We start from the raw sequence: 57,671 nt of genomic DNA, 5'->3' as shown, positions 1-57,671 counted from the left end.
GATTTGGATCAATAAAATAAGTCGGAGTATTTTGCCGAACATAATGCATTAAAGAGGCTGCCGGATATACTTGCATGGAAGTACCAATAATGATTAAAATATTGGCTGTTTCACAAATCTCTACAGCTTTTTCAAACATTGGGACATCTTCACCAAACCAGACGATATGAGGTCTTAGCTGGTGACCTTTTCTGCACAAATCACCTAAAACTAAATCATTTTTCCACTTCAGAATATCGTTACCGTCATAAGTACTTCTCACTTTTAATAATTCACCGTGTAAATGAATTACATCGTGGCTACCTGCGCGCTCATGTAAATCATCTACATTTTGAGTAATTATAGAGACTTTATGGTTGTCCTCTAGTGAAGCTAAATCGTAATGTGCTTGGTTAGGTTCAACCTCAAAAAGTTGTTTACGCCTCTGATTATAAAAGTCTAGTACCAATTCTGGATTGGCAGCAAAACCTTCTGGTGTAGCCACCTCCATAACATCATGCCCTTCCCATAAACCATCGGCATCTCTAAAGGTTTTAATACCGCTTTCGGCACTTATACCAGCGCCAGTTAGTACGACGATATGTTTTGTTTTATTCATCTAATAAATCTGGACGTCGCTCTTTGGTACGTCTATAAGCTTGTTCTTCGCGCCATTTTTCAATTTCTGGAAGGTTGCCACTGAACAATAATTCTGGAACTTTCCAGCCTTTATATTCTCGAGGTTTCGTGTAAATAGGAGGTGCGAGTAAATTATCTTGAAAAGAATCGGTTAAGGCAGAGGTTTCATTTCCTAAAACACCAGGGATAAGGCGTATAATGGCATCACAGAGAACTGCTGCGCCTAATTCGCCACCAGACAACACATAATCACCAATAGAAATTTCACGGGTTATAAAATGATCGCGAACACGTTGGTCAACTCCTTTATAATGTCCACAAAGAATAATAATATTTTCTTTTAATGAAATTTGATTAGCGATACCTTGATTTAAAGTCTCACCATCTGGAGTCATATAAATAATATCATCATAATGACGTTTTGCTTTTAATGCAGAAATACATTTGTCAATGGGTTCAACCATCATTACCATACCAGCTCCACCGCCAAATTGGGTATCGTCAATAGACTTGTGATTGTCTGTAGTATAATCGCGTAAATTATGAAAATGAACTTCTACTAAATTAGCCGCAATTGCGCGTTTTAAAATGGAGGCTTCAAAAGGGCTCTTTAGTAATTCTGGTAAAACAGTTATAATATCTATGCGCATAGTATTCTTTGTGATTCACAAAGGTAATTTAATTGATTGGGATTTTGGAGGTCGTTCTCTTCTGGTTGGATTAATTCAAAATTAAAGTTTCGCTTTTTTAATACTACAAGTTTAACACTTGTTAAATTTATTTATTGTTAAATAAAATCAAAACACATTATTAGTCCAAAAAAACATTAAATCGGTATCTTTTACAAAACCTTCACGTTCATATAAATGTTGAGCAGGATTTGTGTCTTCTGTTTGAATAACTAAGCCTTTATATTTTTTTTCTTTACAAAGTGCTTTCGCTTTATTAATTAGTGCAGTACCAATGCTTTTATTTCTGTAGTTAGAATCTATATATAAATCATTTAGTAAATACATAGGACGCATTGAAACAGCAGAGTATAAAAAATATAATTGCGTAAAACCAACAGCGACATCATTAATAAATGCAATATAAATTACAGAGTCTTTTTTTGTGAGTCGTTCTTTTAAAAATGTGCGTACCTCATCATAGTTGGATTCCTGTCTATAAAACACACGATAGCCATCAAAAATCGGGATTAAAAGGTCTAAGTGGTTTATGCTTGCTTGTTTAATTTCCATAAAAAAATCTGTAATGTGAAATTACAGATTTTTTTTATTTTTAAATGGTGTAATTAAGCGCCTTTTTGTTTATTGATTTCGTCTTGTAATTGACGACGCACTTTCTGTTCGCGCTCTAGTGCTGTTTTACGGTGCTCATCAAATTCTTCTTCAATCTCAGATAAGGATTTTTTTGCATCACGAGTAACAGAATTACTACTCTTGAATTTGTAAAAAAATAAAATTAGTAGCGCTAAAAGGATACCTATAATACTCCACATAAGCATGTTATAACCTGCCTTACTCATTTGTAAGCCAAATAAAGCCATATTGTTTTTTTCGGTATTGGTTTTATCTAAGGTGCTTTGTGTATTTGAAAGATTCGATTTTAAATCAGCTATTTCTTTAGCTTGAGTGTCAACTATAGTTTTTGTTTCAGCAAGATTTTTATGAATCGTTTTAAGAGAATCAATAGTATGTGCTCTTAAAGTGAGTAACATGCTACGTTTAACAGCTTCGTATGGTTGGCCATTGGTGCCTTTAAAATTACCAGACTTTTTTAAAACATATTCAAATTGGCTGTCTATGGTACCACTATTTATTGACAGCTCTTCTTCTTGTGTAGTTTGTGCATTTAAGGATAAATTGAATGCAAAAACAGAAATAGCAAGGGTTAAATACTTGAGGTATTTCATTTAAGATTGGTTTAAATTGGTTGTTTTTCGTTTTACGAATTTATAAAATATTGTTTACTAATAGCACATGTTAATCAAAAAGCCTCACATTGTGAGGCTAATTAATATACGAAAAAGATTATATTTTAGATTTTTTCTATTAATAATAAGTATAACGTCTTACTTTGGCAATATATTTTGCTAGTCTTATTACTTGATGACTATAGCCATATTCATTATCGTACCAGATATAAAGAACTACGTTTTTACCATCAGGTCGAATAATAGTTGCTTTACTGTCATAGATTGATGGAGCCGATGAGCCAATAATGTCGCTCGAAACTAGCTCATCGCTTAGCTCGTATTTTATTTGCTCGACCAAATTACCTTCTAAAGCATATTTTTTCATGATGGTATTGATGCCATTGAGAGATACTTTTTTATCTAATTCTAAATTCAAAATGGCTAGTGAACCATTAGGAACTGGAACGCGAATCGCATTTGAAGTTAATTTGCCTTCTAAACTTGGTAACGCCTTAGAAACTGCTTTGCCGGCACCTGTTTCGGTAATCACCATATTTAATCCTGCAGCACGACCACGACGGTATTTACTGTGAAAATTATCAACTAAATTCTGGTCGTTGGTATAAGCATGAATAGTTTCTAAATGTCCATTTTTAACTCCAAATGAATCTTCCATTACTTTAAGTATTGGCGTAATCGCATTTGTAGTACAGGATGCTGCTGAAAAAATATCTACAGAATCTGGGTCATTTTCGGAATGGTTAACACCATGAACAATATTAGGTATGCCTTTTCCAGGTGCTGTTAATAATACTTTATCTACACCTTTTGATTTTAAATGTCTATTTAATGCTTCTTTGTCTCTGAAAGCACCTGTATTATCGATAACTAAAGCATTTTGAATATTGAATTTTGTGTAATCTATATCTTCAGGTGCATTTGCCGATATAACATTTACTGTTGTACCATTAATTATTAAAGCATTATTCTGAGCATCAATAGACACAGTTCCTGGAAAATCACCGTGCACAGAATCATTACGTAGTAAAGAAGCCCTTTTTTCAAGAATTTCGGTATTAATAGTTCCCCTAATAACAATAGCGCGAAGTCTTAATTGACTGCCTTTTCCTGTGCGTGCCATAAGTTCGCGAGCGACTAAGCGTCCAATTCTTCCAAACCCATATAAAACTACATCTTTGGGTTCTATTTTTCCATTTTTGTTCGCGTCCTTTAATTTTTGAGCGACAAATGCTGTGGCATTGTTGTGTTTGTTATCTTCTAAATGATACTCATAAGTGAGTTTTCCAATATCTAATTTAGCTGGTGGTATATCAAGCGTTTTTATTGCTTGAGCTATTTCTACAGAATCAAAAATTGAAATTGGCTTTTGTACAAACTTGCCTGCATATTCATGCAAATTTAAAATTTGGCTAACGTTTCTATCAATCAATTGATTTCTGAAAATAACGAGTTCGATCGATTTATCATACCATAAATCACTAACCGTTTTTATAAATTCAACGGTTGCTCGTCTACGATCTGCTTGAAACGATAATTCTTTTTCGTAAGTTTTGTTAAAAGACATTGCTAAATGTTTAGTGTGTTGTTTAAAAAATTTTGGCAAAAATACTATATTTCAAACGTTTTCGTAGCGTATTTTAACAAAAAAATAACCCTCTAAAAAGAGGGCTATTTTCAACTAAACTATATAAATAAAACTATCTAAAGTTGTAACGTTCTTTTTCACCATCAGAATTAATTAATTCTATTCTTAAGGGCTCAGAAGCAGACTTATTTTGAATAATATTTTGAGCATCATCAACCGAATTTACTTTAATATCATTTATTGCTGTAATTATGGTGCCTTCTTTTACATTGTTGTTTTTCCAATAGTCGGCATATTCATCATCTAATTTTGAGATTTTAATCCCATTAGTGATGTTATGTTTCTTTAAATCTTGCGGTTTTAAGTTTTTTACTTGTCCTACAAGTGGAAGAACAAAAGTTTCATTTCTTATTAGTTTAACAGGAACAGTCTTTAAAATACCATCTCTAGATAGTGTTACATTAACTATATCATCAGGGCGTTTTGTATTAAGGTGGCCACTTAAATCTGCAAACTTTGTTATCTTAACATTGTCGATTTCTTTAATAATATCACCCTTTTTCAATCCTGCTTTTTCAGCACCCGAATCTTCCACCACACTTTCTACATAAAAACCTTGAGTGTCTTCAACCCCTATTTGTTCAGCAGAATTACTATTTAAAGTACCACCTGTTATACCCAAAATACCATTTTGTACATTACCATATTCCATAATATCTTCAACAACTTTTCTAGCAATATTACTAGGGACTGCAAACGAATAGCCTATATATGAGCCTGTTTGAGATGAAATAGCAGTATTAATACCAATAAGTTCGCCATTAGTATTTATAAGTGCACCACCTGAGTTTCCAGGATTTACGGCTGCATCGGTTTGAATAAAAGAATGCACGTTTTTTCCAGTTGGGTCAAGGTTTCTTGATTTGGCACTAATTATACCAGCTGTAACTGTAGAAGTCAAATTAAAAGGATTGCCAACAGCTAAAACCCATTCGCCTATTTTTGCTTGGTCTGAGTCACCAAAGGTTGCAAATGGTAAATCTTCATCTGCCTCAATTTTTAAAAGTGCGATATCCGTTTTTGGGTCTGTGCCAATAATTTTAGCAGTATAGGTTTTATTGTCATTAAGTGTTACAGACAATTCTTGAGATTTATCAATTACATGATTATTAGTAATGATATAACCGTCTGGTGAAATAATAACACCGGAACCAGTACCAACTTGGGCGCGTTGCTTACGTCTTCCAAAAAATAAATCTTCAAAAGTTAGTTGCCCTGTACTTAAAGTTAAGTTTTTTACATGGACAACCGTATGGATACTATTTTCTGCTGCGATAGCAAAATCTGGAGTTTCATAAGCTTTGTATAATGTATTAGTGGTACTAGCAGGTAGAAAAGTAGGTATGGTTTCTTGTGTATTTACAACAACTGCCTGCTTTTCTTCTAGAAATAATTTGTACGCACCTAAGGTGAAAACCCCACCTAATGCCGAAATCAATACTAACGATAAAATCTTCTTCATAATTTTCAGTTTAAGTTTTATTATTAACGTTTAAAATTAATTATTTATTGAATCCAAAATTCAACTTTAACGACTATTTAACAATCAAAAAAAAAGTTTTATTCAACAAACATTCCTCTCGGTAAACCGAGAGGTTTCCATTGAAATTGTTATTCTCGCGAAAGCGGGAAACTATAATAAAGAATTTCTAATACCAGAATTAATTACTCATTATTAGAAATTCTTTATTCATATATTTGTGCCTTAATATGCAGTTAGAATTTTATAAATATCAAGGAACAGGAAACGATTTTGTGATGATTGATAATCGTCAGAAAAAAATCGACAAAAATAATACCAAACTTGTTAGGTCATTATGTGACAGACGTTTTGGCATAGGTGCTGATGGATTAATTTTAATTGAGAATCATGATAAAGCAGACTTTGAAATGATTTATTTTAATTCTGATGGTAGTCAAAGTCTTTGTGGTAATGGTGGAAGATGTGCTGTTGCTTTTGCGCGACAATTAAGCATAATTAAAGATAGCGCAACATTTGAAGCAATAGATAGATTGCATTATGCAACTATTAAAGATGATATTGTAAAACTGCAAATGCAAGATGTAGATACTGTTGAAAAGTATAGTAGTCATGTTTTTTTAGATACAGGTTCACCGCACCACGTTCAATTTAAAGAGAATTTAGATGATTTTGATATTAAGAGGGAGGGTGCTGAAATACGCTACGGCGAACCCTATAATGAAGCTGGGAGTAATGTAAACTTTGTTAAAAAAATATCTGATGCTACTTTTGCAGTAAGAACTTACGAGCGTGGTGTAGAAGATGAAACCTTGTCATGTGGTACTGGTGTAACTGCTGTGGCTATAGCAATGCATGCGCTAGAGGAAACAAAAGACAATTTGGTAACCTTAATTGCTCAAGGAGGGGAACTACAGGTTTCTTTTGATGAAAAAGATGGACTATATTCTAATATATGGCTTATTGGGCCTGCGAAATTAGTATTCAAGGGAAACGTATGATTACCTTAAAGGGAGATAATATTTATTTGCGTGCCTTAGAACCCGAGGATTTAGAATTTATTCATAGGGTTGAAAACGACGAATCTATCTGGGAACTAAGTAATACTCAAACTCCATATTCAAAATTTCTTATTAAGCAATATTTGGAAAATGCACATAAAGACATTTTTGAAGTAAAACAATTGCGATTAGTTATTTCGAATTATCAAGAAGAATCTTTAGGCTTGATTGATATTTTCGATTTCGACTTTAAAAATAAGAGAGCAGGAGTTGGTATTTTAATAAAGTCGGATAAAAGAAATAAAGGTTATGGAGATGAGGCTTTAAAGCTTTTAGTGAGATATAGCTTTACACGACTAGGCCTGCATCAGTTGTATTGTGATATCTCTGAAGAGAACGAAGCGAGCATTAAGCTTTTTGAAAAACTAGGATTTGTTAAAATAGGCCTTAAGAAAGATTGGAATTTTGATAATGAAGCATATAAAAACGAATACTTATATCAGCTAATAAATAATTAAATGTATATAAAAAAAATACTTCTTGCTATCGTGTTTTTAGGTCTTATTGTGGCTGGATATTTCGCATATTATATTTACGGAGCAATGTTATCTCCAAACACTAATTTTAATAATGAAGAAGCTTATATCTATGTAAAAACTACCGATGGGTATAATGAAGTTAGGGAGCAATTGAAACCTTTATTGAAAGATATTGATAAGTTTGATGTGCTTGCAAAACAGAAGGAATATACTAATAATGTAAAATCTGGAAAATTCATTATCAAAAAAGGAATGAGTAATAATGATATTATCAATTCTATCAGAATTAAAAAAGTTCCAGTAAAAGTGACGTTCAATAATCAGAGTTCATTAGAGAAATTAGCGGGACGAATTGCGCCTCAAATTGAAGCAGATAGCGTTTCATTGGTTAAAGCACTGCATGATATTTCTTTTTTAAATGAAAATAAGTTTAAAGAAGAAACAGCTTTAGGTATGTATTTGCCTAATACCTACAAGTTTCAATGGGACACTACTGCTGAAGGTTTCAGAAATAGAATGCTAAAAGAATATCAGCGTTTTTGGAGTGATACAAGAGTTAAAAAAGCAAATGAGGTTGGTTTATCACCAAATCAGGTAATAGCCTTGGCGTCGATTGTATATGAAGAGTCTAAGCAAGCAAGTGAGCAACCCAGAATTGCGGGTGTTTATATTAATAGGCTAAGAATTGGTATGCCATTGCAAGCAGATCCTACTTTAAAATTTGCAGCGTATCTGCTTCCAAAGTATAAAAACACTGTAATTAAAAGGGTTTTAAATGTACACAAAGAGATAGATTCCCCTTATAATACCTATAAGAACTTAGGATTGCCTCCAGGTTTAATAGCTATGCCAGATATTTCTGCAATTGATGCCGTTTTGAATTATGAAAAGCACAAATACCTTTATTTTGCTGCTGATGCAAAACGATTGGGATTTCATAAGTTTGCTAAAACTTTAGCTCAGCATAATGTTAATGCGAGAGAATACCACCGTTACCTATCTGCTCAAGGTATTAATAGGTAATGAAACAGGCAGTCTTAAAATATCTTTTTCTTTTAATATCAATTATATCTTTTTCTCAGTCTAAGATAGATGTGTTTTTAACACCATCCGATACTTTAAACAAAGCACGAAGAAATGCTGTAATTATTTCCGAAGCTTCTCTTGCTTCCATTTCTTTAATAGGATTGAATCAATTATGGTATGCAGATTTTGAACGTTCAAAGTTTCATACAGTAAATGATAATAATGAATGGTTACAGATGGATAAGGTTGGTCATGTTTTTACATCATACCAATTGGCTAAGCATGGAGCTCAAATACTTAATTGGAGCGGTGTTAGAAGGCAAGATCAATTATTGTATGGCGCGACACTAGGTTTTGGATTTTTAACAGCTGTAGAAGTGCTAGATGGTTACTCTGAAGAATGGGGGTTTTCATGGGGAGATATTTTAGCAAATGGCATCGGTACAAGTGCGTATATTGGACAAGAATTATTGTGGAAAGAACAGAGAATTGCCGTAAAGTACTCTTTTCACCAAACAAATTTTGCAGATAAACGGCCTGATAAACTCGGTGAATCGTTTTTAGAGCAGGTATTGAAGGATTATAATGGACAAACCTATTGGTTAAGCGCAAACCTGCATTCTTTTTTTAAGAAGAGTAAAATTCCTAAATGGCTAAATGTTGCATTTGGTTATAGCGGAGAAGGTATGCTTAGCGGTAATGAAATAATTGATAATCAAATAGTTAATACTGGTAATAGGTATCGACAATTCTATTTGAGTTTAGATTTAAACCTTGCCGCTATCCAAACAAATTCACGGTTTTTAAGGACAATTTTCGATGTATTTAATATGATAAAAATACCCTTTCCTTCCTTAGAATTTAATAAAAATAGGTGTGTATTTCATCTATTCTACTATTAAAATTTACACATAATCGATTAATTTTGAAAGTATAAAAAAAATATCTAATTTTGCACGCTCAAATTTCATGTGTTCTTTCTAATGAAAAAGCACTGAAGAAATTTAGAAATTATGATAAAGAATATTGCAAGTTACTTAACCCTGACGCTTACAATTTCTATTTTATTGTACGCATCGTTTTCAACTAATGAAACGATAGATTTAAGTGAGTATTCAACAAAAGGCCTCGTGTTAAACTATAACCTAGGTCTTGATGCAAATGTTACTAATAATATTGAGGCATCGAATGACACTGACGAAACATTTTCTCCGTATTTAGGAAAATCTTTTGTAGGATTTAAAGAGGCATTAGCCTTTAAAGAATCTAGAGGTAATTATACATGTGTAAATACTTATGGATATCTTGGAAAATATCAATTTGGGAAAGGAACATTGAAGCTTATTGGAATTCATAATCCAAGTAAATTTTTAAAAGATCCTAAATTACAAGAAAAAGCATTTATTGCTAATGCAAGACGTAATAAATGGATATTAAGAAGAGATATTAAAAATTTTGTTGGAAAAAAAATTAATGGTGTTCTTGTTACTGAATCTGGTATTCTAGCAGCAGCGCATTTAGCTGGTCCAGGAAGTGTGAAAAAATATCTTAGAAGTTACGGAATGAATAACTTCGCCGATGGTTATGGAACGACAGTTTCTATTTATATGAAGAAATTTTCAGGATATGATACATCGTTTCTAAAAGCAGATAGAAAAGCAAAGGCTATTTAAAGTAGTTTAGTTTTTATGAATAATAAATATGGTAGGTCTCTTATGGAGGTCTACCTTATTTTTTTTCCAAGCACTTGCTTCTTTTGTCATTATAAATTCTGTAGTGAGACTAATATCGCAAGCAACACAAATATTTGTATTATTTCCTAAAAAATTACAAAGATCTTCTAGTAGTTTGTTATTTCTGTAAGGTGTTTCAATAAAAATTTGAGATTGATTATTATCAAAAGATAAACGTTCCAATCGTTTTATTTCTTTTTTACGATCATCTTTATCAATAGGTAAGTAGCCATTAAACGAAAAGCTTTGTCCATTTAGACCAGAGCTCATCATTGCCATTAGGATTGACGAAGGGCCTACTAGCGGTACAACCTGGATGTTTTTTTTGTGTGCTAATTTCACAATTTCTGCTCCCGGGTCTGCTACCCCTGGACAACCAGCTTCAGACATAAGTCCTACATCAACACCGTGTAAACAAGGATTCAAAAATTCTGGCAGTTCTAGTGGATTTGTAAATTTGTTTAAATGAAATATTTGTAATGCTCCTTGCGATTTTCCGGAACTAATTTTTTTTATAAATCGTCTGGCTGTTTTTTCGTTTTCAACAATGTAGGTGTTAATTTGTTCAACTACTTTTTTTACTGAAATTGGTAATACTTCTAGTGGTGCATTATCACCTAAAGTCGTTGGAATTAAATAGAGCTTTCCAGTTGCTGAATTCATTATATATGTGGAAAATTATTTTAAAAATAAAAGTACTAATATTTTTAGGATTACTAAGAAAGGCGATCTGCAATTAAAGAGCAAGCTTCATCTAACATTTTAAAAACATTTTCAAAACCTTCATTTCCGCCATAATAAGGGTCAGGAACACTATAATTCTGATTTGGATATACCTCATTTAAAATAAGTTTTACTTTTCCTATATCTTCCTCATTTCGAGCTAACGAGCAAACATTATCAAAATTAGATTCATCCATAACGAATATGGAATTAAAAATGTCGAAATCTGAAACTGTGAATTGACGTCCTCGAAGATTTGAAATATCCAATCCATATTTATTTGCTACTGCTACAGAGCGCTTGTCTGGTGCATTTCCAATGTGGTAACTTGCTGTTCCAGCAGAATCAATAGTAAAGGTACTTGAAGCCAGCTTGGAGCGTAAAATCCCTTCCGCTAATGGTGAACGACAAATGTTACCCAAGCACACCATGAGAATTTTAGTCATCTATGAAAGGTGTTAAACAGAAAGTTTTTTAGCAATATCTTCAACGTATTTTCTAAACTGTTTATCTGTTGAAGAAAGATTATCTACTGTTTTGCATGCGTGTAGTACGGTTGCGTGGTCACGTTTTCCAATTTGCGATCCAATACTTGCTAGCGATGCTTTTGTGAACTTTTTAGCAAAGAACATGGCTAATTGTCTAGCTTGTACAATATGGCGCTTTCTGGTTTTAGACTGTAATGTGTCTATATCCATTTGGAAATAGTCTGAAACTACTTTTTGGATGTAGTCAATAGAAACTTCTCGCTTCGTATTCTTAACAAATTTTTCAACAACTTGTTTGGCAAGCTCGATAGTAATTTCTTTTTTATTGAAAGACGATTGCGCTATTAATGAAATGATGGCACCTTCTAGTTCACGGACATTTGTTTTAATGTTCTTAGCAACATAATCGATAATGTCATCTGGCATTTCAACGCCATCGCGGTATAGTTTATTCTTTAGTATAGAAACTCTAGTTTCGAAATCTGGATGTTGTAATTCAGCAGAAAGACCCCATTTGAAGCGCGATAACAAACGTTGCTCTATATCTTGCATATCAACGGGTGCTTTGTCACTAGTTAAAATAACTTGTTTGCCGTTTTGGTGTAAATGGTTGAATATGTGGAAGAAAACATCTTGAGTTCCAGATTTCCCAGATAGGAACTGCACGTCATCAATAATTAAAACATCAATTATTTGATAAAAATGAATAAAATCATTTCTATTATTCTTTTTTACTGATTCTATATACTGCTGTGTGAATTTTTCTGCAGAAATGTATAAAACGGTTTTTTCAGGATATTTATCTTTAATATCAACTCCAATAGCATGCGCTAAGTGTGTTTTACCAAGACCAACCCCTCCAAAAACTAATAAAGGATTGAAAGATGTTCCACCTGGTTTGGCTGCTACTGCTAAACCAGCACTTCTAGCTAATCGGTTAGAGTCACCTTCTAGGAAATTTTCAAAACTATAATTTGGATTTAATTGAGATTCTATTTTTACATTTCTTATACCTGGTATAACAAATGGATTACGCAACTCTGGACTTTTATTGTTCAGCGGGATATCTACGTCTTGTGCTTTTACGGATGTTCGGTTTGAACTTGGAATTTTTTCGGTAAATGGTTGTTTGTTACCGTAAGTGTTTTCCATTTTAATAACGTAAACGAGCTTTGCTTTTTCTCCTAATTCTTTTGTTAATGAGACTTTAAGGATTTTTACATAGTGTTCTTCAAGCCATTCGTAGAAAAATTTACTAGGTACTTGAATACTTAATGCATTATCTGAAAGTTTAACCGCTTTAATAGGCTCAAACCAAGTTTTGTATGCTTGCGGCTGAATGTTATCCTTTATAAATTCAAGACAATTATTCCATACCGTTTGCGCAGTTACACTCATTAAATTTAATTTTCGGACTTGTTAGTTAGTTATAATAGTATGAGAATTGGCTTCTCAAAAATCCCCCCTTGTAAGGCTCGACAAATATGTGAACAAAATTCTTAAAAAAAAAATGATTTACTATTGAATTTTAAGAAATTTTTCCTCATGTTTAGCTTCTAGCCGAAACTACAAAAAAATATTCAATTGCACCTATGAAATTCGATGAAATACAAATAAGAGTGAGATACGGGGAAACCGACCAAATGGGAGTTGTATACCACGGTAACTACCCAATTTATCTTGAAATGGGACGAATTGAGTTGCTTCGTAAAATGGGCGTGTCTTACAAAAAAATGGAAGAAAATGGTATCATGCTTCCAGTAGTTTCATTGAGTTTAAACTATAAAAAATCAGCAGGTTACGACGATGTAATTAATGTAAAAACTCAACTTAAAAAACGACCTACCGTCAGGATTGAATTTGACTATGAAATCACTAATGAAGCAGGTGAAATTTTAACAACAGCAAGCACAACGTTGGTATTTATAGATATGAAAACGAATAAACCAACACGACCACCTAATTATATTATGGAAGCACTAGATAATTAGATTAAAGTTTTTTTATGTTTATTTCGAATAAATGATAGAAATTTTTAAAAACAGATGCTGCATCCTTTTTTCTTACTGATATTGTCATTTGACAATCCATCTCAAGTTTTTGATAGATTACATTTAGATTTCTTTCTTTTATGATGCGCATCACTTTATTCATATTCTTATAATCGAAAGAAATTAAATAATCAATATTAATAGTCTTTTCTATAATATTTGAAACTTCAAGCGCCATTTGAGCTGCAGTTTTATAAGCGTTTATTAATCCGCCAACACCCAATTTAACACCTCCAAAATAACGTACTACAACGATTAGGATGTTAGTAACTTCGAATGATTGTATTTGGCCATAAATTGGCATTCCAGCAGAATTATTAGGTTCACCGTCGTCGTTAGCTCGGTATGTAATAGTTTCGGTTCCTAATTGATAGGCGTAACACCAATGTCTTGCGGTATGATGTTCTTTTTTTAATTGTTCTAAATGTGATTTCACTTCTGCTTCATTATTGACAGGAAAAGCATAGCCGAAAAATTTACTATTCTTGTCCTTGAATAAAACAGGTTCGGTATTTGATGTTATTGTATTGTATGTGTCTTTTTCAGTCAATGATTCTAGAATAAATCGCTTTTTGTGTCATATAAATTTATAACATCTTGTGTTTTTGGGTCAATATACCAAGTTTTAATTCCTAGTGATTGCGCTCCATTTATATTATCTTGATTGTCATCAACAAAAAGACATTCACCTGCTTTAAGATTATTTTCATTCAAAACAAACTTAAAAATATCAAGATTGGGTTTTACCAGATTGATTTTATAAGATAAATAAAATGCATCAAAGCAATTTTTAAAATCTTCATAGAAAGACACATGCTTTTTAATCCAATTAATATGAAGCTCGTTCGTATTACTTAAAAGAATTAATTTTGTTTTAGACGATAGCTTTAGGGTTTTTAGAAAGGCTAATCGATATTTAGGAAAATCTTTCAGCATGAAATTCCATACATCTATAAAAGCTTTCTCCGAAACATGATCATATTTATTAGTTATATAAGACGTGAAAGCATCCGTTTTAATTAGTCCCTTTTCGTATTGTTCAAAAACTTCAAGAAGATCATTTGGAAGTGCTTCAATATCTAAGATTTTCGTAGCATTTTTATTGGCACCTTCAATATCTAAATTGATAAACACATTACCAAAGTCGAAAATGATTGCTTTAATCATTCTTATATGTTTTAAGAATATTGTCTTGTAATTGTTCTTCAGAAATTAACAAGCCAGAAAATTTGGGAGCTTTAGTTCCATTTCCAAAAGCCATATTTCCAATAAACACTCTAGCTTCATCCCAAAGGTTTAGATCAATAAAAGTTTGAAGCGTTTTTGCACCACCTTCGACAATTACAGAGTTTATATTTTCATAAAATAATAGGTCGCAAATTTGTTGTACTATATTCTTTGTAAAATTAATGTCCTTATTTGTAATTCTAATTGTTTTAGACTTCTTATTGAATACAGCTTGGTTGCTTGAGAGTCTTTCTTCTCTATCTAAAACAATCCTAGTAGGGTTTTCTCCAGTCCAATCTCGAACTGTTAAACTAGGATTGTCTGCAATAACGGTGTTTGTGCCTACTAATATGGCTTGCTCTTGAGCACGCCATTTATGAACTAATTGTCTGGATATGGTATTTGAAATCCATACTGGTTTTTGTTCTTTTTTTGATACTGGAGCTATGAATCCATCCTTAGTTTCTGCCCATTTCAATATAATATAAGGACGTTTTTTATTATGAAATGTAAAAAAACGTTTGTGATGTGCTTTGCATTCTTCCTCTAAAACATTTTTAATCACATGGCAACCAGCTCTCCTGAGTTTTTCGATACCCTTACCAGCTACCTTTTCATTGTCATCAATACAACCAATAACAACCTTAGGTATTTTATGTTCTATTATTAAGTTGCTACAAGGAGGTGTTTTTCCAAAATGTGAACATGGCTCTAGGGTCACATATAGTGTGGCATTTTTTAATAAATCTTTGTTTTTAACAGAATTTATAGCATTAACTTCGGCATGATTACCTCCGTACTTACTGGTAAAGCCTTCACCAATAATTTTACCTTCGTAAACTATAACACACCCAACCATTGGGTTAGGTCTTGTAATTCCTAAGCCATGTTTGGCTATTTCGATGCACCGTTTTATATAAGTTTCGTGCGTGTTCAATGTTACAGTTTAATTTTTACATCTTCAGTTTTATCAATATTATAAGTATATGAAAAACCAAATACCTTATATATAATATCACCTTTATACTGAACTTTCACTTTTCTACTAAATAGACTTCCAATCAAACCTCCAATACTTTTATTGCTAAAAATACTATCTGTTGGAATTTTGGTTTTAAGAGGAATTGAAAACTCTTTTTTTGCTGGAACTTTAAAGCTTTCGGTAGATACGCTAGCCATTTCATTGTCGTTCACAAAGACTTTTATTTCATCAGTTTTTAGTTCACCACCAATATCGTTAGGATTCACGAATAATGCGTCCGCGGTAAATGTGACATATCGAGAAGTAGATTCTAAAACTTTAATATTCTCAACACGAATAAATTGAGGTTTTTCTTTAACCGAACAACAAACGAATGAGATACATATTATTAATAATACTAAAGCTCTTTTCATGCGTTATTTTTTATTTCTGAATTTTATAAAATTTAAACTATTCTTAATACTATTAATTTTAATCGATTAAAATAATTAAAATTCAAGCTAGTTTCATTTCAAATATTTTTGATTTGGCGTATATTCACTAATTCAAAAATGCGATTTGAAGTGCGTAAAGATACTATAGTTATTCGAGAAATTGAACCCAAAGATAATGCCCAGATAGAGCAAATTATTAGGGCCTGTTTTCATGAATTTAAAATTCCATTAGAAGGAACTGCTTATGAGGATGAAGAAACACCACGAATGTACGAGTCCTATCAAAATAATAATGATATTTACTTTGTTTTGGATAATGATGGTGAAATTCTTGGAGGAGGAGGTGTTAAGCCATTAAGTGATTTTAATGAAGATGTTTGTGAAATTCAAAAAATGTATTTTTCTCCCAAAGTAAGAGGTAAGGGTTATGGCAAAAAGCTATTTGAAATGTGCATGCTAGCTGCGTCAGATTTGGGTTATAAACAGTGCTATCTGGAGTCTGCACCACAACTTAAAACAGCTATCCATATATATGAAAGTTATGGGTTTAAGCATTTAGAAAAATCTTTAGGTAATACTGGGCATTATTCGTGCGGCGTCTGGATGATAAGAGATTTATGAGAATAAAAGACATTCAAAACATATTTCATCAAAAATTAGATGCTATTTATGCAAAAGAAGAAGTTGATAGTTTTTTCTATCTACTAATTGATGAGTTCTATGAGATTACTAGAATTCAACTGGCTATAGATAACAAAATCGGCATTGATAATAATGAGGCAATTTTGAATGCACTGAATTTATTAATTAAAGAAAAACCCATACAATATATATTAGGTGAAACGGGATTTTACGGATTGCCTTTTAAGGTAAACGAAAATGTCTTAATACCAAGACCAGAAACTGAAGAGTTGGTTGCTTGGTTACTTAGTCAGGAGAACACGAAAGGAGCAATTAGAATTTTAGATATTGGCACAGGTAGCGGCTGCATTGCTATTTCTTTAGCTAAAAATTTACCTAACGCTAGTGTTTATGCTTTGGATGTAAGTTCTGATGCGCTACAAGTTGCCAAACAAAATGCTGTCTTAAATAATGTGAAAGTTCAATTTTCTGTGGTCGATATTTTGAATACTAATGCAGTATTTAAAAATTTGAAGTTTGATGTTATAGTATCTAACCCACCGTATGTGCGTGAAAAAGAAAAACAGTTAATGAAAGCTAATGTGCTTGATAATGAGCCACATTTAGCATTATTTGTAAAAGATAATAACCCATTGTTGTTTTATGAAGCCATTACTAGGTTTGCAGTTGATAATTTAACTGAAACAGGGGTGTTATTTTTTGAAATCAATGAGTATCTTGGTAGCGATATGATTAGGCTATTAAAGAATAACAATTTTAAAGAAATAGAGTTGAAACAAGATATCTTTAAAAAAGATAGAATGATAAAAGCTAATAGAGTTTAATGACTATAGAGCAACAAATACAAAACCTGCGTAATGAATTGCGAGAACATAACTACAACTATTATGTTCTTGATAACGCCACCATTTCAGATTATGAATTCGATATAAAGCTGAAAGCACTTCAAGACCTTGAAGCTAAATATCCTGAATTTTTCGATTCAAATTCACCAACACAACGTGTGGGTGGTGCTGTTACTAAGAATTTTGAGACTATAAAGCATGAGCACCGCATGTATTCTTTAGATAATTCTTATTCAAAAGAAGATCTACAAGATTGGGAAACAAGAATAAAGAAATTAGTAGATGGTGATATTCAATATACTTGTGAATTAAAATATGACGGAGCTTCGATAAGTTTAACTTATGAAAATGGCGTTTTATTGAAAGCTGTTACTAGAGGTGATGGATTTCAGGGAGATAATGTGACTGCTAATGTAAAAACTATTAAATCGGTACCGCTAAAATTAAAAGGTGATTTTCCTTCGAAATTTGATATACGTGGCGAAATTGTACTTCCTTTTGATGGTTTTAATAAAATGAATGAAGAGCGCATTGAAATTGGAGAGGAGCCTTATAGAAATCCAAGAAACACAGCTTCCGGAAGTTTAAAATTACAAGATAGTGCCGAAGTTGCAAAACGACCGTTGGAATGTCTGCTTTATAATTTAACGGGATCAAATTTAGGTATTAACACGCAGTTTGAAAGTTTAGATAAAGCCAGAGCATGGGGTTTTAAAGTTCCTAATGCTGCTAAATTGGTTAATTCAATTGATGAGGTTTTAGAATTTGTAGAATATTGGGATACACGAAGACACAACTTGCCTTATGAAACAGATGGAGTTGTTGTAAAGGTAAACGAAATACAGCAGCAAGAGGAGTTGGGTTATACGGCTAAGGCGCCGCGTTGGGCCATGGCTTATAAGTTTAAGGCAGAACGAGTTTCAACTAAATTAAATACGATAACGTATCAAGTAGGAAGGACAGGAGCTATAACACCAGTGGCAAATTTAGAACCTGTAGAGCTAGCAGGAACAACCGTTAAACGAGCATCTTTGCATAATGCCGATCAAATAGAAAAGTTAGATATTAGGGAAGGAGATATGGTTTATGTTGAGAAAGGAGGGGAAATTATTCCAAAGATTTTGGGAGTAGATTTAGATAAGCGCTCAATAGATTCCACACCAACTATATATCTTACCCATTGTCCAGAATGCGAAACAGAACTTGTTAGACAAGAAGGTGAAGCCCAGCACTATTGTCCTAATTATAATGGCTGTAATCCGCAAATAATTGGTAGAATTCAACATTTTATTTCAAGAAAAGCAATGGATATCGATGGCTTAGGAAGTGAAACGGTTGCGTTATTGGTAAATGAAGGTTTGATTTCTAATTATTCTGATTTGTATGAACTAACTAAAGAGCAAGTAGTTCCTTTAGAGCGAATGGCAGATAAAAGTGCTGATAATTTAATTAAAGGTATAGAACAATCAAAAAATATTCCTTTTGAGCGCGTTCTATTTGCATTAGGTATCCGTTATGTAGGAGAAACAGTAGCGAAGAAATTAGCGAAACATTATAAAACTATAGATGCTATTGCAAATACTTCTCAAGAAGATTTAGTTAATGTGGATGAAATTGGAATAAAAATAGCCGAAAGTGTTAATGCTTTTTTTAGTTCAGAAGAAAACAATGAAATTATTAAAAGGTTGAAAGGATTTGATGTCCAACTGGAAATGTCTGCAGAACAGCTCTTAGGTCAAACAAATATTCTTCAAGGCGATATAATAGTTGTGACCGGCGTGTTTGAATCTATTTCAAGAAATGAGCTAAAAAAACTGATTGAGGATAATGGTGGTAAGATAAGTAGTTCAATTTCTTCTAAGACAAGCTATATTGTTGCTGGTAATAATATGGGGCCAAGTAAAAAGGAAAAAGCAGAAAAGCTTGACATAGTATTAATTAATGAGTATGAATTCTTACAAAAATTAAAATAATTTAAAAAAATATCGATAAAAAGTATTTATTTATCGTTTAATTGTAATATTTTTTTATATTTGTTGCTCAAACTAATAAACTCTAGTTATGAGCATATCAAAAATCTTATTTGGTTTTATCATACTTTTATGTATGTTTTTTGCTGTATTTGAATTTAGCGATATGTCCTGGTTGGCTGTATTTTCTAGGGGGCTTATTGTACCATCAATCACGGCACTCTTTATTATTAACTACAAACCAAAACTTTGTTGTTTTGCCTTGTTTTTAATTCTTTTCTCAGTAGCAGAATTGTTATCTATATCTGACATATTACCTATTGTTTCAAAAAACGTACCTTATTCTTTTTTATATTATGCATGTAACGGTTTGTATGCTTTAGCATATTCTGTTTTATTTTATAATATTATCAAGTCATTAAATTTTAAAATAGTCGTAAGAAACTTTTTTGTACACCTATTAGTTTTAGGGTTATTAAACGGGTACTTGCTATATGTACTTTTCAAGATTGTGAGTCCTTATATAGTGGTTACAGGAGAAATTGTTGTAGAATCCACTTACACCATAGCTATTCTACTAGTACTTTCTGCTTCACTGATTAATTTTCTTTATAAAGATTCACAAAAATCATTATTAATGTTCTTAGGATCTCTTAGTATTGTTTTTTCGGAAGTAATTCAAATAGCTTATTTGTATATTTCATCTAAAATTCTCTTAGATATATTCTATACAATGCTTATGGTAATTGCCTTCTATTTATTTTATAAGCAGGCCACATTAAGTGAAGAAGAGACGACCATTTTATCGGGTAATGAGGTTTTTAAATAGCTATAATTTTAAGAAAGGAATATCTTTTTTAAACTGATAAAGAATTATAGCAGATAAAATAAAAGTAACTACCGCTGTTAAAAATAATAATCCGCCATCTCCATTTATTTCTATTCCAAGCATGGTTAAATGCATCATGATGGCGCCACCTAAAACACCCAAAGTCAATAAGGCGCCTGCCCAAACTGTTTTTGGTATTAGCAATAAGATACCCGCAATAAGTTCTAATAGGCCTATACCAATTCTTCCAAAAGGTTCGAGTCCAACTTGTTCAAAAATATAGACACTATCTGGATGCGCAGTAAATTTAAATCTAAGTGTCTGAATTAAAATTAGAGCAACTATTATTCTAAGTGCCAGAAGTATGTTTTTTTTCATGGTAAGCTATTTTACAATGCCTTAGACGAAGTAAATCTTAGTACTTTTCAAAAAGAGTAAAAAAATTAAACAATAATGGAAGTTCCGTTTGCAGATTTGTTTTTATCAGAATCAAAATAAAAATCTATCTTTCCTAAATTAATACCGTAACACCCAACTTGATTTACTAGCATACTCTGATTGTCAATATTTTTTACAATGGTTGGTTTCGGCAAAAAAGTATGCGTGTGGCCACCTATTATTAAGTCTATGTTTTTAGTAAGCGATGCGAGTTTTAAATCACTTATTTTATTTGGATTATTTCGATAATGATAGCCTAAGTGTGATAAGCAAATTATTAAATCACATTGCTTATCAACTTTTAGTATTCTAGTCATTTCTTGCGAAGCTTCAACGGGATCTAAATATTTTGTTTCCTTAGACAAAGAGGGGTCAACAAGTCCTTTTAACTCAATTCCTAAACCAAAAACTCCAATTTTAATACCATCCTTAATAAATATTTTATAGGGTTTGGTATGTGTATCCATTATTGTGTTTGAGAAATCGTAATTGGCCGAAACGAATTCAAAATCTGCATAAGGTAATTGCGCATAAAGTCCATCTATTCCATTATCAAAATCATGATTACCAATTGTGGCTAAATCATATTTTAGTTTACTCATAAGCTTAAATTCTAACTCACCTCCATAGTAGTTAAAATATGGTGTGCCCTGAAAAATATCACCTGCATCCAATAATAGAGTGTGCGCATTTTCTTTTCTTATGGACTCAATGAGACTTGCTCTTCTAGCAACACCGCCTTTATTGGCATTTCTCCCATCCTCTGGACCAAAAGCGTCAATATGACTATGAACGTCGTTTGTATGTAGAATAGTTATTTTCTTTTTAGATTTTAAATTTGTAAAAGACTGTAGGCCAATACCTCCTATAGCTATGGCAGCAGTTCCAGAAACGGTTCTTTGAATAAAATCTCTACGTCTCATTTTGAATTATTTAATTTGGATAAATCTATCATCAATAACTGGGTTAATAGTATCAACCTTTTTTAAATGGTCTATCAACGCATTTCGTATTTTGTAGTTAAGAACATACAAGCTATCATTAGGTTTAAAGAACGTCATACGATCCCCGCCATTATATAAAAAATCATTTGTGCAAACATAATATGTGGCATTTGGGTCTATACTTTTTCCTTTAATTGTGGCGTCTATAACTTCAAAGTCTTTATCAAGAACGAGCTTTATTTTAGAGATTGGATGCGCTCGTTTAGCAGCTTTTAAATAATTAACCAGACTATCAATTTGATTACTTTTCAAAGCAACAACAACTATACTGTTTTCAAAAGGCATTATTTCAAAAGCTGTTCTTGTTTTGAGATTACCTTTAGAAATAATAGAACGGATTCCCCCATGATTTAATAAAACAAAATCAATGTCATGCCCTGTTCTTTTTTTAAATATTGGGTTAGCTTCTTCATAAACAGCATCTGCCATAAAATTACCGATAGCTGTATTTAAATGGCCATCTGTTTTAGAATAAGTTTCGGGCGCATATGCAAGAACGCTGTCTAAATCTTTTTCAATATGACTCCTAAATGGCGCTATAAATGCTTCAATTTCAGAATTCGTTTCTAAGCTGTCTGAAATTTCAATTTTTTTACCTTCAATTTCAACAAGATGAAGTTTTTCATTTTTACAGTTTAAAAAAAACAAAAAATATAACAAAAAAAAGAAATGTGTAATCCTCATATATTATACGAATAATTTGAAAGTACTTTTGTTACCTTTGCGGAAAGTATAAATATAAATGATTTTAAAGGGTTTTAAAGAAAAATCTAATAAAAAGTATTTAAACAAAATACTATCTAAACGTCATGTTTATGTGGATGATAGTAAAATAAAAAGTTTAGGGGTTATTTTAAATATTGATGAGGTTGATGACTTTGAGCGTTTTCGAAATTTAGCCACTTATATTAAAGTACGCCCTAATAGATTAAAAGTGATTGCTTTTTCACCAACAAAGAGTGAAAAACCTAATTTTTGGGAGGTGTGCTTCAATCCAAAAGACATAGGTTGGAAAGGAGCAATTAAAAATATTGAATTACAATCGTTTCTTGATACACCTTATGATGCATTAATAAGTTATTACACAAGCGACGATTTAGAATTAAAATTATTATCTGGATTGTCTAAAGCAAAATTTAAAGTTGGGATTTTGCAAACAGACCCTCGACTTAATGATTTAATTATAAAAACTAATTTGAACGAATTTAAAGTATTTAAAAAAGAACTTTTTAAGTACCTAACTATATTAAACAAAATTTGAAATGAATAGTAAGTTCATTGGAACCGGAGTTGCTTTAGTTACACCGTTTAAATCCGATTTAACTATCGATCACGATGCTTTAGCTAATATCGTTAATTTTAATATTGAAAATGGGACCGATTACCTAGTTATTTGTGGTACAACTGGTGAAAGCGTAACGCTTAACAAAGAGGAAAAGAAAGCTGTAATTAAAACAATTATTGAAGCAAATAATGGTCGAGTGCCAAATGTTTTGGGTATTGGAGGAAATAATACAGCTAATATTATTGAAGAAATTAGATCTACTGACTTTAGCAGTATAGATGCTATTTTATCGGTATCACCGTATTATAGCAAGCCTACACAGGAAGGAATTTATCAACATTTTAAAGCAATTTCTGAAGCATCACCAATTGATATAATTTTATATAATGTTCCAGGTAGAACTTCAAAAAATATAGAGCCAGATACGACGTTAAGATTGGCAAGAGATTTTGGCAACGTAATTGCCGTAAAAGAAGCTGGTAATAATGTATCACAATATCTAAAATTAATTAAGAACAAACCAGAAGATTTCCTTGTTATTTCTGGAGATGATGATTTAGCTTTAAGTGTTGTATTGGCTGGTGGTGCAGGTGTTATTTCTGTTATCGGACAGGCTTTTCCAAGCGAGTTTTCTAAAATGATTCGTTTAGGTTTAGAAGGTGATCCTAAATCGTCTTTCGATATACATTTTAAGTTAATGGATGTGGTTGAATATATTTTCGAAGAAAATAATCCAGCAGGTATTAAAGCAGTATTCGAGGCGCTTAATTTATGTCAAGACACTGTTCGATTACCACTTGTTCCAGCATCAAAACGATTAAAAGAGAATATTAAGCGTTTTGTAACTGAATTTAACTAATGTTAAATATAACTTAAACCTAGTGTTTACTGTATTCCAACAATTATTTTAGTGGCAAAATTATATTTTTAAAATCCATAATAATAACTTAATTTTGCATCCTGTTTTAAATCTATGAAAAAATCTCTGTACATATTATTGGCATTCATCGTGTTAAGTTCATGTAGTGAATATCACAAAGTATTAAAAGCTGAAGAAATTGCTCCTAAGTTTAAAATGGGGGAAGATCTTTATAATGAAGGTAAATATGCTAAAGCTAATAGATTGTTTGCTCAAATAGTACCTAATTATAGAGGGAAGCCACAGGCTGAAAAACTCATGTATTTGTATTCTAATTCATTTTATAAAATGAATGATTATTATGTGGCAGGTTATCAGTTTGAGCGTTTTGCATCAAGTTATCCTAAAAGTGAAAAGTTAGAAGAAGCTTCATTCTTAAGTGCTAAGAGTTATTATATGCTATCGCCCGCTTATACGAAAGATCAGAAGGAAACAAAAGAAGCTATTGAAAAACTTCAAAATTTCATCAACTTATTTCCTGATTCTGAATATTTAAAAGAAGCCAGTGATTTAGTTCAAGAATTAGATTTTAAATTAGAAAAGAAGGCATATAGTATTGCTAAACAGTATAATCACATATCAGATTACCCAGCATCGATCAAATCATTTGATAATTTTATATTTGAATTCCCAGGATCTTCATTACGCGAAGATGCCTTATATTATAAGCTAGATTCTTCGTTTAAACTTGCTGTTAACAGTGTAGAAAGTAAAAAGGAAAACCGTTTAAAAGAAGCAAAAATTACTTGTAATACATTTATAAAGACCTATAAAACTTCCGAACATATTGAAGATGTAAATAATATGGCGGTCAAAATAGATAACGAATTAAAAAATTATAGCAATAAAAGCTAATACACATGAAGATAGATTTAAAAAAAACCACGGCTCCTGTTAATACAGTAACTTACGACAGAAATCAAGTCGATGAATTAACGGACAATATCTATGAGTCAATCTCAATTATCTCTAGGCGTGCCGAGCAAATTAACACAGAGATTAAAAAAGAGTTAATCGATAAGTTAGAAGAATTTGCTACTTATAATGATAGTCTTGAAGAAATTTTTGAAAACAAAGAACAGATTGAAGTTTCTAAGTTTTATGAAAAATTACCAAAACCTCATGCGTTAGCAGTTCAGGAATGGTTAACAGATAAAATTTATTTTAGAAATACTGAGGAAGATTCTCAGGAATAATATTTATGAGTTTATTAAGCGGCAAGAACATACTATTAGGCATAAGTGCTGGTATAGCCGCTTATAAAACCGCTTCATTAGTAAGGCTATTTATAAAATCGGGTGCCAACGTAAAAGTTGTGATGACACCATCTTCAAAAGATTTTATTACGCCATTAACATTATCGACACTTTCTAAAAACCCAGTTTATTCATCTTTCACAAATGAAGATGATGACAATGCTGTTTGGAATAATCATGTAGATTTAGGCCTGTGGGCGGATTTATTTATAATTGCACCAGCCACAGCAAATACTTTGTCTAAAATGGCAAATGGCGTTTGTGATAATTTACTTTTAGCAGCCTATTTATCTGCTAAATGCCCCGTTTATTTTGCGCCAGCTATGGATCTAGATATGTACAAGCATGAGAGTACACTAAGATCTTTTAAGATTTTAAAAAGTTACGGAAACATAATGATTCCAGCAACAAAAGGGGAGTTGGCAAGTGGATTAGTTGGAGAAGGAAGAATGGCTGAACCCGAAGATATTGTTGCCTTTATTGAAGACGATATGTTGCATAAATTACCACTTCGCGGAAAGAAAGTGCTTATAACTGCAGGTCCAACTTACGAAGCTATTGACCCCGTTAGGTTTATAGGGAATCATTCAAGTGGTAAAATGGGTTTTGAAATTGCTAAAGCATCTGCAAACTTGGGAGCAGAAGTCATTTTAGTTACAGGACCAACGCATCAACAAATAGCACATAAGTTAATTAATATAATACCTGTAGTCGGGGCTCAAGAAATGTACGATGCTGTACATCAATATTTTAAAGATGTTGATATAGCTGTACTTTCGGCGGCTGTTGCAGATTTTAGACCAAAGGAAGTAGCTACTCAGAAAATAAAAAAGAAAGAAATCACATTAACATTAGAGTTAGAAAAAACAAAAGATATTTTAGCTTCGCTAGGTCAAATTAAAACAAAGCAGTATATAGTTGGGTTTGCTTTAGAGACTAATAATGAACTTGAAAATGCAAAAGGCAAACTAAAAAAGAAGAATTTAAATTTAATTGTTTTAAATTCGTTAAATGACAAAGGCGCTGGTTTTAAAACAAACACAAACAAAGTTACTTTCATTGATAATAAAGATATTGTAACCGAGTTTGAGTTAAAAACAAAGACCGAAGTCGCTCAAGATTTAATAAGTTATATCTTAAAACAGATTCATGCGTAACATTTTTTATATTCTTTTATTGTGTTTTAGTATTGGCAGTTTTTCTCAAGAATTAAATTGCAATGTAGTTGTAAATGCGCAACAAACAGGAAACGAAAACCTCACCATTTTTAAGAATTTAGAGAAGCAGTTAACGGAGTTTGTTAATAATACTAAATGGACAAACAGATCGTTTGAACCGCAAGAATTAATAGACTGTAGTATGGTAATAACTATAACAGACTATAGTGGTGAAGCTTTTCAAGGCTCTATTCAAGTGCAATCATCAAGACCCGTTTATGGATCTTCATTTAATACACCAATTTATAATTTTAATGATAGAGATTTTTCATTTCGATATTTAGAATTTCAAAATTTGATATATAATCCAACGCAATTTTCATCTAATTTAATTTCGGTTTTGGCGTTTCATGTTAATATGGTTTTGGCATTAGATGGTGATTCTTTCTCAAAAAATGGTGGAGATGTCTACTACAAGCAAGCACAAACTATTGTTAATTATTCACAGCAAGAAAATTTTAAAGGTTGGAAGTTAGAAGATGGTTTACAAAGTAGATTTGCCTTAATTGATAATGTTTTGTCACCAACTTTTGCCGCTTACCGAGATGTAATGTATAGTTACCATAGAGAAGGTCTAGACCTTATGAGTGAGAATGCAAAAAAAGGAAAAGAGGAAATTGCTAGTTCATTAAAGATGTTTGAGGCAATGAATAGTCGACGACCAAACTCATTTTTGCTGCGTACCTTTTTTGATTCTAAGGCAGAAGAAATTGAACAAATATTTACGGATGGACCTAATGTAAATATAGCTAGTGTGAAAGAAACACTGCAAAAAGTGGCGCCAACACATTCAAGTAAGTGGAGGAACATTAAGTTCTAAGAAACCTTCCTTTTAAATCTCGTTTTAGTATATTTATTTTTCTAATATAGAACTATAGTGCTTACATCATTATCTATAAAAAACTACGCCTTAATTGATTCACTTCAAGTAGATTTCAACAATGGTTTTTCTATTATTACAGGAGAAACTGGAGCTGGAAAATCGATACTTTTGGGTGGGCTATCATTAATATTAGGAAAACGCGCCGATTTAAGTAGTATAAAAGACGATACAAAGAAGTGTATTATTGAGGCAGTTTTTAATATTACAAATTATAATCTTCAGTCGCTTTTTGAAATTGAAGATTTAGATTATGAAACTCACACTATTATTAGAAGAGAGATTTTACCATCAGGTAAGTCAAGAGCATTTGTTAACGACTCGCCAGTTAATTTAAACAGTTTGCAAATTTTAGGTGAGCGATTAATCGATATTCATTCTCAACATCAAACTTTACAAATTGTTAGTAACGATTTTCAATTTCAAGTTATTGATGCGTTGGCTAATAATGAAGAACATTTGGAGTATTATTCAAAAGAATTAAAACTCCGTAAAACCCTTCAAAAGGAATTGAAGGAACTTGAAAATTTTCAGTCTGAAGCCATAAAAGAACATGACTATAATACATTTTTATTGAATGAACTTACTGAAGCTAATCTAATTGAAGGTGAACTTGAATTACTTGAACAAGAGTATGAAACATTAAATAATGTTGAAGACATTAAAGAAAGTCTTTCGGAGTCTTATAAACTATTTAGTGACGAACAAATAGGCGTTATTACAGTCTTAACAACTTTGAAAAATAATTTTCAGAAGCTAAGCACAATATCATCTAGATACGAAGATTTACATCATAGGATAAATAGCAGTTTAATTGATTTGGATGACATTTTTAGCGAAATAGATTTGTTACAAGAAAGCTTAGAAGCCAATCCAAATAGATTAGAGGAAGTTAATTCTAAATTGCAAATTATAAATAATTTATTGCTTAAGCATGCATGTCGTGAAGTTTCAGAATTAATTGTTATTCGTGATGCATTAGTTGAAAAAGTTTCTGTTGCTCAAAATTTAGACGAAACTATACAGAAAAAAGAATTAGCCATTTCAGAAAAGGAATTGAAACTTAATAAGCTTTCACAAGAAATTCATAATAAACGATCTAAAGCCATTCCTAAGTTAAAAGAACAATTAGAAGTTATTTTAGCAGAGTTGGGCATGCCTAATGCACAATTTAAAATAGAAGTTTCACTTGGAGAAAGTTATTTTTATAATGGTAAGGATATATTGTCATTTTTGTTTTCTGCTAATAAAGGAGGCAATTTTAATGAACTAAAAAAAACTGCCTCTGGAGGTGAATTGTCAAGAATTATGTTGGCAATAAAATCTATTTTATCAAATTATATTCAATTACCTACTATCATGTTCGACGAGATAGATACGGGTGTTTCTGGAGAAATATCGAATAAAATGGCTGATATCATGTTGCATATGAGTAAGAGCATTCAGGTTTTTTCAATTACACATTTACCACAGATAGCAGCAAAAGGACATTCGCACTTTAGAGTTTATAAAGAAGATGTTCATGGCTTAACAACTACAAAACTTGAAAAATTGGATTACGATGAACGAATTGTGGAAATTGCACAAATGCTTGGAGGAACAAATATATCATCATCAGCTATTGCCCACGCTAAAGAATTGCTGAATTAATTACTATCTTTGGGTGCTAATTAACTAATAACTAATCAATATATAAATTACTGAGTATGTATAATTTATTAAAGGGAAAAAAGGGAATTATTTTTGGGGCATTGGATTCTAATTCAATTGCTTGGAAAACTGCAGAACGTGTGCATGAAGAAGGCGGTCAGTTCGTCTTAACAAACGCACCTGTTGCAATGAGAATGGGGCAAATTAATGAGTTAGCAGAGAAAACGGGTTCTCAAATTATTCCAGCCGATGCTACTTCAGAAGAAGATTTAAAAAATCTAGTAGAGCAATCTATGGAAATACTTGGAGGTAAAATCGATTTTGTTTTACACTCAATAGGAATGTCGATTAATGTTAGAAAAGGGAAGCACTATACAGATCAAAACTATGCATGGACGCAAAAAGGAACAGATGTTTCTGCAATGTCTTTTCATAAAGTAATGCAAACGCTATACAAAGCAGATGCTATGAATGAGTGGGGAAGTGTTGTTGCTTTGACTTATATGGCTGCACAACGTGTATTCCCAGATTATAATGATATGGCCGATAATAAAGCATATTTAGAAAGTATAGCGCGTAGTTTTGGTTATTTCTTTGGTAGAGATAAAAATGTACGCGTAAATACAATTTCGCAATCTCCAACACCTACTACTGCAGGTAGTGGTGTAAAAGGATTTGATGGTTTTATTGCTTATGCAGATAAAATGTCACCGCTTGGCAATGCTACAGCTCTTGATTGCGCTAACTATACCGTATCGCTTTTTAGTGATTTAACTAAACGAGTAACATTACAAAACTTGTTTCATGACGGCGGGTTTAGTAATATGGGAGTAAGCGATGCAGTAATGAGTGCCTTTGTTGGAGAAGAATAAAATTAAATAAATATTGCAAAAAAGCCACCCATAAAACGGTGGCTTTTTTGTTACATTTGTGTTATGCAGCTAAAGTTTTCTTTTATTATTCCTGTTTATAATCGTCCCGACGAAATAAAGGAGTTATTACAAAGTTTTAGTGCCTTAAAAACGAATACAGCTTATGAAATTGTTATTGTAGAAGATGGTTCAAGTATCACATCCAAAGAAGTGGTAGAATTATTTAATAATGACCTCAATATTTCTTACTACTTCAAAGAAAATTCTGGGCCTGGAGACTCTAGGAACTTTGGAATGAAAAAAGCTAAAGGAAACTATTTTATTATTTTAGATTCCGATTGTATTTTGCCAGAGAACTATTTATCTGAAGTAGAGAAAAGTTTAACGGATACTTATGTCGATTGTTTCGGTGGTCCAGATGCGGCTCACGAATCCTTTTCTAATTTGCAGAAAGCCATTAATTTTTCAATGACTTCTTTTATTACTACTGGAGGAATTAGGGGTAATAAAAATAGTATAGATAGGTTTCAACCCCGAAGCTTTAATATGGGGCTTTCAAAAGAAGCTTTTAATGCATCAAATGGATTTGGATATATTCATCCTGGTGAAGATCCAGATTTGTCTATTAGACTTAGCAATTTAGGATATAAAACGAAGTTAATTCCAGCAGCTATTGTATATCATAAACGAAGAATATCATGGAGAAAATTCTATAAGCAGGTCAATAAATTTGGTCTGGTTAGACCAATATTAAACGCGTGGCATCCAAATACTAAAAAGCTTACTTATTGGTTTCCAACAGTTTTTATTTTAGGATTATTAATGGCGGTTTTATTATGGGTTATTAATTTTAAATGGTTGTTGATGGTTTATATATTGTATTTTTTAGTAGCCTTTTTATTGGCCTTAGTATCTACGAAGAATGTAATTGTTGCCATTTTGTCGTTAGTTGCAATTATTGTTCAGTTTTTCGGGTATGGATATGGCTTTTTAAAGTCAACATTAGTAATAAATATTTTTAAGAAGAAGGCTGAAATCTACTTCCCTCATTTGTTTTTTAAGAAGATATGATGAAAAATATTAGAAGTCAAATACTAGCTTTGATTAAGAGTAGAAAAATAAATATTTTTTTGCTGTTTTTATTGATGTCTTTTTTGATTTTGATGTTTACCAAATTATCAAAAAATTATACAAATACTTTAGCATTTAAAATTGAAAAAATTAATGTGCCAGAGGAAAATATCATTTTAAAGAATTCAGATTCAGTAGTAAATGTAACATTAAAAACGCATGGCTTCAAATGGTTGAATTATTATTTAAATAAACCTAAAATTACCATAGATTTCTCTAATGATGTTGAAGTTTTAAACTCCGTTTTTACTTGTGATAAGTCAGTTATTACATTTATTACAAATCGAAGTATATCGAATCAAGTAGAATTAATAAATGTCTCACCAAGCACATTAAAGTTCAATTTTGATGTTAATTTAGTAAAAAAAGTACCTGTAATATTAAATGCAGATATTTCATTTACACAAGGCTTTGATATTACTGATGAATATAAGTTAGAGCCGGATTCCATAAAAGTTATAGGTCCTCATTCACTTGCATCACAGTTTGAATATATAGAAACAGAGCTTATAAGTTTAAGAGATGTGAAGTCGGATATACAGAGCGAAGTTAAATTAAAATTACCAAATAATGGTATTAAGCTTTCAAGTGAGACTGTAGCATTGAATGCTGTTGTAGAAAAGTTTACCGAAGGGGTTGTTAAGGTTCCAGTAACTATATTAAATATCCCTGAAGGATTGTTGCTTAAATATTTCCCCAAAGAAGCAAATGTAACCTTTTATACAAGCTTAAATAATTTCAATAAGGTGAAAGCAAAAGATTTTAAGGTGGTTTGTGATTATAGTAAACTAGCTGAGAAACAATCTTTCTTACTACCGGAAATTAGAAAGAAATCTGAGTTTGCTAAGACAGTAAAGCTAAATCAACAACATATTGAGTTTATTATATTAGAATGACTATTGTAGGACTTACAGGAGGAATAGGAAGTGGTAAAACGACAGTGGCTAAGGTTTTTAAATCTTTAGGTGTTCCTGTTTATATTGCAGATATGGAAGCCAAAAAATTGATGCGTAAATCTAAAGTTATTAAGCGTAAATTATTAAAGTTGTTTGGAGAAGAAGCGTATGTCGATAGGAGTTTAAACAAACCTTTCATCGCAAAAATTATTTTCAATGATAAGGCTTATTTAGAAAAAATGAATACCATAATTCATCCAAAAGTCGCTAAACATTTTGATAAATGGTTGCTCAAGCAAAATGCACCTTATGTTATAAAAGAAGTTGCAATATTATTTGAAAATGATGGCTACAAAGCTTGCGATTTTGTTATTACTGTAACGGCTCCAGAGTCTTTAAAAATTGAGCGCTTACTTAAAAGAGATGTCACTACTGTAGAGGAAATTGAAGCTATCATGCAGAATCAATGGAGTGATGTCGAAAAGGTTAAATTATCCGATTATGTTATAGAAAACATAGACCTGAAAGATACTATTTCTCAAGTAGAAAACCTCCACTACATAATACTTGACAGACTGAGTTAGTCTTAATTTTAACATTTTTGTTAATGTAAGGTTAAATAATAAGTCCCCTAAATGTTAAAATGTTAATTTTGAATGATGAGCAAGAGAATATTTATCCTATTGGTTCTTTTAATGAGTTTGTCACTTATAGGAATCATATTCGTACAGGCTTATTATATTAAAGACGCTGTAAATAATGAGAAGGAGCGCTTTACGTTCAATGTCAAGAAGTCATTAACGTATGTTTCTAATCAGATTGAAAAGGACGAATTAGCTACTTATTTTCAAAAGTATCAAACCTTAGTTAACGAAAAAAAAGAAGCAGATTCAGTTTCGGTAGCACAGTTATTTATTTATCAGCAAAATAATGACACAAAACAAACACTTATATATAAAAGTGGTGTTTTAGAAGAAAACTATAAGTTGTCTTCATCGCTCTTTGACATTGGTTTAGATAGTATTAATATTAAAAACATTATTGGAAGTTCTAACACTGAAATTTATAACAATGTTGAATTTTCAGAAAAAGATTTAGATCAAGCACCCATATTAAATATTATTAATAATGGGAGTTTGAATGAAGCACAAAAATTAAGCTTTGAAAGAGATTTTAAAGCTATTTCTAAAAGAACACCGGTACATAAAAGGGTTTCTCAAGAGGAAGTAGATTTTTTACTTTCAAAAAAATTAAAAGAAAATGATATTGATATAGATTTTGAATTTGCTATTTACGGTAATGATTTAGCGACTAAGATACGCAGTGATGACTTTGAGTATAGTAAAGCTTCAACATTTAGTGTACCTATGTTTTATGATGAAAATAATGTGAGTAATTATAAATTACTCGTTAATTTTCCAGAAGATAGCAAGTTTATATTGTCTTCAATATTAGGCATGATTTTGTTGTCTGTTATTTTTACCTCAATTATTGTAATAGCCTATTCAAGTGCGTTATTTCAGTTAATTAAGCAGCGTAAAATATCACAGATTAAAACAGATTTCATTAATAATATGACGCATGAGTTTAAAACACCTATTGCTACAATTAATTTAGCATTAGATGCTATAAAAAATCCTAAGGTTATAGACGACAAAGTAAAAGTAATTCGTTATCTTAATATGATAAAAGATGAAAATAAGCGAATGCATGCGCAGGTTGAAAATGTATTAAGAATATCTAAACTCGATAAAAACGAACTAAACATTAGTAAGGATAGGGTTAAGTTACACGACTTAATTGTTGATGCTATAACACATGTTGAGCTTATGGTAGAAGACAAGCAAGGCTATATCAAAACGTATTTGAAGGCCGATAAATCGTCTATTTTGGCAAACGAAACACACTTTACCAATGTTGTAGTTAATATTTTAGACAACGCTATAAAATATTCACCCGATGCTCCGAAAATTGAAGTGTCAACAGAAAATGTTGGGACCAATATTATATTAAAAATAAAAGATCAAGGTAGTGGTATGAGTAAAACTGCAGCAAAACGTGCGTTCGAAAAATTTTATAGAGAGCACACAGGAAACATACATAATGTAAAAGGCCATGGTTTGGGCTTAGCTTATGTTAAACGGATAGTAGATGACCACCAAGGTTATGTATCCGTAGAAAGTGAAAAAGATAAAGGAAGTACTTTTACCATAAAACTTCCAATAATAACGTAGAATATGGAAGAAATAAACAAGAAAATTTTGTTAGTGGAGGATGATCCTAACTTTGGAACCGTTCTTAAAGATTATTTAATGATGAATGATTACGATGTAGTTCATGCTAAAAACGGTATGGAAGGCTTCGAGAAATTTAAGAAAGACGATTTCGATTTATGTATTCTTGATGTTATGATGCCTTATAAAGATGGTTTTACATTAGCTAAAGAAATACGTGAAAAAAACACCGATGTCCCTATTGTTTTCTTAACAGCTAAAGCGATGAAAGAAGATGTGTTAAAAGGGTACAAAGTGGGCGCAGACGATTACTTAAATAAACCTTTTGACAGTGAAGTATTGCTCATGAAGATTAAGGCTATCATACAAAGAAAGGCGACCGAAACTATATCAGACAGCAAGCAATTTGAGTTTAAAATTGGTGGTTTCGATTTAAATTCTAAACTACGCTTTTTACGCTATAATGATGGTGACCCTATTAAATTGTCTCCTAAAGAAAATGAATTATTACGTTTATTAGCGTTGCATGAAAATGATTTGATGCCTCGTGAATTGGCTCTAACAAAAATTTGGAGAGACGATAATTACTTTACATCTAGAAGTATGGATGTATACATTGCCAAACTTAGAAAGTATTTAAAATTAGATGAAAAAGTAGAAATACTTAACATACATGGCGAAGGTTTTAGATTGGTTGTTAATTAGAATGCAACTATAATAATAATATAAAAAATCCAGCGATAGCTGGATTTTTTGTTTATTAAGATATTAGTCTATGAAAGGTTTTGGTGTTTTTATTGTCTGCGTGTTAACTTAGTTTAATTAGTTATAAGTAATTTACTTATAGAAGACAATTGAATAAAATTCTTTAAACTTTATATATGCACACAGGATTAGATAATCCTTCAGTCTACTCTTTTGTTACTTGTTTCTATTCTGATGATCTTTTTTAAATTTTTCAGAACGTTTTATCTGTTCTTCAAGATTCCATTTAAAGTTAAATCTGTTTTTTAGAAATATAGCGATTGGTTCAATCCCAATTTCAGCTCTTCTTTTATCAATGTTAACAGGATCGTGAACAGGCCAAAGATTGAAACTTTTAGTTTCAGGATAGTATTTCATTTGGCCACCATAAATTTGTAATTGCTCTTTGTTAGCTACGATTCTGTCTTGAGCGCGAACCAAATATCTAGGTTCTAATTTTTTCTCTAGCACAGCTTTTTTCATTAAAGGAATATAATATTCTCTAGTTTCTTGATCTGCATGTTGAATAACGTTGCAAATTGTTCGATTGCCTTGTTCTCCTAAAAGTGTCAATTCAGGCCAATTGTTTCCGTCAAGAATTTCTCTAACTTTTATTATGTTAAGCGCATGATTTTTTCTGTATTCTTTTTAATAGAATTCAGCTTCCTTAGATTCTGCACCAAGAATATTTATCAAAGAACCTCTTAATCTAATAGGAATTTGTTCCTTGCGCCAAATTGTATCTAAAACTGCAATTAAATTTTTATTTTTCTGAACAGTTTTTTTTGATTTGTCCTTATTTGAACAAGATATAGATATAATTAAAAAGAGTATTAGTGCACATCTCATCATATATATTTGATCGATGGTAAACGAAGGTAATATAACTTTATTAGTGTCTATTGAGCAATTAAAGCAAAATCATCTGTTTGAATATTATTTTTAATTTCTAGTAAAAATTTTAATTGACAGAAAATAACTTGATATCAAAAATAAGGATAGAACTACCTGGTATGCTTCTAAATTTATTGGTAACATAACCTAAGTGAGAAGGAACTAGTAAAATTCCGTTTCCGTTTTCCTTGAAATTAGTAATGCCTTCTGTCCAGCCAGGAATAACTTGTTGTAAGCCAAAAGCAATTCCCTACTCATCACTTTGATCAAAACCTGTTCCGTCTGTAAAATAACCTTTGTATGCAACCATAACATTGTCTGTGGTGGTTGGTTTTGGCCATCTCCAAGTTCGTTAACTACATAGTACAACCCAGAATTACTCTTTTCTGTGTTTAAATTATTAGCGTTTATATATGCTAAAATATCTTCTTCGTTTTGAGTTCTAAAACTGTGGCTGTTTTTTTATTATCCGAAGAACAAGACATAAAAAATAACCAAGGTTAATGCGGTCAATATACTTTTCATAACATAAATTTTTAAGAGACAAATATAACTAGAGCTTATGATTTTATAACAAAAAACCACTCTGTTTTCACAAAGTGGTTTTGATATATAATAGAATGTTGAATTCATCAACGCGTCAACTATTTAATCATATCGTAGCTGCGTTTAATGAAGTTTGTAAGTTCTTCACCTTTTAACAAGCCTTGAGATAATCGTGCCAAATCCAAACTCTGGTTTATTAAACGTTCCTGCTTCTTTTTAGTTTTAGTAGCAAGAATTTCGCCAACCAATTCTGAGTTTGTATTTACTATTAAATTGTACATTTCAGGCATATTACCCATGCCAAACATACTGCCACCACCGGTTTGTTGCATCTCTTTCATACGACGCATAAACTCTGGCTGCGTAATTATGAATGGACTAGCATCGCTATCCATTGCTTCCAACTGTACCATGAATTTTTCGGAAGGAATCACATCTTTTAGTAACTCATCTAAACTTTTCTTTTGCTCTTCATCTAATTTAGAAATTGTCGTATCGTCTTTCTTGATTAAATTATTAATATGATCGCCATCTACACGAGCAAAAGAAATTTTTTCTTTAGTGCTCTCTAACTTTTGGATTAAATGAGAAACGATTGGAGAATCTAAAAGCAACACTTCGTAATCTTTAGTTTTAGCCGCTTCAATATAACTATGTTGTGCATCTTTATCTGATGCATAAAGTATTACTAGCTTGTCATCCTTATCTGTTTGTTTCGCTTTAATTTTATTGTAAAGCTCTTCGTATGTATAATATGTACCATCTACTGTTGGATATAATGCGAAGGCATCAGATTTTTCAAAGAATTTTTCTTCAGAAAGCATTCCGTATTCAATTACGATTTTAATATCGTTCCATTTCGTTTCAAAATCCTCACGGTTATTGTTGAATAACGATTTTAATTTATCGGCTACTTTTCTAGTGATGTAAGATGAAATCTTTTTAACTGCCCCATCGGCTTGTAAATATGAACGCGATACGTTTAATGGAATATCTGGAGAATCAATAACACCACGAAGCATAGTTAAAAATTCTGGAACAATACCTTCAACATTATCTGTTACAAAAACTTGATTTTGATACAGTTGAATTTTGTCCTTTTGAATTTGCATATCGTTCGACATTTTTGGGAAATATAAAATCCCAGTTAAGTTGAACGGATAATCTACATTTAAGTGGATGTTGAATAATGGCTCTTCAAATTGCATTGGGTACAATTCTTTATAGAATCCACTGTAATCTTCATCTTTTAAATCAGCCGGTTGTTTTGTCCAAGCTGGATCTGGATTGTTTATAATATCATCTACAGTTATTTGTCTATGAGGTTCTGTAGTTTCTTTACCGTCTTTGTCTTTTGTTGTTTTTGGTTCGTGTTCTGGATCGTTTGTTTCCTTAGTTCCAAATTTAATTGGAATAGGCATAAACTTGTTGTATTTATTTAATAACTCACGAATACGAGATTCTTCAAGAAATTCAGTTGAATCTTCAGCTATATGAAGAATAATTTCTGTACCTCTTTCTGTTTTTTCTGAGGCCTCTAAAGTGAATTCTGGTGAGCCATCACATGCCCAATGTGCAGCGGGTTCATCTTTATGAGATTTAGTGATGATTTCTACTTTTTCAGCAACCATAAATGCTGAATAAAAACCAAGGCCAAAGTGACCGATAATTCCTGAATCTTTTGCTGAATCTTTATATTTATCTAAAAATTCCTCAGCACCAGAAAATGCCACTTGATTAATGTATTTTTCAACTTCTTCAGCTGTCATACCTAAACCTTGATCTATTATGTGAAGTTTTTTGTTGTCTTTGTCAATTTTCACCTCTATCTGTGGATTGCCATATTCAACTTTGGCATCTCCAACATTTGCTAAGTGCTTTAACTTTAAAGTCGCGTCTGTTGCATTACTGATTAACTCACGCAAAAATATTTCGTGGTCGCTATACAAGAATTTTTTAATGAGCGGGAAGATATTTTCTACCGATACATTAATGTTTCCTTTTGTCATGATATATATGTTTTATTCAATTTATTATTATGATTCAGTAATAGACAACAAAAATGCCAATTGATTAAATATGACAAACTGACACAAAAAAAGTCACTTTTATTAAAAGTGACTTTCTAAGTTCTAATGTTAAAAATTTCTAATTCTTTATTGTTTCCTCAGGTTTACTTATATCTTGAATGTTTTTTAAATATTTTTCAAACCATTGATCTTGTTCCCAAAGCATATGCATTATAGATTCTTTTGCGGTATAGCCGTGACTTTCTTTAGGTAACATAACTAATCTAACAGGTGCACCTAATCCTTTTAAGGCATTAAAATAACGCTCGCTTTGTAACGGGTAAGTACCCGAATTATTATCAGCCTCTCCATGTATTAATAATAATGGTGTTTTCATAGTATCTGCATGCATAAATGGGGACATATTATAATAAATCTCAGGAGCTTCCCAATAATTACGTTCTTCACTTTGAAAACCAAAAGGTGTTAGCGTTCTATTGTATGCACCACTTCTAGCCACGCCAGCAGCAAAAAGGTTTGAATGTGATAGTAAATTGGCTGTCATAAATGCGCCATAAGAATGTCCACCAACAGCGACTTTGTCTCTGTTTATATGGCCCATATCATCAACAGCATCAATGGCAGCTTTTGCGTTAGATACTAATTGCTTAATAAATGTATCGTTAGGTTCTTCATCCCCTTCACCAACTATCGGGAATGAGGCATCATCTAATACAACATAACCTTTGGTAACCCAATAAATAGGTGAGCCATACCAAGGGTAAGTAAATTCATTAGAGTTGGATGTGCTTTGTCCTGCGCTATTTTTATCTTTAAACTCTCTAGGGTATGCCCACATTATCATTGGGTATTTCTCACCTTCTTTATAATTTGTGGGTAAGTATAGTGTTCCAGAAAGCTCTAAACCATCTTCTCGTTTATATTTTATTATTTTCTTGCTAATATTTTGAATACTCTTAAAGGGGTTTTCAAATTGGGTAAGAGGGATTGGTGCTATTTTCTTTTTTATATTTCGGACGTAATAGTTAGGGTATTCATTTTTTGATTCTATTCTAACTAAAATTTCACCTTTATTCATGTTTAAAGACATTGAAATGTCTTCAACTTTATCAGTTAATGTTGATTGATATAGTCTGTTTGTCTCTTTCGTTTTTAAATTGATTTCATCAACAAAAGGAAATTTTCCTTCTTTACTATATCCGTCTCCAATTAAAAAGGCTTTATCGTCAATTAAATCTATGGTGTTCCTGCCAAATTCATTTCTTTTGGTAACAAAATTTCCAGGGTCGCTATATCTATCTTGATAATTTCTGTCTGAAATAATTTTTGGCTCAATATTAGGGTTTGATGGGTTTATCAAATAAGCTTTTGTATTCCGAGTATTCCACCAATAATCATAGGCAATTGCAGTCTTTTCATTCCCCCACTCAATACCTCCATAGCGATTAATAGTTTTGAATAGTGATACTGGTTCAGTATTAAAAGGAGCATCTAATTGAAAAATTTGATCTCTATGCGAAACTTCTTTTTCAGAATCACCTTCGTCTAAAGCTTCAGCCCAAACTAAAGTTGCAGGTTTGTCATCTCTCCAATTAAGCCGACGCTTCCCTTTTCTAACAGACATAAATCCTTTTGGTAAATCTTCAATTAAAGGAACTTCTAAAATTGTTTTAATTAATTTCCCGTTTGTATCATAAACATTACTTTTTGAAGGAAATCTAGAATAAGGAACTAGGTAAGAAAATGGTTTATCGATAGTTGTAATCATGATGTAATTACCATCTGGAGAAAATGATAGACTTCTATACATATCACTCTTCATCCATGGCGTGTGGTTTCCATTAAGATCTACTTTATGTAATTCTGAAAGCACTAATTGCTCAAAATTATGTTCATCAGTTTTATTTTTTAGTAAATCTTGATAGGTTCTATTCTGAGCTTTTTTACCAGCCTCACTTACTGATATTGTCGGGCCACTAGGAATAGCAGTCTTTGTGTCAATAAGTTCTTTTTTACTTTGAGATAGTGTTTTTATTAAAAGGGCTTGATTATTTTTAAACCAATAAAAAGGGCGCCCTGTATTTGCATTTAAATTATCATCTGTTATCTTTTTAGCAGATTTAGATGCAATATTTAGTATCCATAGCTCAACCCCTTTAGTAGTTGTATTTGTGAATGCCATCATTTTTTGATTTGGTGACCATGAAAAGTTTGCTAAACGAGGTTTTTCAGGTAATCCAGAGACATTTGTTTCTTTTCCTTTTCTTCCTAACCTAACCTTTATACTATAATAATACCTTTGTCTACTATTTATGTTAGTTTTAGGATTTATTCTTAATCCACCAAGCCGCATCTCTTTTTCAGAAAGTGTTTGTATACTTTTAAAATTACTTCGGTATAAAAACATAATGTTCTCACCGTTACTGTCTATTCTAATAGAAGGTGCCATAGGAGCTTCAGCTAATTCTAATATTTCTTCGGTTGGCTTTTGATAGTTTAAGTTTTCTTGAGCTGAAAGCCAAAATCCAGATAAAAGCAAATAAATAAAAACAATGTTTTTCATTTTTTGAGTGATTTTTATTAAAGCATTAAATTTAATTAAACTAAGACCATAACCTTATTAAAATAAAGTTAAAAAGAATGGTGTGACTATTTCTTTTCGACATTAAATGAAATAGTTTTTAAATTATAATTATCTTGTAATGAGAAATAAATTATTGAACATGTACAATTCAAAAATAACAGGACTAGGTAAATATGTTCCAGATAATGTGGTTACTAATGATGATTTGTCTAAGATGATGGATACAACAGACGAATGGATCCAAGAACGCACTGGGATAAAAGAGCGTCGATGGATTCCAGAAGGTTCTGAGGACACATCTGCTGTGATGGGAGCTAAAGCTGCTAAGATTGCTATTGAACGAGCGGGTTTAACTAAAAATGAAATAGATTTTATAGTTTTTGCAACTTTAAGTCCAGACTATTATTTTCCAGGTTGTGGTGTACAGATTCAAGATTTACTTGATATGCCAACCATTGGTGCGTTGGATATAAGAAACCAATGTACCGGATTTGTGTATGCTGTGTCTGTGGCAGACCAGTTTATAAAAACCGGTATGTACAAAAATATTTTGGTTATTGGAGCAGAGTATCATTCAGGTGGATTAGAAAAATCCACTCGTGGTAGAGGCGTTACCGTTATTTTTGGTGATGGTGCCGGTGCTGCTGTTATGAGCAGAACCGAAGATAATTCTAAAGGCGTTTTGTCGTCTCACTTACACTCTGAGGGCAAATACGCAGAAGAGCTTGTAGTTGAAGGACCAAGTATTAAACATTGGGTACCTGAAATTCTAGAAGCTAATGACCCAAACGACACGTCTTATTATCCATATATGAATGGAACTTTTGTATTTAAACATGCCGTAGTTCGTTTTAGTGAAGCTATTGTTGAAGGCCTTCAAGCTAATAATTTAAAGAAAGAAGATATTGATATGCTAATTCCGCATCAAGCAAACCTTAGGATTTCACAATTTATTCAAAGGAAATTTGGATTGCGCGATGACCAAGTGTTTAATAATATTCAGAAGTATGGGAATACCACTGCAGCGTCAGTTATAATTGCTTTAACTGAAGCTTGGGAAGAAGGTAAGATAAAGGATAATGATACCGTAGTTTTGGCAGCTTTTGGAAGTGGGTTTACATGGGGAAGTGTTATTATTAATTGGTAATAAATATAAAAACCCGAAACATTGTTTCGGGTTTTTAAGCTATTAATCAACTCCAACTAACACTATCTTATGTGAAGTATATTATTATAGACGTAAAAAACATCGTTTTATTTCATTGTTAACAAACTTTAACATTTTTATACAAAAAACTCGAAATTATCAATTTCGAGTTTTTAAAATGTACTACTCTTTATCATACGAATGTTATTATGTGAAGGTGACTAACTCTTAAATAATTAAATTTTCGTTTTTGAGTATATTTGTCTAACGTATAATATTATTATATATTGTAAAAATGATAAAAATTTAACAATTTTAACATTTAATATGAAATGTTTTAATGTGAAAAACAAAACCCCAAAGCTAAGCTTTAGGGTTTTTATTCAACAACCTAATTATAATACTAACCATCGACTAAATTTAGGTCATTAAATTTCCTTTTAGAAACCTCCACCGGATTTTTCGTTGTTATCTCTTCGCTTACGTGATTTAGCTCTATATTTCCCGTCACCAAATCTATATGAAAGGTTGGCTGAAACAGTTCTGAATTCAGGAGAAAATCTAGCCGTTTGAAGAAAAGGCCTCTCACTCAAAACAGCTACTTTTTGAGTGTTAAAAACATCGTTAAAACTTAAGCTAAATGTGGCTTTATTATTCTCTAAAAATGAATACCTGGCACCTAAGTTTACAAAAAACATGGGGTCAACTTCAAAATTTAAACCAGTTTCCTTACCCCGTTGCATCGCAAATGCAGTAAATGTTAGCTTCTTGCTTACCGAAAAGTTGTTAAATATTCTAAAGTTCCAAATGAGGTTGTCTACTTCAACTCTTTCCGAAATAATATCGTTCTCAGTTGGGTTAATAATTGTTGGATCTATACGTTCTGCAATTCCCTTTTGAGTTCGTGAATATAAATCGAAACTTGTACTAAAACGCCACCATTTGGTAGGTTTATAATTACTAGATAACTCGAACCCATAAGCAGACGTGTTTTCGAAGTTATCAAAAGTTAGTATGATCCTATTTGAAGCTAAATCTGACCGGTCAACATAAACAGCTCTATTTATTTCATCTTCAATAATTCTATAAAATATTCCACCAGTAAAACTTCCTTTTTTTAGATTTCGGGTATAATTAATTTCTAACGAATTTGTGAATTGCGGTTCTAGCAAATGATTTCCAAAGTTAGAAACTAAAGGTGTATTCCATTCTGGAATTGGATTTACTTGTCCAACACCAGGTCTATCAATTCGTCTACTATAGCTCAATTGATATGAGTTTTTATCTGATGGGCTATAAGTAAAAAATGCCGACGGGTATACTTCAAAATAATTGTTATCGAATGGGATAATATTTTCTACATTATCAACTAAATCTAATTCATTTGCAATAGCATCAACTTTAACACTTTCAGCTCTTAACCCTAATTGATAAGACCATTTTTCAAACTTTTTTGAATAACTTGCATATGCAGAATAAATATTTCTTTTGTATTCAAAATCGGTGATTGTTGGTATATAGTTTCCACTATCATTTCTAACTCTACCATCCGATTCATAAATTATTTCATTGTCAAATAATCTTGCTTGTAATCCTAGTTCTAATTTGGCTTTTTCCGAAACTGGGTCTACATAGTCTAAGTTTATGGTTGTATTGGTTCTATCAGTCTCTGTAAGTTCAATAAAATCTGGTCTAATATTTAATCCGCTCAATATATTGTCTGTTTCAATATCACTATCAAATAGACTATGATTAATTTCTAACTCAATATTTTGTCCTTTCTTATTGAAATCTATTTTGTAATCAAAATTGTATTGTGAGGAGCTATTATCATTTATCACATTATTATACTGAGTTTGATTATTAGACATGTTTTCGTTAAATATGAAATTTGAGTCTACCATATTTTTACCTTCAAAAACATTCTGATTGGTGAAAAAAGAAATCGTGTTTTTATCATTTAAGTAAAAGTCAACACCAACTTTATAAAGATGGGATTTATCGTTATCAAATAAGTTTACAGTTTGAAAAGAATTATTCTCTATTTGTGAAATAAGCAGGTTAGTTTGGTTTTTGCGAATATTATTGCTGTAACTTCCATAAAGGTTAACTTTTCCATTACGATAATTCATATTCAAAGAGCTATTAAACTTTGCCTCCCTTTGATATCTTAATCCTAAATTTGCACTTCCATTAAATCCAACGTTGGTATTTTTATGGAGTATAATGTTTATTAGACCACTCATGCCTTCTGGATTGTATTTTGCAGAAGGATTGGTTATTAATTCAATCTGTTTTATCGATGTGGAAGGAAGTTGTTTTAGTAATTGTGCTGTTGGAATATTTGATATTTTGCCATCGACCATTACTCTTACGTTTTGGTTTCCTCGCATACTAATATCTCCAGTTTGAACATCAACATTAATTGATGGAACCACTGTCATTACTTCTGTTGCTGTCCCTAAATTAGCTAAGTCTTTACCAATATTTATAACTTTTCTGTCTACTTTTTGTTGAATTGTTGAGACTTCAGCTATTACTGTTATTTCATCTAGTCCTTCGACTTCTTCTTCCAGTAATATAGAACCAAGATTTACCTTGTAGTTGCCTTTACCAATTTTAACTTCTTTATTATACGTTTTATATCCAATGTATTGAATACTGACAAAAATATTTCCTTCAACTATTTTGTCAACTTTAAAAGTACCATCTTCATTAGTGATGCCACCAGTTATTATATCTTTATTACTGTTTTTAATAATTACATTTACATATGGTAAGGGTTGGTTTAATTTAGCGTCTAAGACTTTTCCAAATATGGAACCAGTTTTGTCTATGGTTTTTTCTGGATCTGTGTTTATTGCTTTAGTGCTCGTTGCTAGCAATAAGAAACACATGAAAATTAGATTTTTCATTTGATTGTTCGTTTTTTGATTGATTTATGATGATATAAGGTAGACGATTCGAAAAGTTTTTCGTTACCACTTTTAACAACCATTAACATATTTTTAACATGAATAAAAAAACATTGGTGTTTGGGGCATCACTAAAGCCAAATAGATACTCAAATTATGCCATACAGCGATTAGTTGCTAATGCATATGATACAATGGCATATGGATTAAGTGAAGGAAATATATCAGGAATTGATATTGATACCGAATTAATCGATTATGAAAACATACATACGATTACCCTTTATCTGAATAAAAAAAGACAGGTTGCGTACTATGAATATATTGTTTCATTGAAACCTAAGCGTGTTATTTTTAATCCAGGAACTGAAAATCCAGAATTTTATAAAATTTTGGATGAAAATAATATAGCTCATGAAGCATCTTGCACCTTAGTTCTGCTTGCTACGAATCAATATTAATCCTAAAAAGGTTAATAGTCCATTTAAAATGAGAATGAAGAAACCAAACTCAAACCCAAACCATTTTGCACTATTAACACTTATTAAATAAGAAAGAATTGGTGAGAGTACAGCGACAATAGGTACTAATTTATCTTTTACTTGCCACTTAGTAAATAACCCGAAAGCATACAAACCTAATAAAGGGCCATATGTGTATCCTGCAAAAACAAAAAGTTTTGCAATAACGCTGGCGTCTTTAATTACATATTTAAATATTATAATTACTAAGATTAAAACTAAAGAGATTAATACATGAACAAGCTTTCTAACTTGAACTTGTTTTTTAGAATCGTATTTTTTTTCAATATTTAAAATATCTATACTGAATGATGTTGTAAGTGAAGTCAAAGCTGAATCTGCACTGCTATATGCCGCAGCGATTAAACCCAATAAGAAAAAAGCAAAAACACCAATACTCAAATGGTTTTTTGCAAGAATTGGAAATAAATCATCTTTATGGGCATCAATGCCGTTTTGTTCTGCATAGATGGTTAGTAATAATCCCAAACTTAAAAAAATAAAATTGACAATTGTTAACACTATAGTAAACCAAAACATATTTTTTTGAGCATCTTTAAGCGTTTTGCAAGTCAGATTTTTTTGCATCATGTCTTGGTCTAAACCCGTCATAACAATCGCTATAAATGCCCCAGAAATAAATTGCTTCCAAAAGTAGTTGCTAGATTTAAAATCATCAAAAAAGAATGTTTTACTCAAGTCGCTATCCGCTATAAAACTTAATAAACTACTAGTGTTTAGATCTAATTCACTACTAACAAAATAAATAGCAACCCCTACAGCAATAAGCATAAACAGTGTTTGTAGGGTGTCTGTCCATACAATAGTTTTTATGCCAGATTTAAATGTGTACAACCAAATAAGAAGTACAGTAATTGTTACAGTTTGCCAAAATTGAATACCCAAGTCATCAAACAAAATTATTTGTAATACGTTGGCCACCAAATACAATCTAAAACTAGCGCCAACTACTCTTGATATTAAAAAGAAGGAAGCTCCTGTTTTATATGCGTAATTGCCAAAACGTTCTTCTAAATAAGTATAAATTGATGTTAGGTTTAATTTGTAATATAAGGGAAGAAGTATTGTTCCGATAACAAAATAGCCAACTATATAGCCTAATACAACCTGCATATAGCTGAATTGTGAGACTTCAACCCATCCAGGAACCGATATAAACGTCACACCAGATAGAGAGGCTCCAATCATTCCAAAAGCGACAACATACCAAGGTGATTGTCTATTGCCTTTAAAAAAAGCATCATTCCCAGACTTTTTCCCAGTTAAATATGATATTAAGATTAATAAACCAAAGTAAGAAGCTATTAATAGAATAATTTGAGTGGCAGTCATAAAATTAATTCAAGTTTTCAAAATACAAATATTAAACTTCAAATTCCAAAAGAAGACTTAGTTATTTAAATGAATTCACTAAAATTAGCGAAATTCGTATCGAAATAGTAAATTCGCAACCATGGAATTTTCGTCTAAATTGTTGGAGAATGCGGTTAACGAGGTGTCTCAACTTCCCGGTATAGGTAAGCGAACGGCTTTGCGTTTAGTGCTTCATTTATTACGCCAGCCTAATAGTCAAACTGAGTCACTTTCTAGGGCATTGGAAAATATGCGTAACAACATTAAGTTTTGTAAATCATGTAATAATATTAGTGATTTAGATATTTGTGAAATATGCTCAAATCATAAAAGGAATAAGGAAATAATATGTGTTGTAGAAGATGTGCGCGATGTTATGGCAATTGAAAGTACAAGCTCATTTAAAGGACTATATCATGTTTTGGGAGGTAAAATTTCACCTATGGATGGCATTGGGCCGCATGATTTAAATATTAACCTTTTAGTAGATCGTGTTAAAACAGGTGAAATAAAAGAATTGATTTTTGCATTAAGTTCTACTATGGAAGGAGATACAACCAATTTTTACATTTATAAGCAAATTCAAGATTATGACATTGCTATTTCTACTATTGCTAGAGGAATTTCAGTAGGAGATGAATTAGAATATGCAGATGAAATAACACTTGGAAGAAGCATTATGAATAGAGTTCCATTTGAGTCTTCATTAAAATTGTAATTTAGTTTTATATAGCTATCTAATGAACCTTTTTTTATGAACGGACAAATAGCAGTTCTACTACCACATTATAATAATTATAGTGGTTTGCAGCTTACTCTTAATTCTTTGCTAAATGAAAGTGAAGAATTTATTGTCTTTGTTTTTGATGATGGGAGCGATGAAGTAAATAAGACTGAAGAAATAATTAAATATTATGGCAATCAATTAGATATTAGATTTATCAAAAATGCTGAAAATATTGGTATCGCAAAAACACTAAATAAAGGTTTAAAGTATATTATTGAATTAAAAGAATATGATTTTATTGCTCGAATAGACGCTGGGGATGTTTCATTGAATGACAGATTCAAGCATCAAAAACAAGCGTTTTTAAATGATAAAGATTTAGGTCTGGTTGCATCGTGGGTTAGATTTGTTGATATAGAAAGAAATAAACTTTTTGAATTTAAACCACCCACCAAGCATTATAAATTGAAAAAAGATATATTTCTTTATAATCCATTTGTACATTCTGCGGCTATGTATAGACTCGACTCAATTATTAAAGTTGGTTTTTACTCTTTAAACTATCCAGCTTTGGAAGATCATGCTTATTTTTTTAAAATTATTAAGGTATTTAAAACTTTTAATGTACAAAATGTTTTGATGGAATGTGAAATTTCTAAAAATGGCGTATCAATTAGAAGAAGAAAAGAGCAAACAAGAAGTAGGATTAAATTAATTTTGGATGAATATAAATTTGGTTTTTATCCAACATTAGGTTTATTTAGGGCAATATTAACACATATATTACCGCAAAAATTATTGATTTTAATGAAGAGGTTTTTATATAAATAATTATGGAAGTCGTTACTCTCGCTAATGAGGCTTTTACAAATAAATGTAAAGAATTAATTTCTAGTCTTAACTATACTCCAGATTTAATGGTTGGTATTCTTAACGGTGGTGGCTATGTTTTAGATGAATTATTAATAGAGGAAGCTTTTAATAATTCTAAAATTAAATTTATAAAACTTCAAAGAGTGAGTTGGCTTAAAGATTTTGTTCTGGTCAGACAGTTTTTAAAAGTGATGCCCTATAGCATTACCAATAAGCTGAGAAAAATGGAGTCGTCAAAATCTTCGAAATATATAAATAGCTTGAGTTTAAAGGAATTATCCAATCATAAAATCGATTTTCAATTTAATGCCATCTCTAAAGAAGTAATAAAGAATATACTCATTGTTGATGATGCAATTGATACAGGTAAAACGATGTTTGTTGTAAAAAATAATTTAAAAAGATTATTTCCAGAGGCTCAAATTAAAATTGCGGTTATTTCATGGACTATTGAAAATTCAATTATTAAACCTGATTACTTTATATTTAAAGATGTTTTAGTTAGATTTCCGTGGTCTAAAGATTATAAAGGTAAAGATTTTGAAAAAAAGAGTTTTAGTAGTTGATTTAGATGGCACACTTTTTACAATAAATACGTTTCATTACTTTGTAAAATACCTTCTTCTTCAAAGTCTTAAGAATTTAAAAGTTCTGTTTCTTTTTAAACTATGTGGTGTTATTTTTTCTAGACTATATAGTACGCACTCAACGGTTAAGTACAAGATTTTAAAACTTTTGAATGAAAGGACAGATGTTGATTATAACAAGTTCGTAAGTAGTATAAATTCAAAAAAGAGGGTTATTAATTGTATTGAAAACTCTAGCTTTAGTGTAAAAATATTAGCAACGGCGGCCCCATCTATATATGCGAATATAATAGCGGAAAACGAAAGTTTTGATGTTTGTATTGGTACAGATTCTCCATTTGGGAATTATACCGAAGAATTTGAAAACTCAAAAGAAGTTAAGAGGAAGAATGTTTTAAACTATTTAAAGACGCATAATTTAGAGGTAATAGATATGTTTATCACTGATCATATTGATGATCTACCACTTTTAAAAGAAGCAAACCAAAATTTCATTGTTAATCCTGATGAAAATTTTGTCAAAACCTTAAAACAAAATTCAATTTCATTTGAAGTAATTCCTTAAACAGGTTAACTTTGTAAATAATTAAAGTTGAATTAAAATCTGTTTTAATGAGGATAATTCATAAAAACATTAATTTTTTAATTAATTTTGCAAACAGAATTTAAAAAACAAGTAGTATAATAAGAATATGGCAAAGTTTGAGCTTAGGTTACCAAAAATGGGAGAAAGTGTTGCAGAAGCAACTATAACATCTTGGCTAAAGGAAGTTGGCGATACTATTGAGTTAGATGAACCTGTTTTAGAAATAGCGACAGATAAAGTTGATAGCGAAGTCCCAAGTGAAGTTGATGGTGTTTTAATTGAGCGATTATTTAATGTAGATGATGTAGTTCAAGTAGGGCAGGTGTTGGCTATTATTGAAACTGAAGGAGATGATGAATCGTTAAGCAATAGCCATAGTGAAACAGAAACAAATGACAATGAAAAAGTTGTTGAAGAGATTACACAGACCATTTCTCTTGTAAAAGAAACAGTTGCTCCTGTAGTTTCAAGTACTGAACGTTTTTACTCGCCTCTAGTAAAAAATATTGCTAAGGCAGAAGGTGTTTCTCAGGAAACATTGGATGCTATAGTCGGAACAGGAAAAGATAATCGCGTTACAAAAAATGATATTTTAGAATATCTTCAAAATAAAGGTAACAAAAAAGAACAAGTTGTCCAGCCAAAAGAAGAAGCAAAATCAGCTGGAATTATACATGAAGAAAAACCAAAAGTAGCAGAAAGACCTCTTGTCACTAGTGGGGAAGATGAAATAATAGAAATGACTAGAATGGGTAAACTTGTTGCGCATCATATGGTTGAGTCTATTCAAACATCTGCACACGTGCAAAGTTTTATAGAAGCAGATGTTACTAAAATTTGGAATTGGAGAAAGAAGGTTAAAGATGGATTCATGAAACGTGAAGGTGAAAATTTAACTTTCACGCCCATATTTTTAGAAGTAGTTGCCAAAGCACTTCGTGATTTTCCTATGATGAATATTTCTATTCAAGGAAATACAATTGTGAAAAAGAAGAACATAAATCTTGGTATGGCAGCAGCTTTACCAGATGGAAATCTAATAGTTCCTGTTATTAAAAATGCAGACCAACTTAATTTAGTAGGTATGACTAAGCAGGTAAATGATTTAGCCAATAGAGCACGTTTAAATCAATTAAAACCAGACGATATTCAAGGCGGAACTTATACGGTTACTAACGTTGGTAGTTTTGGTAGTATTATGGGTACGCCTATAATTAATCAACCTCAAGTTGGTATTTTGGCGTTAGGAGCCATAAGAAAAACACCATCAGTAATTGAAACCTCCGAAGGAGACTTTATTGGTATTCGTTACAAGATGTTCTTATCGCATTCTTATGATCATCGTGTAGTTAATGGAGCACTAGGTGGAATGTTTGTAAAAGCAGTCAAGGACTATTTAGAGGCTTGGGATACTAATAGAGAAATTTAAAAACAGAAGATTAAATAAATTTAGAACCTAACCATTTACTGGTTAGGTTTATCTATTTTTGCAAACAGCGCTTTGTCATAATTATTTAAGTAAAATAAATGCAACTAAACCTAACAAAACCAATCTGTTTTTTTGATTTAGAAACCACAGGAATCAATATTACAAACGACCGCATAGTAGAAATATCTGTTCTTAAAGTACATCCAAACGGAACTGAAGAAAGTAAGACATGGTTGGTTAATCCTGAGAAGTCAATTCCTAAAGAAGTTATAGCTATTCATGGCATTACTAATGAAAAAGTGGCGAATGAGCCAATCTTTAAAGAGCTTGCTAAAGAAATTTATAATATGATCAAGGATTCAGATCTGGGTGGGTTTAACTCAAACAGATTTGATATTCCTTTGCTAGCGGAAGAAATGCTCCGTGCAGAAATAGATTTCGATATGAAAAACAGATTGGCTATTGATGTGCAAACTATTTTTCATAAAATGGAGCAACGCACATTAACTGCGGCATATAGGTTTTATTGTGATAAAAATTTAGATGGCGCGCATAGCGCAGAAGCTGATACTAATGCAACTTACGAAGTTTTAAAAGCGCAATTGGATAAATATGAGGATTTGGAAAACGACACCAAATTTTTAGCGGAGTTTAGTTCTAGAAAAAAGTTTGCCGATTTTGCAGGATTTATAGCATATAATAAAGAAGGTGTGGAGTATTTTTCTTTTGGAAAGCACAAAGGAAAATTAGTAACAGAAGTTCTAGAAAAGGAACCTGGTTATTTTGGTTGGTTACTTAATGCCGATTTCCCATTATACACAAAAAAGGTTTTAACAGCAATAAAGCTAAGGAGTTTTAATAATAAGTTAGAGTAATCAATATGCAGTATTCAGTGACAATCACAGTCACAGTTGTATTGTAAATACTATTCATGTATTCGAGCTAAAAGAACTCAACAACAAACAACTTAACAACTAACCATAGTGAAATTAATCTGCATCGGACGAAATTATACCGAACACATTAAAGAATTACAAAATGAAAGGCCAATAGATCCTGTGGTGTTTTTAAAACCAGATACAGCAATTCTACTTAAAAAACAGCCTTTTTTTATTCCAGACTTTTCAGAGGATGTGCATCATGAAGTTGAGGTTCTGGTAAAAATAAATAGAGTAGGTAAGCATATCGACAAAAAGTTTGCTCATAAATATTATAATGAAATTGGATTAGGTATCGACTTTACAGCACGAGATTTACAAAGTCAATTAAAAGTGAAAGGACTGCCTTGGGAAAAGGCAAAATCATTTGATGGAGCTGCTGTTATAGGGAAGTGGTTGCCAGTAAAAGAGGTTGTGGATCTCAACAATATTGAATTTTCTTTAAAAAAGAACGATAAAATTGTTCAAAAGGGAAATACCAGCCATATGTTGTGGAAAATTGATGAATTAATAGAATATGTGTCAAAATATTTTACTTTAAAGATTGGAGATATTATATTTACAGGAACTCCAGCTGGAGTTGGCAAAGTAATTGCTAACGATAAGTTAAAAGGATTTATAGAAGACAAAGAAATGTTTTCAATAACAGTAAAATAATGGAACAACATTACAAATTATTTAGAGTACGCGAATTAGCTGATAATGATGAGGACTTTATTCAAACACTTGCCGAAACTTTTTTAGAAGAAGTTTCTGTTGATGCTGAGCGTTTAAAAGTGGCAGTTGCAGAAAAGAATTATCAAGAAACTTATCAAGCAGCTCATAAAATGAAACCAACGGTGGATTTATTTGAATTAGGTATTTTAGACGATTTAATTGAGGTCCAAGATTGGGGGAAATTCACAAAAACAGAATTGGATATTACCGATAAACTAAATATTGTTATTTCTGCGGTAAATAATGCTTTGGTAGAAATAAAATCCGATTTTAATTTATAATCATGCGAGCCGAAATAATTACCATTGGTGATGAGCTACTCATAGGTCAGGTAATTGATACAAACTCTGCTTTTATCGCCAAAGAACTTAATAAAATTGGCGTTTCAGTCATACAAATTACGTCCATTCAGGACGATAAAAATCATATACTACAAGCTTTTAAGGACGCAGAAGGTCGTGTTGATATTATTATCATTACTGGGGGGTTAGGTCCGACTAAAGATGACATCACAAAAAAAACGATTGCTGAATATTTTGATGATGTACTAGTAAAAGATGCGTCGGTTTTAAAAAATATTAAAATCCTTTGGGATAAATATATCCGTCAAACCTTATTACAAGTAAACATAGATCAGGCGCTAGTTCCTTCTAAAGCAACTGTTTTAATGAATAAATTAGGAACCGCACCCGGTATGTGGTTAGAGAAAGAAGACAAGACATTTGTGTCTCTTCCAGGTGTTCCTTATGAAATGAAAACACTAATAACTAATGATGTAATTCCTAAGTTAAAATCTAAATATCATTGTCCATTTATTTTACACCGTACACTTATAATATATGGGTTAGGAGAAAGCACTTTAGCGGCGAGAATAGAATCATGGGAAGATGCCTTGCCAAAACATATTAAATTAGCCTATTTACCAAACTTAGGGAAAATGCGATTACGTTTATCGGCAAAAGGGTTTGATGAAAACAAGATAAAAGAAGAAGTTCAAGAGGAAATTGATAAGGTGTTACCGTTAATAGAAAAAGAGTTTTTTGGTTTTGAAGATGAAGATGGTAATGAAGAAGCTGTTGTTGCCAATCGGTTAACAAAAATGGGAAAAACACTTTCTATTGCAGAAAGCTGTACTGGAGGAAAACTAGCGCAATTGTTTACTGCAAAAGCTGGAGCGTCAAACTACCTAAAAGGCGGTGTTGTTGCTTATGCAACTCAATCAAAAATTGATGTTTTAAATGTCCCAGAAACGTTAATTCGAAAATTTTCAGTAGTAAGTGCTCAAGTAGCGGAAGCTATGGCGAAAAATGTTCTTAAATTATATAAGTCAGATTTCGCAATTGCTACAACTGGAAATGCTGGGCCAACCAAGGGAGATTCTAATGCAGAGGTAGGAACTGTTTTTATTGCTATAGCTACTAAAAACAAGGTTTATTCAGAGCAATTTAACTTCGGTAATCATCGTGAAAAAGTAATCAATAAAGCCGTTAATAAAGCGCTTGAAATGCTTCAAAAACAAATTTTTAAAAATTGATAAAAATTAGGTTGGCATAATACAAAGAATTTGTATATTTGCACCTCGATTTTAAGCAACAAAGAATTTAAAGTTATATAGAATGTCAAGAGTTTGTGAACTTACAGGAAAGAAGGCAATGGTTGGTAACAACGTGTCTCACGCAATGAATAGAACTAAACGCAAATTTAACGCGAATTTAGTAAAGAAACGTTTTTATATTCCAGAAGAAGACAGCTGGATAACTTTAAAAGTTTCTACATCTGCTTTAAAGACAATCAATAAAATAGGTATTTCTGCAGCAATTAAAGATGCGAAATCTAAAGGATTTTTAAAATAATAGCTGTATTTAATAATAAAAAGACATGGCAAAGAGAGGCAATAGAATACAAGTAATCTTAGAGTGCACAGAGCACAAAGAGTCTGGGCAAGCAGGAACTTCAAGATATATTACTACAAAAAATAAAAAGAATACGCCAGATAGAATGGAGATTAAAAAATTTAATCCTATCCTTAAGCGTATGACAGTTCATAAAGAAATCAAGTAAAAACAATAGATCATGGCAAAGAAATCAGTAGCATCATTACAAACAGGATCTAAAAGATTAACAAAGGCAATCAAAATGGTTAAGTCTCCAAAAACAGGCGCTTACATGTTTGTTGAATCTATCATGAATCCAGATCAAGTTAACGACTTTTTAAACAAATAAAAGGTTTCGTTTCAAGATATTATAAGCTGCTTTCACTAAGAAAGCAGCTTTTTTATTTTTATATTGCAAGGTCTTTTCTGCCATTATAGCAGGATATTAAATGTGGTAGGAAAGTTGACAAGAGTTATTTCTAAATTGAACTGTAATTCATAATTGTATTATGTACATTTCAACAAATAAGCAAAAAACGAATAAACATTTTTAGATGAGTTTTTTTAAAAAAATATTTTCTTCAGAAAAAAAAGAAACCCTAGATAAGGGATTAGAAAAATCTAAATCCAGTTTCCTTGGTAAACTAAGTAAGGCCGTAGCAGGAAAATCTAAAGTAGATGATGAGGTTTTAGATAATCTTGAAGAAGTTTTAGTATCAAGTGATGTTGGAGTAAACACTACACTAAAAGTTATCGAACGTATTGAAGAGCGTGTTGCCAAAGACAAATATTTAGGCACTGACGAACTCAATACGATATTGCGTGAAGAAATTGCTGGCTTGTTAAGTGAAACTAATACGGGAGAGTATACCGAATTCACAGTTCCTCAAGATAAAAAACCATATGTAATTATGGTAGTAGGTGTTAATGGAGTTGGTAAAACTACGACAATAGGAAAACTAGCTTATCAATTTAAGAAACAAGGATTAAATGTAGTTTTAGGAGCAGCAGATACTTTTAGAGCAGCTGCAATAGATCAACTTCAAGTTTGGGCAGATAGGGTAGATGTACCGTTAGTTAAACAATCTATGGGTAGCGATCCTGCCTCTGTAGCTTTTGATACCTTAGAAAGTGCTGTTACACAGAAAGCCGATGTAGTTATTATAGATACGGCGGGACGTTTACATAATAAAGTAAACTTAATGAATGAGCTTACTAAGGTAAAACGTGTAATGCAAAAAGTGGTTGATAATACGCCTAATGATGTATTGTTAGTTCTAGATGGTTCTACAGGTCAAAACGCCTTTGAGCAAGCCAAACAGTTTACAGCAGCGACCGAAGTTACTTCATTAGCAGTAACAAAACTAGATGGAACAGCAAAAGGTGGTGTTGTAATTGGCATTTCAGATCAATTTAAAATACCTGTTAAATATATAGGAGTTGGAGAAGGTATTGAAGATTTACAGGTATTCAATAAATACGAGTTTGTAGATTCGTTTTTTAAATAGCCCACTTTATCATTCCTGAGTAGGTAGGAATCTCTTAATATTCAGTAAGTTTCTGTAATTATTATTATATTTATTCTGAAACTATGAGTTACAATATTCATCATAACCTCTTAATAAAAGCTTCAATAAAAGAAGTTTTTAATGCTGTGTCTCAACCGAAGCATCTAAATAATTGGTGGACACTAAAATCTTTAGGCAAACCAGAATTAGGAGCAGAATACAATTTGAATTTTACTGATGATTACAATTGGTTTTGTGAAGTTTCAAAAGTAATACCTAACGAATCTTTTTATTTAAAAATGACTAAATCTGATAAGGATTGGAATCCAACAACTTTTGGTTTTGATTTCGAAGTAAAAGATGAAAAAATCCTTGTCCAATTTAGTCATATTAATTGGATTCAAAATAATCACGAATACAGGAATTCGTCATTTTTTTGGGCCATGCTTTTAAATGGGCTAAAAAATTATCTTGAAAAAGGAGTAGTTATTCAGTTTGAAGAACGAAACTAATTAATTAACTTATTGATTTCTCTCCAAAGATCATTATCAAAACTTGAAGGACCTAACAAGGCTTCACCGGCATCATCTCCCATTCTAATAATAACTAATTTTTGACTAGGAACCACGTACATTTTTTGGTCATTTCTTCCTAAACCAGCAATTAAATCATTTGGTGCATTTGGAATTAATTTTCCTTGAAATTCTTGTGTTAAACCAGGACCTCTAAAACTATCTTTACCATTTAACCACCATAAATAACCATATGCTTTGTTAAGGTTTTGAGACGTATTTATCATAGCATTAAAAAAATCTTCATCGTCTAAAATAATAGTATCATTCCAAATACCCTTGTTCAAATTAAGCAACCCGAATCGAGCCATACTTCTAGCATTGCTATAATACAATTTAAAATAACCAAAAGATATCCAAGCACCTTGCATGCCGATTTTGCTTTTCAGTCTATCATTAAAATAACTATCAAAATCATGACCTATAGCCCCTGCAATAACATTGTGAATTGTGGTGTAAGCGGCATTATGATAATACCAAAAACTACTAGGTTCGTCTTTATAAATAAGGCATTCAGGATCTGTGCAGTTATTATTTGGTATTGTATAATCTAAACCAGTGGTCATAGTTAAATGATTCCAAACAGTAATATTATCTTCTTGTTGTGTTGTTAAACTAGTCCAGCCATTTCCCAAGTATTTATTTGAGGGCTCATTTATGTTTAAATAACCTTCTTTTTGTACAAGACCAGTTGTAAAAGCAACTAAGGTTTTAGCAGCGGAATTCCAAGGTAGGTTTGAGTTTGCATTTTCACCATTGCCGTACCATTCCACAACCATTTTACCGTTTTTTAAAATTAAAAAAGCTTTCGTGCCTTTACTTTCTACATAAGTTAAAAGCGGTTGTAACTCAGATGTATTCCATCCTAATTCTGAAACGGTTGACGTTTCCCAAATATCAGAAATAACAGGTGGAAAATAAAGGTTGTCAGCACTAGGGATTGTTTCGGTAGTATCCTCATTTGAGGAACAACTAAAAAATGATGCAACAACTATCAGAATAAAATAGGGTAACTTTTTCATAATAGTAGGTTTTTATTAAGACCGATAAATATAAAAAAGGTTTAAAAAGTAGGTTTTGAAAATAGTTTATATTTTAATAAAAAGTTTAGATTGATTATTTATTTTTAAGATATAGACACCAGATGCTAT

62 protein-coding genes (1 of these 62 running past the window's edge) are annotated in these 57,671 nt (G+C 31.6%); 39 read left to right on the top strand and 23 right to left on the bottom strand.

Features of this window, described 5'->3' with window-relative positions; all coding sequences use genetic code 11:
* The 6 genes from AC2D6V_RS13655 to AC2D6V_RS13630 form a co-directional block, all read right to left on the bottom strand.
* A protein-coding gene (locus AC2D6V_RS13655; RefSeq protein WP_484649073.1) for an SIR2 family NAD-dependent protein deacylase crosses the window boundary here: on the bottom strand, positions 1–598 show its 5' portion. It extends 83 nt beyond the left edge of the window; 598 of the gene's 681 nt are visible here — the first part of the coding sequence; its start codon is at positions 596–598; its stop codon lies off the left edge, out of view.
* Positions 591–1,268: a tRNA (guanosine(37)-N1)-methyltransferase TrmD gene (gene trmD, locus AC2D6V_RS13650; protein WP_484649069.1), complete on the bottom strand. Its 678-nt coding sequence runs from the start codon at positions 1,266–1,268 to the stop codon at positions 591–593. Before trmD ends, AC2D6V_RS13655 begins: the two co-directional genes overlap by 8 nt.
* A 147-nt stretch (positions 1,269–1,415) precedes the next feature.
* On the bottom strand, positions 1,416–1,859 hold the full coding sequence (locus AC2D6V_RS13645; RefSeq protein ID WP_484649065.1) for a GNAT family N-acetyltransferase: 444 nt from the start codon (positions 1,857–1,859) through the stop codon (positions 1,416–1,418).
* A gap of 53 nt (positions 1,860–1,912) precedes the next feature.
* Entirely contained in the window at positions 1,913–2,533 is a 621-nt protein-coding gene (locus tag AC2D6V_RS13640; RefSeq protein WP_484649060.1) for a tRNA (guanine-N1)-methyltransferase, read from the bottom strand.
* Positions 2,534–2,672: 139 nt separating this feature from the next.
* The gene (locus tag AC2D6V_RS13635) at positions 2,673–4,121 is read right to left on the bottom strand and encodes a glyceraldehyde-3-phosphate dehydrogenase (RefSeq protein WP_484649057.1); all 1,449 of its coding nucleotides are present in this window, start codon (positions 4,119–4,121) and stop codon (positions 2,673–2,675) included.
* 133 nt (positions 4,122–4,254) lie between these two features.
* Positions 4,255–5,664 (bottom strand): trypsin-like peptidase domain-containing protein, encoded by a 1,410-nt coding sequence (locus AC2D6V_RS13630; protein ID WP_484649053.1) that lies wholly within the window; start codon positions 5,662–5,664, stop codon positions 4,255–4,257.
* Between the two features lie 248 nt (positions 5,665–5,912).
* Between AC2D6V_RS13630 and dapF the strand changes: the two genes are divergently transcribed.
* The 5 genes from dapF (at position 5,913) to AC2D6V_RS13605 (ending at position 9,921) form a co-directional block, all read left to right on the top strand.
* Positions 5,913–6,683: a diaminopimelate epimerase gene (dapF, locus tag AC2D6V_RS13625; RefSeq protein WP_484649048.1), complete on the top strand. Its 771-nt coding sequence runs from the start codon at positions 5,913–5,915 to the stop codon at positions 6,681–6,683.
* The gene (locus tag AC2D6V_RS13620; protein ID WP_484649541.1) at positions 6,680–7,201 is read left to right on the top strand and encodes a GNAT family N-acetyltransferase; all 522 of its coding nucleotides are present in this window, start codon (positions 6,680–6,682) and stop codon (positions 7,199–7,201) included. The genes dapF and AC2D6V_RS13620 overlap by 4 nt, the downstream gene beginning before the upstream one ends.
* The gene (mltG, locus tag AC2D6V_RS13615) at positions 7,202–8,245 is read left to right on the top strand and encodes an endolytic transglycosylase MltG (protein ID WP_484649044.1); all 1,044 of its coding nucleotides are present in this window, start codon (positions 7,202–7,204) and stop codon (positions 8,243–8,245) included. It abuts the gene before it with no gap.
* Positions 8,245–9,150 carry a DUF2279 domain-containing protein gene (locus tag AC2D6V_RS13610; protein ID WP_484649040.1) on the top strand — a complete coding sequence of 302 codons (906 nt, stop codon included), beginning with the start codon at positions 8,245–8,247 and terminating at the stop codon, positions 9,148–9,150. The genes mltG and AC2D6V_RS13610 overlap by 1 nt, the downstream gene beginning before the upstream one ends.
* Positions 9,151–9,261: 111 nt before the next feature.
* A complete protein-coding gene (locus AC2D6V_RS13605) occupies positions 9,262–9,921 on the top strand; it encodes a peptidoglycan-binding protein LysM (RefSeq protein WP_484649036.1) in 660 nt (219 codons plus the stop codon).
* 6 nt (positions 9,922–9,927) lie between these two features.
* Here the strand turns inward: AC2D6V_RS13605 and AC2D6V_RS13600 are convergent, their stop codons facing one another.
* The 3 genes from AC2D6V_RS13600 to dnaA are packed head-to-tail and all read right to left on the bottom strand — an operon-like array spanning position 9,928 to position 12,590.
* Positions 9,928–10,644: an SAM-dependent methyltransferase gene (locus AC2D6V_RS13600; protein WP_484649032.1), complete on the bottom strand. Its 717-nt coding sequence runs from the start codon at positions 10,642–10,644 to the stop codon at positions 9,928–9,930.
* A gap of 53 nt (positions 10,645–10,697) precedes the next feature.
* A complete protein-coding gene (locus AC2D6V_RS13595; protein WP_484649030.1) occupies positions 10,698–11,150 on the bottom strand; it encodes a low molecular weight protein-tyrosine-phosphatase in 453 nt (150 codons plus the stop codon).
* A gap of 12 nt (positions 11,151–11,162) precedes the next feature.
* A complete protein-coding gene (gene dnaA / locus AC2D6V_RS13590; RefSeq protein ID WP_484649027.1) occupies positions 11,163–12,590 on the bottom strand; it encodes a chromosomal replication initiator protein DnaA in 1,428 nt (475 codons plus the stop codon).
* 194 nt (positions 12,591–12,784) lie between these two features.
* Here dnaA and AC2D6V_RS13585 point away from each other — a divergent pair, with 194 nt between their 5' ends.
* Positions 12,785–13,183, top strand: coding sequence for an acyl-CoA thioesterase (locus AC2D6V_RS13585; protein WP_484649025.1), 399 nt, complete (start codon positions 12,785–12,787; stop codon positions 13,181–13,183).
* Between the two features lies 1 nt (position 13,184).
* On the opposite strand, the gene AC2D6V_RS13580 is transcribed toward AC2D6V_RS13585, so the two are convergent.
* From AC2D6V_RS13580 to AC2D6V_RS13565, 4 genes are read right to left on the bottom strand one after another with little or no spacing between them, the layout of a single operon-like run.
* Positions 13,185–13,793: an IMPACT family protein gene (locus AC2D6V_RS13580; protein ID WP_484649020.1), complete on the bottom strand. Its 609-nt coding sequence runs from the start codon at positions 13,791–13,793 to the stop codon at positions 13,185–13,187.
* Between the two features lie 5 nt (positions 13,794–13,798).
* Positions 13,799–14,410: an HAD family hydrolase gene (locus AC2D6V_RS13575; protein ID WP_484649016.1), complete on the bottom strand. Its 612-nt coding sequence runs from the start codon at positions 14,408–14,410 to the stop codon at positions 13,799–13,801.
* Complete coding sequence (gene ribD, locus AC2D6V_RS13570; protein ID WP_484649013.1) at positions 14,403–15,407, bottom strand: bifunctional diaminohydroxyphosphoribosylaminopyrimidine deaminase/5-amino-6-(5-phosphoribosylamino)uracil reductase RibD; 1,005 nt, start codon at positions 15,405–15,407, stop codon at positions 14,403–14,405. The genes AC2D6V_RS13575 and ribD overlap by 8 nt, the downstream gene beginning before the upstream one ends.
* 2 nt (positions 15,408–15,409) lie before the next feature.
* Positions 15,410–15,865, bottom strand: a complete 456-nt coding sequence (locus AC2D6V_RS13565; RefSeq protein WP_484649008.1) for an LEA type 2 family protein — start codon at positions 15,863–15,865, stop codon at positions 15,410–15,412.
* A gap of 150 nt (positions 15,866–16,015) precedes the next feature.
* On the opposite strand from AC2D6V_RS13565, the gene AC2D6V_RS13560 reads away from it, so the two are divergent.
* The 4 genes from AC2D6V_RS13560 (at position 16,016) to AC2D6V_RS13545 (ending at position 20,172) form a co-directional block, all read left to right on the top strand.
* On the top strand, positions 16,016–16,507 hold the full coding sequence (locus AC2D6V_RS13560; RefSeq protein WP_484649004.1) for a GNAT family N-acetyltransferase: 492 nt from the start codon (positions 16,016–16,018) through the stop codon (positions 16,505–16,507).
* The gene (gene prmC, locus AC2D6V_RS13555) at positions 16,504–17,352 is read left to right on the top strand and encodes a peptide chain release factor N(5)-glutamine methyltransferase (RefSeq protein WP_484648998.1); all 849 of its coding nucleotides are present in this window, start codon (positions 16,504–16,506) and stop codon (positions 17,350–17,352) included. The genes AC2D6V_RS13560 and prmC overlap by 4 nt, the downstream gene beginning before the upstream one ends.
* On the top strand, positions 17,352–19,346 hold the full coding sequence (ligA, locus tag AC2D6V_RS13550) for an NAD-dependent DNA ligase LigA (RefSeq protein WP_484648996.1): 1,995 nt from the start codon (positions 17,352–17,354) through the stop codon (positions 19,344–19,346). The genes prmC and ligA overlap by 1 nt, the downstream gene beginning before the upstream one ends.
* Positions 19,347–19,434: 88 nt before the next feature.
* Positions 19,435–20,172 (top strand): hypothetical protein, encoded by a 738-nt coding sequence (locus tag AC2D6V_RS13545; RefSeq protein WP_484648992.1) that lies wholly within the window; start codon positions 19,435–19,437, stop codon positions 20,170–20,172.
* Here the strand turns inward: AC2D6V_RS13545 and AC2D6V_RS13540 are convergent, their stop codons facing one another.
* The 3 genes from AC2D6V_RS13540 to AC2D6V_RS13530 all read right to left on the bottom strand — a co-directional run bounded on the left by AC2D6V_RS13540 (position 20,173) and on the right by AC2D6V_RS13530 (position 22,262).
* Complete coding sequence (locus AC2D6V_RS13540; RefSeq protein WP_484648989.1) at positions 20,173–20,550, bottom strand: DoxX family membrane protein; 378 nt, start codon at positions 20,548–20,550, stop codon at positions 20,173–20,175.
* A gap of 65 nt (positions 20,551–20,615) precedes the next feature.
* Positions 20,616–21,533 (bottom strand): bifunctional metallophosphatase/5'-nucleotidase, encoded by a 918-nt coding sequence (locus AC2D6V_RS13535; protein WP_484648986.1) that lies wholly within the window; start codon positions 21,531–21,533, stop codon positions 20,616–20,618.
* Between the two features lie 6 nt (positions 21,534–21,539).
* The gene (locus tag AC2D6V_RS13530; RefSeq protein WP_484648984.1) at positions 21,540–22,262 is read right to left on the bottom strand and encodes a 5'-nucleotidase C-terminal domain-containing protein; all 723 of its coding nucleotides are present in this window, start codon (positions 22,260–22,262) and stop codon (positions 21,540–21,542) included.
* Positions 22,263–22,356: 94 nt separating this feature from the next.
* Here AC2D6V_RS13530 and AC2D6V_RS13525 point away from each other — a divergent pair, with 94 nt between their 5' ends.
* From AC2D6V_RS13525 to AC2D6V_RS13465, 13 genes are all read left to right on the top strand, one after another.
* Positions 22,357–22,875, top strand: a complete 519-nt coding sequence (locus AC2D6V_RS13525) for a DUF6913 domain-containing protein (RefSeq protein WP_484648981.1) — start codon at positions 22,357–22,359, stop codon at positions 22,873–22,875.
* 1 nt (position 22,876) lies between these two features.
* Complete coding sequence (gene dapA / locus AC2D6V_RS13520; protein WP_484648978.1) at positions 22,877–23,758, top strand: 4-hydroxy-tetrahydrodipicolinate synthase; 882 nt, start codon at positions 22,877–22,879, stop codon at positions 23,756–23,758.
* 114 nt (positions 23,759–23,872) lie between these two features.
* Positions 23,873–24,673 (top strand): outer membrane protein assembly factor BamD, encoded by an 801-nt coding sequence (locus AC2D6V_RS13515; RefSeq protein WP_484648975.1) that lies wholly within the window; start codon positions 23,873–23,875, stop codon positions 24,671–24,673.
* Between the two features lie 11 nt (positions 24,674–24,684).
* Complete coding sequence (locus AC2D6V_RS13510; protein WP_298238923.1) at positions 24,685–25,014, top strand: DNA-directed RNA polymerase subunit omega; 330 nt, start codon at positions 24,685–24,687, stop codon at positions 25,012–25,014.
* Between the two features lie 5 nt (positions 25,015–25,019).
* Positions 25,020–26,231: a bifunctional phosphopantothenoylcysteine decarboxylase/phosphopantothenate--cysteine ligase CoaBC gene (gene coaBC, locus AC2D6V_RS13505; RefSeq protein WP_484648970.1), complete on the top strand. Its 1,212-nt coding sequence runs from the start codon at positions 25,020–25,022 to the stop codon at positions 26,229–26,231.
* Entirely contained in the window at positions 26,224–27,111 is an 888-nt protein-coding gene (gene porD / locus AC2D6V_RS13500) for a type IX secretion system protein PorD (RefSeq protein WP_484648967.1), read from the top strand. The genes coaBC and porD overlap by 8 nt, the downstream gene beginning before the upstream one ends.
* A 57-nt stretch (positions 27,112–27,168) precedes the next feature.
* Entirely contained in the window at positions 27,169–28,821 is a 1,653-nt protein-coding gene (recN, locus tag AC2D6V_RS13495; protein ID WP_484648964.1) for a DNA repair protein RecN, read from the top strand.
* A gap of 56 nt (positions 28,822–28,877) precedes the next feature.
* A complete protein-coding gene (locus AC2D6V_RS13490) occupies positions 28,878–29,693 on the top strand; it encodes an enoyl-ACP reductase FabI (protein WP_484648959.1) in 816 nt (271 codons plus the stop codon).
* A gap of 63 nt (positions 29,694–29,756) precedes the next feature.
* Positions 29,757–30,764 carry a glycosyltransferase family 2 protein gene (locus tag AC2D6V_RS13485; protein ID WP_484648956.1) on the top strand — a complete coding sequence of 336 codons (1,008 nt, stop codon included), beginning with the start codon at positions 29,757–29,759 and terminating at the stop codon, positions 30,762–30,764.
* Positions 30,765–30,856: 92 nt separating this feature from the next.
* Complete coding sequence (locus AC2D6V_RS13480; RefSeq protein ID WP_484648953.1) at positions 30,857–31,720, top strand: CdaR family protein; 864 nt, start codon at positions 30,857–30,859, stop codon at positions 31,718–31,720.
* Entirely contained in the window at positions 31,717–32,304 is a 588-nt protein-coding gene (gene coaE, locus AC2D6V_RS13475; RefSeq protein WP_484648951.1) for a dephospho-CoA kinase, read from the top strand. The genes AC2D6V_RS13480 and coaE overlap by 4 nt, the downstream gene beginning before the upstream one ends.
* 75 nt (positions 32,305–32,379) lie before the next feature.
* Positions 32,380–33,954, top strand: coding sequence for a sensor histidine kinase (locus AC2D6V_RS13470; RefSeq protein WP_484648948.1), 1,575 nt, complete (start codon positions 32,380–32,382; stop codon positions 33,952–33,954).
* A 3-nt stretch (positions 33,955–33,957) separates the two neighbouring features.
* A complete protein-coding gene (locus AC2D6V_RS13465) occupies positions 33,958–34,659 on the top strand; it encodes a response regulator transcription factor (protein WP_484648945.1) in 702 nt (233 codons plus the stop codon).
* 216 nt (positions 34,660–34,875) lie between these two features.
* Here the strand turns inward: AC2D6V_RS13465 and AC2D6V_RS13460 are convergent, their stop codons facing one another.
* The 4 genes from AC2D6V_RS13460 to AC2D6V_RS13445 form a co-directional block, all read right to left on the bottom strand.
* On the bottom strand, positions 34,876–35,313 hold the full coding sequence (locus AC2D6V_RS13460) for a DUF6624 domain-containing protein (RefSeq protein ID WP_484649540.1): 438 nt from the start codon (positions 35,311–35,313) through the stop codon (positions 34,876–34,878).
* A 346-nt stretch (positions 35,314–35,659) separates the two neighbouring features.
* On the bottom strand, positions 35,660–35,794 hold the full coding sequence (locus AC2D6V_RS13455; RefSeq protein WP_484649539.1) for an FKBP-type peptidyl-prolyl cis-trans isomerase: 135 nt from the start codon (positions 35,792–35,794) through the stop codon (positions 35,660–35,662).
* A gap of 442 nt (positions 35,795–36,236) precedes the next feature.
* Positions 36,237–38,147: a molecular chaperone HtpG gene (gene htpG, locus AC2D6V_RS13450; protein ID WP_484648941.1), complete on the bottom strand. Its 1,911-nt coding sequence runs from the start codon at positions 38,145–38,147 to the stop codon at positions 36,237–36,239.
* A gap of 139 nt (positions 38,148–38,286) precedes the next feature.
* A complete protein-coding gene (locus tag AC2D6V_RS13445; protein WP_484648937.1) occupies positions 38,287–40,731 on the bottom strand; it encodes an alpha/beta hydrolase family protein in 2,445 nt (814 codons plus the stop codon).
* 160 nt (positions 40,732–40,891) lie between these two features.
* Here AC2D6V_RS13445 and AC2D6V_RS13440 point away from each other — a divergent pair, with 160 nt between their 5' ends.
* Entirely contained in the window at positions 40,892–41,899 is a 1,008-nt protein-coding gene (locus AC2D6V_RS13440) for a 3-oxoacyl-ACP synthase III family protein (RefSeq protein ID WP_484648934.1), read from the top strand.
* Positions 41,900–42,339: 440 nt separating this feature from the next.
* On the opposite strand, the gene AC2D6V_RS13435 is transcribed toward AC2D6V_RS13440, so the two are convergent.
* A complete protein-coding gene (locus AC2D6V_RS13435) occupies positions 42,340–44,814 on the bottom strand; it encodes a TonB-dependent receptor (protein WP_484648930.1) in 2,475 nt (824 codons plus the stop codon).
* 98 nt (positions 44,815–44,912) lie between these two features.
* Between AC2D6V_RS13435 and AC2D6V_RS13430 the strand changes: the two genes are divergently transcribed.
* On the top strand, positions 44,913–45,275 hold the full coding sequence (locus tag AC2D6V_RS13430) for a CoA-binding protein (RefSeq protein WP_484648926.1): 363 nt from the start codon (positions 44,913–44,915) through the stop codon (positions 45,273–45,275).
* Here AC2D6V_RS13430 and AC2D6V_RS13425 read toward each other — a convergent pair.
* A complete protein-coding gene (locus AC2D6V_RS13425; protein ID WP_484648922.1) occupies positions 45,246–46,688 on the bottom strand; it encodes a sodium:solute symporter in 1,443 nt (480 codons plus the stop codon). The two genes, AC2D6V_RS13430 and AC2D6V_RS13425, sit on opposite strands and share 30 nt — an antisense overlap.
* Before the next feature lie 121 nt (positions 46,689–46,809).
* On the opposite strand from AC2D6V_RS13425, the gene recR reads away from it, so the two are divergent.
* The 14 genes from recR (at position 46,810) to AC2D6V_RS13355 (ending at position 56,460) form a co-directional block, all read left to right on the top strand.
* Entirely contained in the window at positions 46,810–47,427 is a 618-nt protein-coding gene (recR, locus tag AC2D6V_RS13420) for a recombination mediator RecR (protein WP_484648918.1), read from the top strand.
* A gap of 36 nt (positions 47,428–47,463) precedes the next feature.
* The gene (locus AC2D6V_RS13415) at positions 47,464–48,267 is read left to right on the top strand and encodes a glycosyltransferase (protein ID WP_484648914.1); all 804 of its coding nucleotides are present in this window, start codon (positions 47,464–47,466) and stop codon (positions 48,265–48,267) included.
* A gap of 2 nt (positions 48,268–48,269) precedes the next feature.
* Positions 48,270–48,875 carry a phosphoribosyltransferase gene (locus AC2D6V_RS13410; RefSeq protein ID WP_484648911.1) on the top strand — a complete coding sequence of 202 codons (606 nt, stop codon included), beginning with the start codon at positions 48,270–48,272 and terminating at the stop codon, positions 48,873–48,875.
* The gene (locus AC2D6V_RS13405; RefSeq protein ID WP_484648907.1) at positions 48,850–49,461 is read left to right on the top strand and encodes a haloacid dehalogenase-like hydrolase; all 612 of its coding nucleotides are present in this window, start codon (positions 48,850–48,852) and stop codon (positions 49,459–49,461) included. Before AC2D6V_RS13410 ends, AC2D6V_RS13405 begins: the two co-directional genes overlap by 26 nt.
* 127 nt (positions 49,462–49,588) lie before the next feature.
* Entirely contained in the window at positions 49,589–50,911 is a 1,323-nt protein-coding gene (locus tag AC2D6V_RS13400; RefSeq protein WP_484648904.1) for a dihydrolipoamide acetyltransferase family protein, read from the top strand.
* A 98-nt stretch (positions 50,912–51,009) separates the two neighbouring features.
* Complete coding sequence (locus AC2D6V_RS13395; RefSeq protein ID WP_484648901.1) at positions 51,010–51,786, top strand: exonuclease domain-containing protein; 777 nt, start codon at positions 51,010–51,012, stop codon at positions 51,784–51,786.
* Positions 51,787–51,894: 108 nt separating this feature from the next.
* On the top strand, positions 51,895–52,506 hold the full coding sequence (locus tag AC2D6V_RS13390; protein WP_484648896.1) for a fumarylacetoacetate hydrolase family protein: 612 nt from the start codon (positions 51,895–51,897) through the stop codon (positions 52,504–52,506).
* Positions 52,506–52,847, top strand: a complete 342-nt coding sequence (locus AC2D6V_RS13385; protein WP_484648891.1) for a lipocalin/fatty acid-binding family protein — start codon at positions 52,506–52,508, stop codon at positions 52,845–52,847. The genes AC2D6V_RS13390 and AC2D6V_RS13385 overlap by 1 nt, the downstream gene beginning before the upstream one ends.
* Before the next feature lie 2 nt (positions 52,848–52,849).
* A complete protein-coding gene (locus AC2D6V_RS13380) occupies positions 52,850–54,100 on the top strand; it encodes a competence/damage-inducible protein A (RefSeq protein ID WP_484648887.1) in 1,251 nt (416 codons plus the stop codon).
* 82 nt (positions 54,101–54,182) lie between these two features.
* Positions 54,183–54,419 carry a 50S ribosomal protein L28 gene (gene rpmB / locus AC2D6V_RS13375; RefSeq protein ID WP_484648882.1) on the top strand — a complete coding sequence of 79 codons (237 nt, stop codon included), beginning with the start codon at positions 54,183–54,185 and terminating at the stop codon, positions 54,417–54,419.
* A gap of 25 nt (positions 54,420–54,444) precedes the next feature.
* On the top strand, positions 54,445–54,627 hold the full coding sequence (rpmG, locus tag AC2D6V_RS13370) for a 50S ribosomal protein L33 (RefSeq protein WP_042500020.1): 183 nt from the start codon (positions 54,445–54,447) through the stop codon (positions 54,625–54,627).
* A gap of 12 nt (positions 54,628–54,639) precedes the next feature.
* Positions 54,640–54,789, top strand: coding sequence for a DUF4295 domain-containing protein (locus AC2D6V_RS13365; RefSeq protein WP_484648876.1), 150 nt, complete (start codon positions 54,640–54,642; stop codon positions 54,787–54,789).
* A gap of 205 nt (positions 54,790–54,994) precedes the next feature.
* Positions 54,995–55,948: a signal recognition particle-docking protein FtsY gene (gene ftsY, locus AC2D6V_RS13360; protein WP_484648872.1), complete on the top strand. Its 954-nt coding sequence runs from the start codon at positions 54,995–54,997 to the stop codon at positions 55,946–55,948.
* An 83-nt stretch (positions 55,949–56,031) separates the two neighbouring features.
* On the top strand, positions 56,032–56,460 hold the full coding sequence (locus AC2D6V_RS13355; protein ID WP_484648868.1) for an SRPBCC family protein: 429 nt from the start codon (positions 56,032–56,034) through the stop codon (positions 56,458–56,460).
* Here AC2D6V_RS13355 and AC2D6V_RS13350 read toward each other — a convergent pair.
* Positions 56,457–57,542 carry a serine hydrolase domain-containing protein gene (locus AC2D6V_RS13350; protein ID WP_484648865.1) on the bottom strand — a complete coding sequence of 362 codons (1,086 nt, stop codon included), beginning with the start codon at positions 57,540–57,542 and terminating at the stop codon, positions 56,457–56,459. The genes AC2D6V_RS13355 and AC2D6V_RS13350 overlap by 4 nt on opposite strands.
* Positions 57,543–57,671 lie beyond the last annotated feature (129 nt).

This window comes from Algibacter sp. YIN40, assembly GCF_057219435.1.
Note: the sequence above shows the minus strand (reverse complement) of the source record. Positions and strands in the feature narration are given on the sequence as shown.

Coding starts and splice junctions, on each gene's coding strand:
- AC2D6V_RS13395 (WP_484648901.1), top strand. CDS start 51,010: ATGCAACTAAACCTAACAAAACCAATCTGTTTTTTTGATTTAGAAACC.
- AC2D6V_RS13415 (WP_484648914.1), top strand. CDS start 47,464: ATGAACGGACAAATAGCAGTTCTACTACCACATTATAATAATTATAGT.
- AC2D6V_RS13640 (WP_484649060.1), bottom strand. CDS start 2,533: ATGAAATACCTCAAGTATTTAACCCTTGCTATTTCTGTTTTTGCATTC.
- AC2D6V_RS13535 (WP_484648986.1), bottom strand. CDS start 21,533: ATGAGACGTAGAGATTTTATTCAAAGAACCGTTTCTGGAACTGCTGCC.
- AC2D6V_RS13645 (WP_484649065.1), bottom strand. CDS start 1,859: ATGGAAATTAAACAAGCAAGCATAAACCACTTAGACCTTTTAATCCCG.
- AC2D6V_RS13425 (WP_484648922.1), bottom strand. CDS start 46,688: ATGACTGCCACTCAAATTATTCTATTAATAGCTTCTTACTTTGGTTTA.
- dnaA (WP_484649027.1), bottom strand. CDS start 12,590: ATGAGTGTAACTGCGCAAACGGTATGGAATAATTGTCTTGAATTTATA.
- AC2D6V_RS13400 (WP_484648904.1), top strand. CDS start 49,589: ATGGCAAAGTTTGAGCTTAGGTTACCAAAAATGGGAGAAAGTGTTGCA.
- AC2D6V_RS13635 (WP_484649057.1), bottom strand. CDS start 4,121: ATGTCTTTTAACAAAACTTACGAAAAAGAATTATCGTTTCAAGCAGAT.
- AC2D6V_RS13445 (WP_484648937.1), bottom strand. CDS start 40,731: ATGAAAAACATTGTTTTTATTTATTTGCTTTTATCTGGATTTTGGCTT.
- AC2D6V_RS13600 (WP_484649032.1), bottom strand. CDS start 10,644: ATGAATTCAGCAACTGGAAAGCTCTATTTAATTCCAACGACTTTAGGT.
- coaE (WP_484648951.1), top strand. CDS start 31,717: ATGACTATTGTAGGACTTACAGGAGGAATAGGAAGTGGTAAAACGACA.
- AC2D6V_RS13610 (WP_484649040.1), top strand. CDS start 8,245: ATGAAACAGGCAGTCTTAAAATATCTTTTTCTTTTAATATCAATTATA.
- AC2D6V_RS13430 (WP_484648926.1), top strand. CDS start 44,913: ATGAATAAAAAAACATTGGTGTTTGGGGCATCACTAAAGCCAAATAGA.
- AC2D6V_RS13470 (WP_484648948.1), top strand. CDS start 32,380: ATGAGCAAGAGAATATTTATCCTATTGGTTCTTTTAATGAGTTTGTCA.
- AC2D6V_RS13525 (WP_484648981.1), top strand. CDS start 22,357: ATGATTTTAAAGGGTTTTAAAGAAAAATCTAATAAAAAGTATTTAAAC.
- AC2D6V_RS13595 (WP_484649030.1), bottom strand. CDS start 11,150: ATGACTAAAATTCTCATGGTGTGCTTGGGTAACATTTGTCGTTCACCA.
- AC2D6V_RS13480 (WP_484648953.1), top strand. CDS start 30,857: ATGTTTACCAAATTATCAAAAAATTATACAAATACTTTAGCATTTAAA.
- AC2D6V_RS13630 (WP_484649053.1), bottom strand. CDS start 5,664: ATGAAGAAGATTTTATCGTTAGTATTGATTTCGGCATTAGGTGGGGTT.
- AC2D6V_RS13365 (WP_484648876.1), top strand. CDS start 54,640: ATGGCAAAGAAATCAGTAGCATCATTACAAACAGGATCTAAAAGATTA.
- AC2D6V_RS13410 (WP_484648911.1), top strand. CDS start 48,270: ATGGAAGTCGTTACTCTCGCTAATGAGGCTTTTACAAATAAATGTAAA.
- AC2D6V_RS13435 (WP_484648930.1), bottom strand. CDS start 44,814: ATGAAAAATCTAATTTTCATGTGTTTCTTATTGCTAGCAACGAGCACT.
- AC2D6V_RS13565 (WP_484649008.1), bottom strand. CDS start 15,865: ATGAAAAGAGCTTTAGTATTATTAATAATATGTATCTCATTCGTTTGT.
- AC2D6V_RS13605 (WP_484649036.1), top strand. CDS start 9,262: ATGATAAAGAATATTGCAAGTTACTTAACCCTGACGCTTACAATTTCT.
- AC2D6V_RS13355 (WP_484648868.1), top strand. CDS start 56,032: ATGAGTTACAATATTCATCATAACCTCTTAATAAAAGCTTCAATAAAA.
- rpmB (WP_484648882.1), top strand. CDS start 54,183: ATGTCAAGAGTTTGTGAACTTACAGGAAAGAAGGCAATGGTTGGTAAC.
- trmD (WP_484649069.1), bottom strand. CDS start 1,268: ATGCGCATAGATATTATAACTGTTTTACCAGAATTACTAAAGAGCCCT.
- AC2D6V_RS13385 (WP_484648891.1), top strand. CDS start 52,506: ATGGAACAACATTACAAATTATTTAGAGTACGCGAATTAGCTGATAAT.
- AC2D6V_RS13575 (WP_484649016.1), bottom strand. CDS start 14,410: ATGATTAAAGCAATCATTTTCGACTTTGGTAATGTGTTTATCAATTTA.
- AC2D6V_RS13515 (WP_484648975.1), top strand. CDS start 23,873: ATGAAAAAATCTCTGTACATATTATTGGCATTCATCGTGTTAAGTTCA.
- porD (WP_484648967.1), top strand. CDS start 26,224: ATGCGTAACATTTTTTATATTCTTTTATTGTGTTTTAGTATTGGCAGT.
- AC2D6V_RS13490 (WP_484648959.1), top strand. CDS start 28,878: ATGTATAATTTATTAAAGGGAAAAAAGGGAATTATTTTTGGGGCATTG.
- coaBC (WP_484648970.1), top strand. CDS start 25,020: ATGAGTTTATTAAGCGGCAAGAACATACTATTAGGCATAAGTGCTGGT.
- ligA (WP_484648996.1), top strand. CDS start 17,352: ATGACTATAGAGCAACAAATACAAAACCTGCGTAATGAATTGCGAGAA.
- mltG (WP_484649044.1), top strand. CDS start 7,202: ATGTATATAAAAAAAATACTTCTTGCTATCGTGTTTTTAGGTCTTATT.
- htpG (WP_484648941.1), bottom strand. CDS start 38,147: ATGACAAAAGGAAACATTAATGTATCGGTAGAAAATATCTTCCCGCTC.
- AC2D6V_RS13485 (WP_484648956.1), top strand. CDS start 29,757: ATGCAGCTAAAGTTTTCTTTTATTATTCCTGTTTATAATCGTCCCGAC.
- dapA (WP_484648978.1), top strand. CDS start 22,877: ATGAATAGTAAGTTCATTGGAACCGGAGTTGCTTTAGTTACACCGTTT.
- rpmG (WP_042500020.1), top strand. CDS start 54,445: ATGGCAAAGAGAGGCAATAGAATACAAGTAATCTTAGAGTGCACAGAG.
- AC2D6V_RS13545 (WP_484648992.1), top strand. CDS start 19,435: ATGAGCATATCAAAAATCTTATTTGGTTTTATCATACTTTTATGTATG.
- AC2D6V_RS13380 (WP_484648887.1), top strand. CDS start 52,850: ATGCGAGCCGAAATAATTACCATTGGTGATGAGCTACTCATAGGTCAG.
- AC2D6V_RS13465 (WP_484648945.1), top strand. CDS start 33,958: ATGGAAGAAATAAACAAGAAAATTTTGTTAGTGGAGGATGATCCTAAC.
- AC2D6V_RS13620 (WP_484649541.1), top strand. CDS start 6,680: ATGATTACCTTAAAGGGAGATAATATTTATTTGCGTGCCTTAGAACCC.
- prmC (WP_484648998.1), top strand. CDS start 16,504: ATGAGAATAAAAGACATTCAAAACATATTTCATCAAAAATTAGATGCT.
- recR (WP_484648918.1), top strand. CDS start 46,810: ATGGAATTTTCGTCTAAATTGTTGGAGAATGCGGTTAACGAGGTGTCT.
- AC2D6V_RS13440 (WP_484648934.1), top strand. CDS start 40,892: ATGTACAATTCAAAAATAACAGGACTAGGTAAATATGTTCCAGATAAT.
- AC2D6V_RS13540 (WP_484648989.1), bottom strand. CDS start 20,550: ATGAAAAAAAACATACTTCTGGCACTTAGAATAATAGTTGCTCTAATT.
- ftsY (WP_484648872.1), top strand. CDS start 54,995: ATGAGTTTTTTTAAAAAAATATTTTCTTCAGAAAAAAAAGAAACCCTA.
- AC2D6V_RS13350 (WP_484648865.1), bottom strand. CDS start 57,542: ATGAAAAAGTTACCCTATTTTATTCTGATAGTTGTTGCATCATTTTTT.
- dapF (WP_484649048.1), top strand. CDS start 5,913: ATGCAGTTAGAATTTTATAAATATCAAGGAACAGGAAACGATTTTGTG.
- AC2D6V_RS13585 (WP_484649025.1), top strand. CDS start 12,785: ATGAAATTCGATGAAATACAAATAAGAGTGAGATACGGGGAAACCGAC.